50 protein-coding genes and 3 pseudogenes (1 of these 53 running past the window's edge) are annotated in these 57,671 nt (G+C 49.6%); 24 read left to right on the top strand and 29 right to left on the bottom strand.

Annotated elements, in window-relative coordinates:
• Positions 1-720 carry the 5' portion of an IclR family transcriptional regulator YiaJ gene (gene yiaJ, locus C7B16_RS11485; protein WP_000516596.1) on the bottom strand. 111 nt of this gene lie to the left of the window's left edge, so 720 of the gene's 831 nt are visible here — the first part of the coding sequence; its start codon is at positions 718-720; the stop codon falls past the left edge of the window.
• 215 nt (positions 721-935) lie between these two features.
• Between yiaJ and yiaK the strand changes: the two genes are divergently transcribed.
• From yiaK to araD, 10 genes are all read left to right on the top strand, one after another.
• Complete coding sequence (yiaK, locus tag C7B16_RS11480) at positions 936-1,934, top strand: 3-dehydro-L-gulonate 2-dehydrogenase (protein WP_000869057.1); 999 nt, start codon at positions 936-938, stop codon at positions 1,932-1,934.
• A gap of 11 nt (positions 1,935-1,945) precedes the next feature.
• On the top strand, positions 1,946-2,410 hold the full coding sequence (locus C7B16_RS11475) for a YhcH/YjgK/YiaL family protein (protein ID WP_105268284.1): 465 nt from the start codon (positions 1,946-1,948) through the stop codon (positions 2,408-2,410).
• A 23-nt stretch (positions 2,411-2,433) separates the two neighbouring features.
• On the top strand, positions 2,434-3,354 hold the full coding sequence (locus tag C7B16_RS11470; RefSeq protein WP_107179720.1) for a DUF4862 family protein: 921 nt from the start codon (positions 2,434-2,436) through the stop codon (positions 3,352-3,354).
• Between the two features lie 113 nt (positions 3,355-3,467).
• Positions 3,468-3,935, top strand: a complete 468-nt coding sequence (gene yiaM, locus C7B16_RS11465) for a 2,3-diketo-L-gulonate TRAP transporter small permease YiaM (protein ID WP_107179719.1) — start codon at positions 3,468-3,470, stop codon at positions 3,933-3,935.
• Between the two features lie 2 nt (positions 3,936-3,937).
• Positions 3,938-5,215, top strand: a complete 1,278-nt coding sequence (gene yiaN, locus C7B16_RS11460; RefSeq protein WP_000153834.1) for a 2,3-diketo-L-gulonate TRAP transporter large permease YiaN — start codon at positions 3,938-3,940, stop codon at positions 5,213-5,215.
• Positions 5,216-5,227: 12 nt separating this feature from the next.
• Positions 5,228-6,214, top strand: coding sequence for a 2,3-diketo-L-gulonate TRAP transporter substrate-binding protein YiaO (yiaO, locus tag C7B16_RS11455; protein ID WP_000776924.1), 987 nt, complete (start codon positions 5,228-5,230; stop codon positions 6,212-6,214).
• 3 nt (positions 6,215-6,217) lie between these two features.
• Positions 6,218-7,714, top strand: a complete 1,497-nt coding sequence (locus tag C7B16_RS11450; RefSeq protein ID WP_107179718.1) for an FGGY-family carbohydrate kinase — start codon at positions 6,218-6,220, stop codon at positions 7,712-7,714.
• Positions 7,711-8,373, top strand: coding sequence for a 3-keto-L-gulonate-6-phosphate decarboxylase UlaD (ulaD, locus tag C7B16_RS11445; RefSeq protein ID WP_001517334.1), 663 nt, complete (start codon positions 7,711-7,713; stop codon positions 8,371-8,373). Before C7B16_RS11450 ends, ulaD begins: the two co-directional genes overlap by 4 nt.
• On the top strand, positions 8,366-9,226 hold the full coding sequence (locus C7B16_RS11440; protein ID WP_010376764.1) for an L-ribulose-5-phosphate 3-epimerase: 861 nt from the start codon (positions 8,366-8,368) through the stop codon (positions 9,224-9,226). Before ulaD ends, C7B16_RS11440 begins: the two co-directional genes overlap by 8 nt.
• A complete protein-coding gene (gene araD / locus C7B16_RS11435) occupies positions 9,220-9,915 on the top strand; it encodes an L-ribulose-5-phosphate 4-epimerase (RefSeq protein WP_000893178.1) in 696 nt (231 codons plus the stop codon). Before C7B16_RS11440 ends, araD begins: the two co-directional genes overlap by 7 nt.
• A gap of 81 nt (positions 9,916-9,996) precedes the next feature.
• On the opposite strand, the gene C7B16_RS11430 is transcribed toward araD, so the two are convergent.
• From C7B16_RS11430 to fdhD, 4 genes are all read right to left on the bottom strand, one after another.
• Positions 9,997-11,052, bottom strand: coding sequence for a YiiG family protein (locus tag C7B16_RS11430; RefSeq protein WP_107179717.1), 1,056 nt, complete (start codon positions 11,050-11,052; stop codon positions 9,997-9,999).
• Positions 11,053-11,262: 210 nt separating this feature from the next.
• The gene (locus C7B16_RS11425) at positions 11,263-13,569 is read right to left on the bottom strand and encodes a hypothetical protein (protein ID WP_001517338.1); all 2,307 of its coding nucleotides are present in this window, start codon (positions 13,567-13,569) and stop codon (positions 11,263-11,265) included.
• Between the two features lies 1 nt (position 13,570).
• Entirely contained in the window at positions 13,571-15,406 is a 1,836-nt protein-coding gene (locus C7B16_RS11420; RefSeq protein ID WP_107179716.1) for an ATP-binding protein, read from the bottom strand.
• Positions 15,407-15,868: 462 nt separating this feature from the next.
• Positions 15,869-16,705, bottom strand: coding sequence for a formate dehydrogenase accessory sulfurtransferase FdhD (fdhD, locus tag C7B16_RS11415; protein ID WP_000753581.1), 837 nt, complete (start codon positions 16,703-16,705; stop codon positions 15,869-15,871).
• 193 nt (positions 16,706-16,898) lie between these two features.
• Between fdhD and fdnG the strand changes: the two genes are divergently transcribed.
• The 4 genes from fdnG (at position 16,899) to fdhE (ending at position 22,541) form a co-directional block, all read left to right on the top strand.
• Positions 16,899-19,955, top strand: coding sequence for a formate dehydrogenase-N subunit alpha (gene fdnG / locus C7B16_RS11405; RefSeq protein WP_077688246.1), 3,057 nt, complete (start codon positions 16,899-16,901; stop codon positions 19,953-19,955).
• 125 nt (positions 19,956-20,080) lie between these two features.
• A complete protein-coding gene (gene fdoH / locus C7B16_RS11400; RefSeq protein WP_000331381.1) occupies positions 20,081-20,983 on the top strand; it encodes a formate dehydrogenase O subunit beta in 903 nt (300 codons plus the stop codon).
• A complete protein-coding gene (gene fdoI, locus C7B16_RS11395; protein WP_000829020.1) occupies positions 20,980-21,615 on the top strand; it encodes a formate dehydrogenase cytochrome b556 subunit in 636 nt (211 codons plus the stop codon). Before fdoH ends, fdoI begins: the two co-directional genes overlap by 4 nt.
• Positions 21,612-22,541, top strand: coding sequence for a formate dehydrogenase accessory protein FdhE (gene fdhE, locus C7B16_RS11390; RefSeq protein ID WP_000027717.1), 930 nt, complete (start codon positions 21,612-21,614; stop codon positions 22,539-22,541). Before fdoI ends, fdhE begins: the two co-directional genes overlap by 4 nt.
• Before the next feature lie 36 nt (positions 22,542-22,577).
• Here the strand turns inward: fdhE and C7B16_RS11385 are convergent.
• The 12 genes and pseudogenes from C7B16_RS11385 to yihU all read right to left on the bottom strand — a co-directional run.
• A pseudogene (locus C7B16_RS11385) lies at positions 22,578-22,706 on the bottom strand (PIN domain-containing protein); the annotation flags it as partial.
• Between the two features lie 21 nt (positions 22,707-22,727).
• Positions 22,728-22,947, bottom strand: a pseudogene (locus tag C7B16_RS11380) (CopG family transcriptional regulator).
• A gap of 426 nt (positions 22,948-23,373) precedes the next feature.
• On the bottom strand, positions 23,374-24,315 hold the full coding sequence (gene fabY, locus C7B16_RS11375; RefSeq protein ID WP_001517342.1) for a fatty acid biosynthesis protein FabY: 942 nt from the start codon (positions 24,313-24,315) through the stop codon (positions 23,374-23,376).
• Positions 24,316-24,359: 44 nt separating this feature from the next.
• Positions 24,360-24,797 (bottom strand): D-aminoacyl-tRNA deacylase, encoded by a 438-nt coding sequence (gene dtd, locus C7B16_RS11370; protein ID WP_000560983.1) that lies wholly within the window; start codon positions 24,795-24,797, stop codon positions 24,360-24,362.
• Positions 24,794-25,666, bottom strand: coding sequence for a virulence factor BrkB family protein (locus C7B16_RS11365; RefSeq protein WP_000920721.1), 873 nt, complete (start codon positions 25,664-25,666; stop codon positions 24,794-24,796). The genes dtd and C7B16_RS11365 overlap by 4 nt, the downstream gene beginning before the upstream one ends.
• Entirely contained in the window at positions 25,660-26,259 is a 600-nt protein-coding gene (gene yihX / locus C7B16_RS11360) for a glucose-1-phosphatase (RefSeq protein ID WP_000965690.1), read from the bottom strand. The genes C7B16_RS11365 and yihX overlap by 7 nt, the downstream gene beginning before the upstream one ends.
• A 140-nt stretch (positions 26,260-26,399) precedes the next feature.
• Entirely contained in the window at positions 26,400-27,287 is an 888-nt protein-coding gene (locus C7B16_RS11355) for an aldose 1-epimerase (protein WP_001517343.1), read from the bottom strand.
• A complete protein-coding gene (locus C7B16_RS11350; RefSeq protein WP_010376781.1) occupies positions 27,277-28,626 on the bottom strand; it encodes an MFS transporter in 1,350 nt (449 codons plus the stop codon). Before C7B16_RS11350 ends, C7B16_RS11355 begins: the two co-directional genes overlap by 11 nt.
• A 101-nt stretch (positions 28,627-28,727) precedes the next feature.
• The gene (locus C7B16_RS11345; protein WP_107179715.1) at positions 28,728-30,161 is read right to left on the bottom strand and encodes an MFS transporter; all 1,434 of its coding nucleotides are present in this window, start codon (positions 30,159-30,161) and stop codon (positions 28,728-28,730) included.
• A gap of 69 nt (positions 30,162-30,230) precedes the next feature.
• The gene (locus C7B16_RS11340) at positions 30,231-31,241 is read right to left on the bottom strand and encodes a zinc-dependent alcohol dehydrogenase (protein ID WP_000357978.1); all 1,011 of its coding nucleotides are present in this window, start codon (positions 31,239-31,241) and stop codon (positions 30,231-30,233) included.
• A gap of 32 nt (positions 31,242-31,273) precedes the next feature.
• Positions 31,274-32,161, bottom strand: a complete 888-nt coding sequence (locus C7B16_RS11335) for an aldolase (RefSeq protein WP_000094553.1) — start codon at positions 32,159-32,161, stop codon at positions 31,274-31,276.
• A 24-nt stretch (positions 32,162-32,185) separates the two neighbouring features.
• The gene (gene yihU / locus C7B16_RS11330; protein ID WP_016249351.1) at positions 32,186-33,064 is read right to left on the bottom strand and encodes a sulfolactaldehyde 3-reductase; all 879 of its coding nucleotides are present in this window, start codon (positions 33,062-33,064) and stop codon (positions 32,186-32,188) included.
• A gap of 172 nt (positions 33,065-33,236) precedes the next feature.
• Here yihU and C7B16_RS11325 point away from each other — a divergent pair, with 172 nt between their 5' ends.
• Both C7B16_RS11325 and C7B16_RS11320 read left to right on the top strand, forming a co-directional pair.
• The gene (locus tag C7B16_RS11325) at positions 33,237-34,133 is read left to right on the top strand and encodes a sugar kinase (protein ID WP_001517346.1); all 897 of its coding nucleotides are present in this window, start codon (positions 33,237-33,239) and stop codon (positions 34,131-34,133) included.
• Between the two features lie 39 nt (positions 34,134-34,172).
• On the top strand, positions 34,173-34,961 hold the full coding sequence (locus tag C7B16_RS11320; RefSeq protein ID WP_000022286.1) for a DeoR/GlpR family DNA-binding transcription regulator: 789 nt from the start codon (positions 34,173-34,175) through the stop codon (positions 34,959-34,961).
• A 107-nt stretch (positions 34,962-35,068) separates the two neighbouring features.
• Here C7B16_RS11320 and C7B16_RS11310 read toward each other — a convergent pair whose 3' ends face one another.
• From C7B16_RS11310 to typA, 4 genes are all read right to left on the bottom strand, one after another.
• Positions 35,069-36,334, bottom strand: coding sequence for an MFS transporter (locus C7B16_RS11310; protein WP_107179714.1), 1,266 nt, complete (start codon positions 36,332-36,334; stop codon positions 35,069-35,071).
• Positions 36,335-36,436: 102 nt separating this feature from the next.
• Positions 36,437-37,417: a sugar phosphate isomerase/epimerase family protein gene (locus tag C7B16_RS11305; protein WP_107179713.1), complete on the bottom strand. Its 981-nt coding sequence runs from the start codon at positions 37,415-37,417 to the stop codon at positions 36,437-36,439.
• A 7-nt stretch (positions 37,418-37,424) separates the two neighbouring features.
• Entirely contained in the window at positions 37,425-38,135 is a 711-nt protein-coding gene (locus C7B16_RS11300; protein WP_107179712.1) for a GntR family transcriptional regulator, read from the bottom strand.
• Positions 38,136-38,351: 216 nt separating this feature from the next.
• Positions 38,352-40,175 (bottom strand): ribosome-dependent GTPase TypA, encoded by a 1,824-nt coding sequence (gene typA / locus C7B16_RS11295; protein WP_000570678.1) that lies wholly within the window; start codon positions 40,173-40,175, stop codon positions 38,352-38,354.
• Positions 40,176-40,547: 372 nt separating this feature from the next.
• Between typA and glnA the strand changes: the two genes are divergently transcribed.
• From glnA to C7B16_RS11270, 4 genes are all read left to right on the top strand, one after another.
• On the top strand, positions 40,548-41,957 hold the full coding sequence (glnA, locus tag C7B16_RS11285) for a glutamate--ammonia ligase (RefSeq protein WP_001271717.1): 1,410 nt from the start codon (positions 40,548-40,550) through the stop codon (positions 41,955-41,957).
• Between the two features lie 173 nt (positions 41,958-42,130).
• Positions 42,131-43,180, top strand: a complete 1,050-nt coding sequence (gene glnL, locus C7B16_RS11280) for a nitrogen regulation protein NR(II) (RefSeq protein ID WP_001517349.1) — start codon at positions 42,131-42,133, stop codon at positions 43,178-43,180.
• 11 nt (positions 43,181-43,191) lie between these two features.
• Entirely contained in the window at positions 43,192-44,601 is a 1,410-nt protein-coding gene (gene glnG / locus C7B16_RS11275; protein ID WP_001517350.1) for a nitrogen regulation protein NR(I), read from the top strand.
• Between the two features lie 111 nt (positions 44,602-44,712).
• Positions 44,713-44,823, top strand: a complete 111-nt coding sequence (locus C7B16_RS11270) for a YshB family small membrane protein (protein ID WP_001517351.1) — start codon at positions 44,713-44,715, stop codon at positions 44,821-44,823.
• A gap of 158 nt (positions 44,824-44,981) precedes the next feature.
• On the opposite strand, the gene hemN is transcribed toward C7B16_RS11270, so the two are convergent.
• From hemN to C7B16_RS11255, 3 genes and pseudogenes are all read right to left on the bottom strand, one after another.
• Positions 44,982-46,355, bottom strand: coding sequence for an oxygen-independent coproporphyrinogen III oxidase (gene hemN, locus C7B16_RS11265; protein ID WP_107179711.1), 1,374 nt, complete (start codon positions 46,353-46,355; stop codon positions 44,982-44,984).
• Positions 46,356-46,543: 188 nt separating this feature from the next.
• Complete coding sequence (gene yihI, locus C7B16_RS11260; RefSeq protein ID WP_107179710.1) at positions 46,544-47,053, bottom strand: Der GTPase-activating protein YihI; 510 nt, start codon at positions 47,051-47,053, stop codon at positions 46,544-46,546.
• A gap of 118 nt (positions 47,054-47,171) precedes the next feature.
• Positions 47,172-47,399 (bottom strand): annotated as a pseudogene (locus tag C7B16_RS11255) (hypothetical protein).
• A 233-nt stretch (positions 47,400-47,632) separates the two neighbouring features.
• Here C7B16_RS11255 and yihA point away from each other — a divergent pair.
• Positions 47,633-48,265, top strand: a complete 633-nt coding sequence (gene yihA / locus C7B16_RS11245) for a ribosome biogenesis GTP-binding protein YihA/YsxC (RefSeq protein WP_001517354.1) — start codon at positions 47,633-47,635, stop codon at positions 48,263-48,265.
• 399 nt (positions 48,266-48,664) lie between these two features.
• Here yihA and polA read toward each other — a convergent pair whose 3' ends face one another.
• Positions 48,665-51,451 (bottom strand): DNA polymerase I, encoded by a 2,787-nt coding sequence (gene polA / locus C7B16_RS11240; RefSeq protein WP_016249355.1) that lies wholly within the window; start codon positions 51,449-51,451, stop codon positions 48,665-48,667.
• A 363-nt stretch (positions 51,452-51,814) separates the two neighbouring features.
• Between polA and C7B16_RS11230 the strand changes: the two genes are divergently transcribed.
• On the top strand, positions 51,815-52,747 hold the full coding sequence (locus C7B16_RS11230; protein ID WP_016249356.1) for an acyltransferase: 933 nt from the start codon (positions 51,815-51,817) through the stop codon (positions 52,745-52,747).
• Between the two features lie 40 nt (positions 52,748-52,787).
• On the opposite strand, the gene C7B16_RS11225 is transcribed toward C7B16_RS11230, so the two are convergent.
• The 4 genes from C7B16_RS11225 to C7B16_RS11210 all read right to left on the bottom strand — a co-directional run bounded on the left by C7B16_RS11225 (position 52,788) and on the right by C7B16_RS11210 (position 56,347).
• Complete coding sequence (locus tag C7B16_RS11225; protein WP_107179709.1) at positions 52,788-54,218, bottom strand: DUF945 family protein; 1,431 nt, start codon at positions 54,216-54,218, stop codon at positions 52,788-52,790.
• 153 nt (positions 54,219-54,371) lie between these two features.
• Positions 54,372-54,998, bottom strand: a complete 627-nt coding sequence (dsbA, locus tag C7B16_RS11220; protein ID WP_000725337.1) for a thiol:disulfide interchange protein DsbA — start codon at positions 54,996-54,998, stop codon at positions 54,372-54,374.
• 16 nt (positions 54,999-55,014) lie between these two features.
• The gene (srkA, locus tag C7B16_RS11215) at positions 55,015-56,001 is read right to left on the bottom strand and encodes a stress response kinase SrkA (protein ID WP_107179708.1); all 987 of its coding nucleotides are present in this window, start codon (positions 55,999-56,001) and stop codon (positions 55,015-55,017) included.
• 76 nt (positions 56,002-56,077) lie between these two features.
• Positions 56,078-56,347, bottom strand: coding sequence for a YihD family protein (locus C7B16_RS11210; RefSeq protein WP_001295263.1), 270 nt, complete (start codon positions 56,345-56,347; stop codon positions 56,078-56,080).
• Positions 56,348-56,416: 69 nt separating this feature from the next.
• Between C7B16_RS11210 and mobA the strand changes: the two genes are divergently transcribed.
• Together mobA and mobB are read left to right on the top strand one after the other, a co-directional pair.
• Positions 56,417-57,001, top strand: a complete 585-nt coding sequence (mobA, locus tag C7B16_RS11205; RefSeq protein ID WP_016262679.1) for a molybdenum cofactor guanylyltransferase MobA — start codon at positions 56,417-56,419, stop codon at positions 56,999-57,001.
• On the top strand, positions 56,983-57,510 hold the full coding sequence (gene mobB / locus C7B16_RS11200) for a molybdopterin-guanine dinucleotide biosynthesis protein MobB (protein ID WP_038354721.1): 528 nt from the start codon (positions 56,983-56,985) through the stop codon (positions 57,508-57,510). Before mobA ends, mobB begins: the two co-directional genes overlap by 19 nt.
• The last annotated feature ends 161 nt before the right edge of the window (positions 57,511-57,671 follow it).

Genomic DNA, 57,671 nt, shown 5'->3' with positions numbered 1-57,671 from the left:
CGACGTAGAAAGAGAGATAGATACGGCATACGGCACCCGTCCGTGAATATCAAATACTGGTGCAGCAACACAGGAAACACCGAGTTCATTCTCTTCTCTGTCCATCGCCACTCCACTTTCACGAATCTGCGCCAGTTCGTCAAACATCGCGGGCAAATCGGTAATGGTATTGCGGGTTAGCGGCTGGATCTCATTCAGATGGCTTTCCCAATACGATTTCACGTAATCCTGGTGACCAAATGCCATATAGATCTTACCCATCGCAGAGCAGTAGAGCGGCATATGCTGACCGATATAGGCGCGGGTTCGCAGCATACCGGTGGTAGGTTCGAGTTTATAAATCAAGATCGCGTGATCATCTTCGCGGCTGGAGAAGTTAATCGTTTCACCGGTGGCGATGTTCAGCGTCTCAAGATGCGGCGCAGCAATATGAATGATATTTAGCGATGACAGCGCCTTTTGCCCGACAGCAATAAATTTGGTCGTCAGGCGATAGCTGCCTGCTGCGGGCGCGGTGGTCACATAGCCACAGGACTGTAACCCCTGCAATAAGCGATGGACGGTGCTTTTATTCAGTCCAGCCAGTTCCGAGAGATGCGCCAGCGGACAACCGTTTGGGTAGTTGCTCAGGATCTCAATCAACATCAACCCCCGAAACAAGCTCTGACTTCCGGCAGGCCGCTCTTTATCCTGCGCTATCTCGTGCTCTTTTTTTCCCATCGCTTACCTCCCCTTTTTGGCGCGCCCTGATGGTAGCGCAAAGTGTGTCGCAGTTCACGATCTCAACAGATAAATTATAACTTTTTGATTTTTATGATTTTTGAAAATCATCAATCAGATTGCTTTGTTAAAAAGTGATCGATATATTTGAAATCAAATTTCGCATAGTGGAATTTTAAGCTAAAAAAGCGTTCAAAAAAACAAGGAAACCAGGGATGAAAGTGACATTTGAGCAGTTAAAAGCAGCCTTTAACCGGGTATTAGTTTCACGCGGCGTTGACAGCGAAACCGCCGATGCCTGTGCAGAAATGTTTGCCCGCACCACCGAATCCGGCGTTTATTCTCACGGCGTTAACCGTTTCCCGCGTTTTATCCAACAACTGGATAATGGCGATATCATCCCTGACGCCGGGGCCAAACGTATCACCAGCCTTGGGGCAATTGAGCAGTGGGATGCCCAGCGCTCAATCGGTAACCTGACGGCGAAAAAGATGATGGATCGCGCCATTGAACTGGCTGCACATCATGGGATTGGTCTGGTGGCGTTACGCAATGCCAACCACTGGATGCGCGGAGGCAGCTACGGCTGGCAGGCAGCGGAAAAAGGCTATATCGGCATCTGCTGGACCAACTCTATCGCGGTGATGCCACCGTGGGGTGCGAAAGAGTGTCGTATTGGCACCAACCCATTAATCGTCGCCATTCCTTCCACGCCGATCACCATGGTCGATATGTCGATGTCGATGTTCTCCTACGGCATGTTAGAGGTTAACCGTCTGGCGGGTCGTCAGTTACCGGTTGATGGTGGCTTTGACGATGAAGGCAATCTGACTAAAGAACCTGGCATAATCGAGAAAAATCGCCGCATTTTACCGATGGGTTACTGGAAAGGGTCCGGTATGTCGATTGTGCTGGATATGATCGCCACTCTGCTTTCCGACGGTGCCTCCGTTGCCGAAGTAACCGAAGATAACAGCGACGAATACGGTATCTCACAAATCTTCATCGCCATCGAAGTGGACAAACTGATCGACGGCACCACCCGCGACGCCAAATTGCAACGCATCATGGATTACGTTACCACCGCCGAGCGTGCTGACGAAAACCAGGCAATTCGTTTACCAGGCCACGAATTTACCACCCTGCTGGCAGAAAACCGCCGTAACGGCATCACGGTTGATGACAGCGTGTGGGCAAAAATCCAGGCGTTATAAGGAGACAGACCATGATATTTGGACATATCACGCAGCCTAATCCGTGCCTTTTACCCGCTGCCATCGAAAAGGCACTCGGTTTTCTGCGCACCACCGATTTCAATGCTCTGGAACCGGGCGTTGTTGAAATCGACGGTAAAAATATTTATGCGCAGATTATCGATTTAACCACTCGCGAAGCAGTAGAAAACCGCCCTGAAGTTCATCGTCGCTATTTGGACATTCAGTTCCTGGCGCGGGGCGAAGAGAAAATAGGTGTAGCCATTGATACCGGAAATAATAAAGTCAGCGAATATCTATTAGAACAGCGCGATATTATTTTTTATCACGACAGTGAGCATGAGTCATTTATCGAAATGATACCGGGTAGTTACGCTATTTTCTTCCCGCAGGATGTTCACCGCCCGGCATGTAATAAAAATGCCCCAGCGGCAATACGGAAAATCGTGGTTAAAGTAGCCCTCTCTGCTTTATAAAAAAGTTATTACTGGAGCACAAAATGAAAGCGAATAATGCCGGTTATATTATCGGCGCGTATCCCTGTGCACCTTCTTTTCACCAAAGAAGTGAAGAGGAAGAGAAGGAATTCTGGCGACAATTATCAGAGACCCCTGATATTCGCGGTCTGGAACAACCCTGCCTGGAAAATTTCCATTCTCTTGGCGATCAATGGTTACTCCGTCATACGCCAGAGAGTTGGCAATTTGTCGTCACCGCAGTAATGGAAACCATGCGTCGCCGCAGCGAAAACAACGGTTTTGGTCTCGCCTCCAGCGACGAAGAACAACGCAAGGCGTGCGTGGCGTACTACCGCCACCTGTTCAATAAAATCAACTCATTACCGGCTAATAAAGTGCTCGCACTTGAGATCCAGGCTGCACCATTAGCAACCAATCCCAATGTTATGCAAGCGACAGACGCTTTTGCCCGCTCGTTGAAAGAAATCGCCAACTGGGACTGGCCGTGCAAACTGGTGCTGGAACACTGCGACGCCATGACCTCCCCCGCTCCGCGTAAAGGTTTTTTGCCGTTAGAAAATGTTCTGGATGTCATTGCTGATTATGACATCAGCGTCTGTATCAACTGGGCACGTTCGGCCATTGAAGGACGCAATACCACATTACCGCTTACCCATGCCCTGATGGCAAAACAGGCCGGGAAACTCGGTGCGCTGATGTTCTCAGGAACCACACTCAACGGAGAATATGGTGAATGGCAAGACTTACACGCGCCATTCGCTCCTTTCTGCCCGCAAAGCCTGATGACCACAAAACATGTTAGCGAGTTATTTAATGTGGCAGAACCATCAACATTGCAATTTTCTGGCATCAAGTTATTAGAAATCCATGCTACTGCTGATGTTCATCACCGTATCGAAATATTACGTAACGGCATTCACTCTATGAATGAATGTCGTTAAATCGTTTCACTCATATATCGCATTAAATCTCTAATTAGTCGTTTCCAATAATTATTACGAATACCTACAACATTAATTAATGAAAACATATGACATAACAAGAAGGACTCGTTATGAAACGGATACTCGAAGGCATTCTTGCGGTCATCATCGCAATACTGTCTTGTATTATTTTTATTAATATAATTCTTCGATATGGATTTCACACAAGCATATTATCGATTGATGAATTATCCCGACTTTTATTTGTCTGGTTAACATTTATTGGCGCTATCGTGGCGTTTATGGACAACAGCCATGTACAGGTTACTTTCTTAGTCGAAAAACTCTCACCCACTAATCAAAAACGTGTTTCGCTGCTAACCCATACGCTTATTTTATTGCTTTGCCTGGGCCTGGCCTGGGGGGCAATAGAAAAAACAGCGCAAGACTGGAGTAACTTATCGCCCATTCTCGGCGTACCTGTTGGCTTAATGTATGCCGCCGCAATCCCCACTAGCCTGATTATCGCATTGCTGGAATTGCGCCATTTATACCGGCAGTTAACAAGTGCCCCCAGCCGAAACCAACAAGGAGCCTGACGATGACAATCCTTATATTTATTGTCAGTCTGTTAGGGGCTATCGCCATTGGTATTCCCATCGCCTGGGCATTATTACTGTGTGGCATTTCATTGATGTTCTGGATGGATATCTTTGATGTGCAAATTCTGGCGCAAACACTGGTCAATGGTGCAGACAGCTTCTCCCTGTTAGCCATCCCCTTCTTTGTACTGGCGGGTGAGATCATGAACGCGGGCGGCCTGTCGCAACGTATTGTCGACTTGCCGATGAAACTGGTAGGCCACAGACCGGGAGGTCTGGGTTACGTCGGCGTTCTTGCTGCGATGATCATGGCAAGCCTTTCTGGTTCTGCGGTTGCCGATACCGCTGCCGTCGCGGCACTGTTGGTGCCGATGATGCGTCAAGCCAACTATCCGGTAAACCGCGCCGCCGGGCTTATCGGATCGGGCGGTATTATCGCGGCCATTATTCCGCCATCTATTCCACTCATTATCTTCGGTGTCTCCAGTGGGTTATCCATCAGCAAACTGTTTATGGCTGGCATTGCGCCGGGCATCATGATGGGCATCACGCTGATGATTACCTGGTGGTGGCAGGCAAAACGGCTAAACCTGCCTTGCCAGCCGAAAGCCTCGCTGCGGGAAGTCTGGCAATCTTTAGTTTCCGGTATTTGGGCGCTCTTTTTGCCAATAATTATTATTGGCGGTTTCCGTTCGGGATTATTCACACCAACAGAAGCTGGCGCGGTTGCGGCATTCTACGCCTTGTTTGTCTCGGTGGTGGTCTATCGCGAAATGACGTTCGCCACGCTTTACCATGTTTTGGTTAACGCGGCGAAAACCACTTCCGTGGTGATGTTCCTGGTGGCTTCCGCTGCGGTATCCGCATGGCTAATCACCATTGCTGAACTGCCGATGATGGTATCGGAGTTATTACAACCGTTGGTTGACTCGCCTCGCTTATTATTCATCGTAATTATGCTCGCCATTATGGTGATCAGTACAGTCATGGATTTAACTCCTACCGTATTAATTCTTACGCCGGTATTAATGCCATTAGTAAAAGAAGCGGGAATAGATCCTGTCTATTTTGGCATTATGTTTATTATTAACTGCTCAATTTCGCTAATTACGCCCCCGGTTGGTAACGTACTTAACGTCATATGCGGTGTTGCGAAGCTTAAATTTGACGATGCTGTAAAAGGCGTTGCGCCTTACGTCATGGTTTTATTCATGTTGTTAGCATTATTTATTTTTATCCCAGAATTAATTACCGCCCCACTAAAATGGATGAGCTAAAAGGAAAATATTATGAAATTACGTTCTGTAACCTACGCTTTATTAATTGCCGGAGTGGCTACATTCAGTACATCTTCTCTGGCGGCACAATCATTACGTTTCGGTTATGAAACATCACAAACCGATTCGCAACATATTGCGGCAAAAAAATTCAATGAATTATTGCAAGAGAAAACCAAAGGTGAGCTGAAATTAAAACTGTTCCCGGACAGTACCCTCGGCAATGCACAGGCGATGATCAGTGGTGTGCGCGGTGGCACCATTGATATGGAGATGTCCGGCTCGAATAACTTTGCGGGACTCTCACCCGTGATAAACCTGCTGGATGTACCTTTCCTGTTCCGCGATACCGCCCACGCGCATAAAACCCTCGATGGCAAAGTGGGCGACGAGTTGAAAGCCTCCCTCGAAGGCAAAGGACTGAAAGTACTGGCGTACTGGGAAAACGGCTGGCGTGATGTGACTAACTCTCGCGCGCCGGTAAAAACCCCTGCAGACCTGAAAGGACTGAAGATTCGCACCAACAACAGCCCGATGAATATCGCCGCATTTAAAGTGTTCGGTGCCAACCCAATCCCGATGCCATTTGCTGAAGTCTATACCGGCCTGGAAACTCGCACCATCGACGCGCAAGAGCATCCGATCAACGTCGTCTGGTCAGCAAAATTTTACGAAGTACAAAAGCACCTTTCTCTGACACATCACGCTTATTCACCGCTTCTGGTGGTGATCAACAAAGCGAAGTTTGATGGCTTAAGCCCGCAGATGCAGGAAGCTCTGGTCTCCTCCGCGCAAGAAGCGGGTAGCTACCAGCGCAAACTGGTTGCTGAAGATCAGCAAAAAATCATCGACGGTATGAAAGACGCCGGTGTAGAAGTCATCACCGATCTTGACCGCAAAGCCTTTAGCGACGCCCTGGGTACTCAGATCCGCGACATGTTTGTTAAAGATGTTCCGCAGGGTGCTGATCTGCTGAAAGCCGTGGATGAGGTGCAATAAACCATGACGCAATACTGGCTGGGGTTAGATTGTGGCGGTAGCTGGCTAAAAGCCGGACTGTATGACCGCGAAGGCCGGGAGGCGGGCGTGCAGCGCCTGCCGCTGTGCGCATTAAGCCCGCAGCCAGGTTGGGTAGAGCGCGATATGGCAGAACTGTGGCAATGCTGCACTTCCGTCATTCGCGATCTGCTTGCAAATACCGGTGTCAGTGGTGCTCAAATTGTCGGCATCGGCATTTCGGCACAAGGTAAGGGATTGTTTCTACTAAATAAAAATAACAACCCGCTCGGTAACGCCATTTTATCCTCTGACCGCCGGGCGATGGCAATCGTTCGTCGCTGGCAGGAAGAAGACGTACCGGAAAAGCTCTACCCACTGACCCGACAAACGCTGTGGACCGGGCATCCTGTGTCGCTGCTACGTTGGCTGAAAGAGCACGAACCAGAACGCTATGCACAAATTGGCTGCGTGATGATGACACATGACTACCTGCGCTGGTGTTTAACCGGCGTAAAAGGCTGCGAAGAGAGCAATATTTCGGAGTCCAATCTCTACAACATGAGCAGCGGGCAATATGACCCACGCCTCACCGACTGGCTGGGGATCAGTGAAATCAATCACGCCCTGCCGCCTGTTGTCGGTTCAGCCGAAATTTGCGGGGAAATCACCGCTCAGACAGCCGAATTGACCGGTCTGGAAGCGGGTACGCCCGTTGTCGGCGGTCTGTTTGATGTGGTTTCCACCGCGCTCTGCGCCGGGATCGACGACGAATTTACCCTCAACGCAGTGATGGGCACCTGGGCGGTGACCAGCGGTATTACATCAGGTCTGCGTGACGGCGAAGCGCATCCGTATGTCTATGGCCGCTACGTCAACGACGGTGAGTTCATCGTTCACGAAGCCAGCCCGACCTCCTCCGGCAATCTCGAATGGTTTACCGCGCAGTGGGGAGGAATCTCATTTGATGAAATCAACCAGGCCGTTGCCAGCTTGCCAAAAGCCGATGGCACTCTCTTTTTTCTGCCATTCCTGTACGGCAGCAACGCCGGACTCGAGATGACCAGCGGTTTCTACGGTATGCAGGCGATACACACCCGCGCACATCTGTTGCAGGCCATTTATGAAGGTGTGGTGTTCAGTCACATGACGCATCTCAACCGGATGCGTGAACGTTTTACCGATGTGCATACCCTTCGCGTCACTGGTGGCCCTGCGCATTCTGATGTCTGGATGCAAATGCTGGCAGATGTCAGCGGCTTACGCATTGAACTGCCGCAGGTAGAAGAAACCGGATGTTTTGGCGCGGCGCTTGCCGCCCGCGTCGGTACGGGGGTTTATCGCAATTTCAATGAAGCCCAGCGCAGCTTGCAGCATCCGGTACGCACACTGCTACCGGACATGACCGCACATCAGCATTACCAACAAAAATATCAACACTATCAACATTTAATTGCCGCAATTCAGGGCTATCACGTCCGTATCAAGGAGCATCATTTATGAGCCAACCTTTTCTACAACTGGCCCTCGACCACTCATCGCTTGAAGCCGCACAGCGCGACGTGACGCTGTTAAAAGACAGCGTCGATATCGTCGAAGCGGGCACCATTCTCTGCTTAAACGAAGGGCTTGGCGCGGTGAGAGCCTTGCGTGAACAGTGCCCGAACAAAATCATCGTCGCTGACTGGAAAGTTGCCGACGCCGGTGAAACGCTCGCTCAACAGGCGTTTAGCGCGGGAGCCAACTGGATGACCATTATCTGCGCCGCACCGCTCGCCACGGTAGAAAAAGGCCATGCGATGGCGCAACGCTACGGCGGTGAAATTCAGATTGAACTATTCGGCAACTGGACGCTGGACGACGCCTGCGACTGGTATCGAATTGGCGTGCGACAAGCGATTTATCATCGTGGTCGCGACGCGCAGGCCAGCGGGCAGCAGTGGGGCGAGACCGATCTGGCACGTATGAAGGCACTTTCTGATATCGGCCTCGAACTTTCTATTACCGGCGGAATTACCCCTGCCGACCTGCCGCTATTTAAAGATATCCGCGTGAAGGCGTTTATTGCCGGGCGAGCGCTGACGGGCGCAGCAAATCCGACACAGGTTGCTGCCGATTTCCATGCGCAAATCGATACTATCTGGGGAGGCGCGCGTGCGTAATCATCCGTTAGGTATTTATGAAAAAGCACTGGCAAAAAATCTCTCCTGGCCAGAGCGGTTGGTGCTGACAAAAAGCTGCGGTTTTGATTTTGTCGAAATGTCGGTGGATGAAACTGATGAGCGTCTGGCGCGCCTTGACTGGAGCGCCGCACAAAGGGCTTCGCTGGTCACCGCGATGATCGAAACAGGCGTTGCCATTCCATCAATGTGCCTTTCTGCCCATCGCCGTTTTCCTTTTGGCAGCCGTGACGAGGCGGTACGCCAGCGAGCACGGGAGATCATGAGCAAAGCGATTCGTCTGGCACGCGATCTCGGTATTCGTACCATTCAACTGGCGGGCTACGACGTCTATTACGAAGACCATGACGAAGGCACGCAGCAACGTTTTGCTGAAGGGCTGGCGTGGGCGGTTGAACAGGCGGCGGCATCGCAAGTGATGCTGGCGGTGGAGATTATGGACACCGCGTTTATGAACTCCATCAGCAAGTGGAAAAAATGGGATGAAATGCTCGCCTCGCCGTGGTTCACCGTCTACCCGGACGTCGGCAACCTTAGCGCCTGGGGCAATGATGTTCCCGCTGAACTGAAATTGGGGATTGACCGTATCGCGGCTATTCACCTGAAAGACACTCAACCAGTCACAGAGCAAAGCCCTGGTCAGTTTCGTGATGTGCCGTTTGGCGAAGGCTGCGTTGATTTCGTTGGCATCTTTAAAACGCTGCATGAACTGAATTATCGCGGTTCATTCCTGATTGAGATGTGGACAGAAAAAGCCAATGAGCCGGTGCTGGAAATTATTCAGGCGCGGCGCTGGATTGAAGCACGTATGCAGGAGGCCGGATTTATATGTTAGAGCAACTAAAAGCCGAAGTGTTGGCGGCGAACCTGGCGCTTCCCGCTCATCATCTGGTGACGTTCACCTGGGGCAATGTCAGCGCGGTAGACGAAACGCGACAATGGATGGTGATCAAGCCTTCCGGTGTCGAGTACGACGTGATGACCGCCGATGATATGGTGGTGATTGAAATAGCCAGCGGTAAGGTGGTGGAAGGCAGCAAAAAGCCCTCTTCCGACACGCCAACGCATCTGGCACTCTACCGTCGCTATGCAGAAATCAGCGGTATTGTGCATACCCACTCGCGCCACGCCACTATCTGGTCGCAGGCCGGGCTGGATCTCCCCGCCTGGGGCACCACGCACGCCGATTACTTCTATGGTGCCATCCCCTGCACGCGCCTGATGACCGCAGAGGAGATCAACGGCGAGTATGAATACCAGACCGGCGAAGTGATCATTGAAACTTTCGAAGAACGCGGCAGGAGTCCAGCGCAAATTCCGGCGGTGCTGGTGCATTCTCACGGCCCGTTCGCCTGGGGAAAAAATGCCGCCGATGCGGTGCATAATGCCGTAGTACTGGAAGAATGCGCCTATATGGGCCTGTTCTCACGCCAACTCGCGCCGCAGCTTCCTGCCATGCAAAACGAACTGCTGGATAAACACTACCTGCGTAAGCATGGGGCCAATGCCTATTACGGACAATAATCTCTCACGCCGGGGCTTCATCGCCCCGGAACGATGAATTGATATGCTTCCGATTACATTGCGCACAAAAATCAGAAACGTTTAACGCAGGCGATTATAGTTACCGACCAGTTCATTATAAGCTTGTAATGATTTCGGATATGAGTCCTCGACCATCCAGCTTGTGTTTGCGTCCTGAAGTTTCTTTTTATCCCAGTCAGAATACGGGACTTTATCTCTGATACGACGAACATATTTTTTAGATGCAATTTGATATCGGTCTGCTGCCCCTGTGAAGAGAGAATTCATACTGTCTTTACTCACTTCTTTGGCTTGCGCCACCAGCGTTTCAAGTTCAGCCACTTTCTTCATTGCCGCTTCTGCATCAAACTTCTCTTGCGATATCAGGTTATTAATTTGTTTCGCTGAAATCATGGCAGCCAGAGAGTAGTAGTGGAATGTTTTCCCTTCTCTTTGTTCAATATTTTTCAGTTCTACAAGCTGACGCTTATCATTAATTTCCTGAATTGCCGCATGATAAGATTCTGCTACAGGTTCAAAGGCTTCAAGATTTTTTAAGAATGTCTGGTGCAGCGTTTTCCCTTTGGCAAACGCATCGTCTTTATAATTTTCCTGGGTGTAATATTTATCCATTTCATTAATAGTATTCCCCAGCGCGACTGCGGTATTAATATAATTCAACGCTACGCCATCAATAGGTTGCAGCTCAGGCGTTAACGCCACAACACTTTTCACGCCTTTTTCGCACTCAGAAAGACTGGATTCACTAATGCCGTAGATGCCATAAACATGACTCTCTTTGCCCGTTGGTCCCTGTTTAAAATCTTTCAGCCAGTCGGCATAACGCGCCAGACTGCGCTGTACCGGGATCTGTAACTTGTTGTAGCACTTGATATAGATATCCATTTTTTCGTCGAAAACCGCTTGTTCATCGACCACCGGTTGCGCAGGTGTTTCAGGTTTAGCTTCTGCTTTTGCAACGGGGGCTTCTGTAGGTTTCGCTTCAGGAGCAGGTGCGGCAGGTTGACTATTGGCGGGCGGGGGAGTTTCTGTTTCGGCTTTTTTATCATCACAGCCAGTGATACCGAGGGCCATTATGCCGATAATAATAGCTGAAGATAATAAATTCCTTTTCATTTAATTGCCTTATAAATAGATAAATAAGAGAGTGAATATAATAAAGGAAAAAAGAAAGCGTCACTACACGCGTTTTGTTTATAAATAAATAGATACAATTCACTGAATGAATAAGTCCTGTAATTTCATATATAAATTACAGGACTTAATTCAATTAACAGTTTAACCGCTGCGGGAGAGAAGTTTCTGCCCCCGTTATTTAAATCTGCATTACATCCCATAACGTTCAGAAATAGCAGCATGTTTCTCTTCATTTGCTCCGGCTTCTTTGGCAAGACGCCACCAGCACAACGGATGTTCCCAGTCAGCGGTCAATTCACTCAGGCTCTTATCGATATCACCTTTAGAAACTGAACGCGGTGCACTGATGACAAAGTAGAACGCAGACAGCGGCTGTGCATCTTCTCCCTGATGACTGTCCGTTAACGTATAGTCATCATTACTGTTGCTCCAGTAGTACCAGTTTCGTTCACGGAGCGCCTCACGGAAGGTATTAAACTGTTCTTCACCAGGCATAACACCTTCGCAGAACCAGGACTCGCCGTACCCGGTCGGGATAATGGTTTGCAGGCACCCATAGAGCGGAGTGAAATTCTTCTGCTCTTCTTCGTCTTCTGGTCGGGTATTCAACATTTCCGCATCGAAAACGACAATTTCATCAACATGTTGTGGGAAATCGGTCCGGTAAGTCGGCTCTATAATCCTTGCCGTTACCGGCCCAATCCGCTGGGCATAGTAATAGCGGTATTCGAAGTTTTCCCGGAAACGGATGTTCAATAACCCCCATTTTTCGTCGATAAAACCTTCGCCTTCCGTAAGTTCTATTTCCAGCTCGGCTGCAATAGCACGCACCAGATCCCATTGTTGTAAGATGCTGGCGGTCGCCATGATATCCCACTGGAGATTGCGAATATCTTCTTCACGGCTAATCAAAAGCTGCTGTAATTGCTGTAAATAATCCAGTTGCCGATCCCAGGCATCCTGTTTTTGCGCCGCCCAGGAGCACATACGATAAGCGCCTGGCCACTCACGCCCTTTTGCGTTTTTCAGCAATTGTTGACCAATTGTCTCCAGTTCACTCCAGTCTTCCTGTTGGTTGATCACTCGCGCGCGGAACCACAGCGCCATATGTAGCAGCCCCGCCTGTTCATACAGCTTCGCCAGGTGCTCAATGGTTTGCTGATCGCCACGGTTAAGCAACAAATCCAGCAGGTCGAAACAGAGACCGTTATCTTCCTCAATATGACTTTCAACGTAACATTGCAAAAGTTCGATCGACTCATTGATCGCATTACAGGCGTTTAATGCATTGACCAGTTTGCCCAGCAATTCCGCATCATCTGGCGTGTTCAGGTAAGCACGACGGAATACCTCTACGTCTTTTTCTGGATCTGGCTGCGTTTCTTCATCGCTATTTTCAGATGCTTCCACTATCGGGCGAGCAAGCAACTCCGCCTCTTTGGCGGCGATTTTTTCGCTGAGTTCGAGAAATTCACGATCGACACCTAATAACGCGCGTAATTTCGGCATGTGCCGCTGGGCCAGTTTCATCGCCATTTTAGCAACCCAGACAGATTCACGTTCCAGCGCGAGGGTGATTTGCAGTTTTGCCAGATCAACCACTTTGCGGTGCGCCCCAGCCTGCGAACGATGCTCCAGCATTTGTTGGATAATGCGCGCCAGTTGCCAGTGGTTTCTCTGCGGATGGCGAGGAAGCAGTACGGTAATAATCTTTACCCACATGCCCCATGAATAGGGAGTCAGATCTGACCAACGCGGCAATTCCTTCCAGACTTCTTCGTCCTGTCCGCATAACGCCATGATGTACAGTTTTTTCAACTGATAACTGATACGGTCGCGTCCCCAGTAATCATTTTCTTCTGCCAGTTCATCAATCAATTTGCGTGCTTCATCGTAACGCTGAAGGGCAACCAAAATATCGGCACGGGTCGCCAGCAGCGCTTCTAAATATTCACTCCCCGCTGCGTTTACCGCGTCGATTTGCCTGTCGATATAAACCAACGCCTCTTCTGTTTTGTTGGAGTCCACCAGTGCGCTGGCATATTCGCAGGATAAACACATAAAACAGCTCCAGGTCGGATCAATGCGCGCGATGGTCTCTTCACATACCGCCATGCGTTCATTAGCCCAGCCTGGGGCATCTATATTCTCGTAGCAGGCGGATAAATCCTGCGTAACGCAGATAGATTGCGGGCAATCTTTCGCCTCTTCCCGATGTGCTTTTTCAAACAGCGCCACCACATCAGGCAGCACTTTTTCGCCTTCTTCGTGGTTAGTCAGACGATGGCGCATTTCCCAGTGTCCGATAAATATTTCCAGCCACGGATTTTTTGCCACCTGATTAAGTGCTTTCATTTCCGGTAATAATGAATCGCACTTTTCCATTTGCAGATGCAAAACACCTTCTGAAAAATCATCAATAAGTTGCGGAATATATTCTTGCCCGGCATCGCGCAACTCCTGACTATATTTATTGTACCACTCCCATGTATCCATTTTATTTTCCTTGATTAATTAAAACAGGAATAACCTGAGTAAAATCTTCCAGTGCCTGGTGTAAATCCCACTGCTGCTCTTTATTACCGCTGGAACACAAAATCACTTTTAGCGATTTTAATAACCGTAATGCCGCCGCTGGTTGCTGTTGATGTTGTAATGCTGTCACCAGTTGCATGACGCAGGGATTATTAAGGTTGATATACAGACTTGATGTTTTGGTCTTTTGGATTTGCGAAGTAAATTGCCGCGCCAGCATTAACGCCGCGGTGCTGATGCGCTTATCGGCATCATCCTGCTCAAAAATTTGTTTTAATTCCGCTTCCCGGTCTGGCGTGACGACTAACGGTAAAACGGCCGGTTCGAAGCGGGAAATAATTAATTGCTCACCATCGCAGAGCTGCTCTTCCAGATACGCAACCTGCTCTTCGGGCAACTCCGCCAGGCTGAACAACTGCTCATTACCCGTTTGCGTACCGACTTCGATAATCCGGCAGTGATATAACAGCGCCCAACGGCGTAAAAATGGCACCACGGCATAGCGATCGCCACGCGCAACGGGTCGTTGCAGAATGTGGAACAACATCTCTTCAAAACCGCCGTCGCGGCTTAACAGAATATGAATGCTGTTATTGATGCGTAAATCTTTCGCCAGCAACGCTCCTTTTGAGGTTGGCACCTGCAAACGGTCTTTCAGCAAATCAAACAGACGATCATCACACAATGCCGCACCCAGTAACGCCTCGTTATGGCGCATTAATACCCGTCGCCATATTTCTGGCTGGTTTTGTGCGAGATCGGACAAACCAGAGATCAGCGACTCTTTTAACGCCTCCTGCACCGCAACCCAGGTTTCATCTCGCTGAAGATCTTCCCGGCTCGCCGTCGGCGTCAGTTTCGATGATTCAATCACACCGCCAATAAAACCGGCCCAGGGCGGTAACAGCTCACGCGCTTCGTCATCGAGTAACATGCCGCGCAAAAACAACGACAGGTTGCGGTTATCGCTGGTGCCATAAGTTGCACCATCCTGAATCCATAAAATCCCGACGGCATCGCTCATCCCCGCCGGTACTACCGGAATGGTACAAATCGGTTCGAAGGAGGATTCAAACTGGGCGGCAAAGGCGAGATTTTTACGCTGCACCAACGCGCGGTGCATGGTTACGCCTTCGGGGGCAACTTCACGCCACGGCGGCTGGAGTTTATTCACCGGCTCGCTGGCATCGCCCACATAGACCGGCTCGTGCAGCAATATGCAGTAGCGGGAAAGAACGCGGTTCAGCAAATTGTTACTCGCCAGATGGCTGTACTCTTCTTTGAGCGTCAGAATGACCTGCGTACCCGGAGCCGAGTTTTGATGCGGGGTAACGGTGTATTTTTGCCCGTCGGTAGAGTGGTATTTCCAGCTCTGATCCGGCGTTTGCCAGGATGTGGTCAACACCGTGACCTCTTTTGCCAGCACAAAGGCCGACAAAAAGCCGAGGCCGAACATGCCAATGAGTCCCGTATCGTCATCCTGCTGGCGTAACATTCGGGTATAACCCACACCAACCGTTGCCAGAAAGCCATGAATTTCACTTTCCGTCAGGCCTGCGCCGGTATCGCTAATGGTGATGGTGGACTTCGCCACGTCAGCTACCACACGGATTAGATTGTCCTTTGGTGCATCAGGTTGCTCAATCCTGCGACGCACAATTGCATCATGCCCGTTCTGCACCAGTTCGCGCACGGCAACCACAGGTGTGGAGTAAAGATGCTTGCTGAGCACCTCAATTAAGCCGTTTAAATTAACTTCTGTTGAATATGAACTGCCTGGTAACTGTAATGTACTCATTTTTCAATACTCATAATCCATCACCCACTATTGAAAATACATTGAGGTTGACAACAAACACGAAATTGCCTGATGCGCTGCGCTTATCAGGCCTACGGAATTCATTAAATCTGTACGATTTACAGGTCGGATGAGGCGTTTTCGCCGCATCCGACAAAAATATTTTGCATTTTGTCAGTAATACTTATTGCTGTTTTTAATGCTGGAATAAAATTGTTGTTTCCCTTTACTCATTAGTTACACGTTTTTATTTATTGATACGATGATTAGTTCAAAACGTCCATATAAATAAAATCATTAATTCATCACGTAACGTGAGAGAAGTATATCTTTAACCGCCGGAGTTAACGAGTATATTTACTACAAATAAACAGTAATTATATTTAAATGCTGAATAATATGTTGAGGATTATTTAATAAAAAAAATAAAACCGCAACCCGTAATCAGAATTGCGGTATTTTTTAATGATGAATTAAACGCTGAGGATGGGTATAAACCGTTGCCCTGCCTGGCTTACAAAAGCCCACTAATGTCAGGTTACAACGCTCAGCAACTTCCACCGCCAACGTTGTCGCGGCAGACACCGCAAACAAAATCTCTACGCCGCACATCGCTGACTTTTGTACCATTTCATAACTGGCACGACTGGAAACCAGCACCGCACCTTGCAGCCAGCTTTCGCCTTCCCGCGCCCGGCGACCCAGCAGTTTATCCAACGCTACATGGCGACCCACGTCTTCATGTCCGCCCACCAGTTCACCAGAAGGCAGCATCCAGGCGGCGGCGTGCGTACAACCGGTCAATTGCCCCACGGGCTGGAAGTCATTGAGATGACGTAATGCGTCATCCAGTTTGTTGAGATCAAAGGTCTGGGTGAACGGCAGTGGCTGCACCGGTTTACCAATGTCATTAAGTTGCTCTACGCCACAGACACCACAGCCCGTGCGCCCGGCCAGCGCCCGGCGGCGCTCTTTCAGCCCCATAAAGCGGCGGCTGGAAAGCTCGATTTGCACTTCAAGACCGTTACAGGAAGGAACAACGTCCATACCGAAGATATCACGCGGGTTTTCGATAATTCCTTCTGAAAGCGAAAAACCGAGCGCAAAGAGCTCAAGGTCTTTTGGCGAGGCCATCATCACCACATGCGAAATACCGTTGTAGACCAACGCAACGGGAACTTCTTCCGCGACTTCATCAAGCCGGGAATGTTGTAAATCATCACGCCGCCATAACTCAATTTGACGCATCCCTGTGATATTTGTCACATTTTCGATTTCTTTTTGCTGTGTTTTTTTCACTTTCTCTTAACCAGATAAGAACACACACACCAAGATTATGGTATTCTGTTACAAACCCTTCCTGGATGGAGGGAAATTGAGCCAATTCTGGACCTTTGCGGCCTCTTCCGCAAAGAAAAATAACTCCCACTCCCTGCACGCGCAGCAAGCGAATGTAAATGGGACGTGACAATGTCGAAACAAGGAGCAATCCATGCAGGTCAGCAGAAGGCAGTTCTTTAAGATCTGCGCTGGCGGTATGGCAGGCACCACGGCAGCGGCACTGGGTTTTGCACCCAGCGTAGCACTCGCGGAGACAAGGCAGTATAAACTGCTGCGCACCCGCGAAACCCGTAATACCTGCACCTATTGTTCTGTTGGTTGTGGGCTGCTGATGTACAGCCTCGGTGACGGAGCAAAAAACGCCAAAGCATCTATCTTCCATATCGAAGGTGACCCGGATCACCCGGTCAACCGCGGTGCGCTTTGTCCGAAAGGCGCTGGCCTGGTGGATTTCATCCACTCCGAAAGCCGTCTGAAGTTCCCGGAATACCGTGCACCTGGTTCTGATAAATGGCAGCAAATCAGTTGGGAAGAGGCGTTTGATCGCATCGCCAAACTGATGAAAGAAGACCGCGATGCTAACTACATTGCGCAAAACGCCGAAGGCGTGACTGTTAACCGCTGGCTCTCCACCGGGATGCTGTGTGCTTCCGCGTCGAGTAACGAAACCGGCTATTTAACGCAAAAATTCTCGCGCGCGCTGGGTATGCTCGCGGTCGACAACCAGGCGCGTGTCTGACACGGACCAACGGTAGCAAGTCTTGCTCCAACATTTGGTCGCGGTGCGATGACCAACCACTGGGTCGACATCAAGAACGCCAACCTTGTTGTGGTGATGGGCGGTAATGCCGCTGAAGCTCACCCGGTCGGATTCCGCTGGGCGATGGAAGCCAAAATTCACAACGGCGCGAAGCTGATTGTGATCGATCCTCGCTTTACGCGTACGGCAGCGGTGGCTGACTACTATGCCCCTATTCGTTCCGGTACTGACATTGCTTTCCTGTCAGGCGTATTGCTGTACCTGCTGAACAATGAAAAATTCAACCGCGAATACACCGAAGCCTATACCAACGCCAGCCTGATCGTGCGTGAGGATTACGGCTTTGAAGATGGCCTGTTCACCGGCTACGACGCGGAAAAACGCAAGTACGATAAGTCTAGCTGGACTTATGAACTGGACGAAAACGGCTTTGCCAAACGCGATACCACGTTGCAACACCCACGTTGCGTATGGAACCTGCTGAAACAGCACGTTTCCCGTTATACGCCAGATGTGGTTGAAAACATTTGTGGTACGCCAAAAGACGCGTTCCTGAAAGTCTGCGAATACATCGCAGAAACCAGTGCTCACGATAAAACCGCCTCGTTCCTCTACGCGCTCGGCTGGACGCAACACTCCGTTGGTGCACAGAACATCCGCACGATGGCGATGATCCAGTTGCTGCTCGGCAATATGGGGATGGCAGGCGGTGGCGTTAACGCCCTGCGCGGTCACTCCAACATTCAGGGGCTGACGGATCTGGGGCTGCTGTCGCAGAGCCTGCCGGGTTACATGACGCTACCGAGCGAGAAGCAAACCGATTTGCAAACCTACCTCGCCGCCAGCACGCCGAAACCGCTGCTGGAAGGTCAGGTCAACTACTGGAGCAACTACCCGAAATTCTTCGTCTCGATGATGAAAGCATTCTTTGGCGATAAAGCAACGGCGGAAAATAGCTGGGGCTTTGACTGGTTGCCGAAGTGGGATAAAGGCTACGACGTCCTGCAATACTTCGAGATGATGAAAGAGGGCAAGGTCAATGGCTATATCTGCCAGGGCTTTAACCCGGTTGCCTCATTCCCGAACAAAAACAAAGTGATCGGTTGTCTGTCGAAACTGAAGTTCCTCGTGACCATCGACCCGCTGAACACTGAAACCTCTAACTTCTGGCAGAACCACGGTGAGCTGAACGAAGTCGATTCTTCGAAGATCCAGACCGAAGTGTTCCGTCTGCCATCGACCTGCTTCGCGGAAGAAAACGGTTCTATCGTTAACTCCGGTCGCTGGTTGCAGTGGCACTGGAAAGGCGCGGACGCCCCGGGGATTGCGCTGACTGATGGCGAAATCCTTTCCGGTATCTTCCTGCGCTTGCGCAAGATGTATGCCGAACAGGGCGGCGCAAATCCGGATCAGGTGCTGAACATGACCTGGAACTACGCCATTCCGCATGAGCCATCTTCAGAAGAAGTGGCGATGGAGAGCAACGGTAAGGCGCTGGCCGATATTACCGACCCGGCAACCGGAGCGGTCATTGTTAAAAAAGGCCAACAACTTAGCTCGTTTGCCCAACTGCGTGATGACGGAACAACCTCCTGTGGCTGCTGGATTTTCGCCGGTAGCTGGACGCCGGAAGGCAACCAGATGGCGCGTCGTGATAACGCCGATCCGTCTGGCCTCGGTAACACGTTGGGCTGGGCATGGGCATGGCCGCTTAACCGCCGCATTCTGTATAACCGCGCCTCCGCAGACCCGCAGGGTAACCCGTGGGATCCGAAGCGTCAGTTGCTGAAATGGGACGGCACCAAGTGGACCGGCTGGGATATTCCAGACTACAGCGCAGCGCCTCCGGGCAGCGGCGTCGGGCCGTTTATCATGCAGCAGGAAGGCATGGGTCGTCTGTTTGCCCTCGATAAAATGGCGGAGGGTCCGTTCCCGGAACACTACGAGCCGTTTGAAACGCCGCTGGGGACTAACCCGCTGCATCCAAACGTTATCTCAAACCCGGCTGCGCGTATCTTTAAAGATGACGCTGAAGCATTAGGTAAAGCCGATAAGTTCCCGTATGTCGGAACCACCTATCGTCTGACCGAGCATTTCCACTACTGGACTAAACACGCGCTGTTGAACGCGATTTTGCAGCCAGAGCAGTTTGTGGAAATCGGTGAGTCGCTGGCGAACAAACTTGGCATTGCCCAGGGCGATACCGTGAAAGTCTCCTCCAACCGCGGCTATATCAAAGCCAAAGCAGTGGTGACCAAACGTATTCGCACGCTGAAAGCGAACGGCAAAGATATCGATACCATCGGTATTCCGATTCACTGGGGCTATGAAGGCGTAGCGAAAAAAGGCTTTATTGCCAATACGTTGACGCCATTCGTCGGTGATGCGAACACGCAGACGCCGGAGTTTAAATCCTTCCTCGTGAATGTGGAAAAGGTGGATACCTAATAGATTTCAGATTGCAGGGAGCTGGCAACGCCATGAAGACCGGGAGCAGAAACACTATGTGACCGGGATGAATAAGGAAGCCAGCGAACCTGCAAGCTGAAAGATGAAGGGTACGGAGACGAAATATGGCTTACCAATCTCAAGATATCATTCGTCGTTCCGCGACTAACGGTCTGACCCCCGCCCCTCAGGCGCGGGATTTCCAGGAAGAAGTGGCGAAACTCATCGACGTCACCACCTGTATCGGCTGTAAAGCCTGTCAGGTGGCGTGTTCAGAGTGGAACGACATTCGCGATACCGTCGGCAATAACATTGGGGTGTATGACAACCCTAATGATTTAAGCGCCAAATCGTGGACGGTGATGCGCTTCTCGGAAGTGGAGCAAAACGACAAACTGGAATGGCTGATCCGCAAAGACGGCTGTATGCACTGTTCCGATCCAGGCTGCCTGAAAGCGTGCCCGGCGGAAGGGGCAATTATTCAGTATGCCAACGGTATCGTCGACTTCCAGTCCGAGCAGTGCATTGGCTGCGGTTATTGTATCGCGGGCTGTCCGTTCGATATTCCTCGCCTCAATCCGGAAGACAACCGCGTCTACAAATGTACGCTGTGCGTAGACCGTGTAGTGGTTGGGCAAGAACCGGCCTGCGTGAAGACCTGCCCGACAGGCGCGATTCACTTCGGTACGAAAGAGTCGATGAAAACGCTGGCGAGCGAGCGCGTGGCTGAGCTGAAAACCCGCGGTTACGACAATGCAGGTCTGTACGATCCGGCTGGCGTCGGTGGTACACACGTGATGTATGTGTTGCACCATGCTGACAAGCCGAATCTGTATCATGGCTTGCCGGAAAATCCGGAAATCAGCCAAACCGTAAAATTCTGGAAAGGCATCTGGAAACCGCTCGCGGCTGTTGGCTTTGCGGCTACCTTTGCGGCCAGTATCTTCCACTACGTGGGTGTCGGTCCGAACCGTGCGGATGAGGAAGAGAATAATCTGCACGAAGAGAAAGACGAGGAGCGCAAATGAAACGACGTGACACCATCGTGCGCTACACCGCACCGGAACGTATCAACCACTGGATCACCGCCTTCTGCTTCATCCTGGCGGCGGTAAGCGGGATGGGATTTTTGTTCCCCTCTTTCAACTGGTTGATGCAAATCATGGGCACGCCGCAACTGGCGCGAATTCTGCACCCGTTTGTTGGCGTGGTTATGTTTGCCTCGTTCATCATCATGTTTTTCCGTTACTGGCATCACAACCTAATCAATCGGGATGATATCTTTTGGGCGAAGAATATTCGTAAGATCGTCGTCAACGAGGAAGTAGGTGACACCGGGCGTTATAACTTCGGTCAGAAATGCGTTTTCTGGGCGGCAATTATTTTCCTGGTCCTGCTGCTGGTGAGCGGTGTGATTATCTGGCGTCCTTATTTTGCGCCTGCTTTCTCAATCCCGGTGATCCGATTCGCGTTAATGCTGCATTCATTTGCCGCAGTGGCGTTAATTGTGGTTATCATGGTGCATATCTACGCCGCCCTTTGGGTGAAAGGCACGATTACCGCCATGGTGGAAGGATGGGTTACCAGCGCATGGGCGAAGAAACACCATCCACGCTGGTATCGTGAAGTCCGCAAGACAACGGAAAAGAAAGCTGAATGAGTATTCGCATAATCCCGCAAGATGAGCTGGGTTCGAGCGAGAAACGTACGGCGGATATGATTCCGCCGTTATTGTTCCCTCGGCTCAAAAATTTATACAACCGCCGCGCCGAGCGTCTGCGCGAGCTGGCAGAAAATAATCCGCTGGGTGATTACCTGCGCTTTGCTGCGCTTATCGCCCACGCCCAGGAAGTGGTGCTGTACGACCATCCGCTGGAGATGGATCTGACCACACGCATTAAAGAAGCAAGCGCACAGGGCAAGCCACCGCTGGATATTCACGTACTGCCGCGTGACAAGCACTGGCAAAAACTGCTGATGGCGCTGATTGCTGAACTGAAACCTGAAATGAGCGGTCCGGCGCTGGCTGTGATTGAGAATCTGGAGAAGGCATCGACCCAGGAACTGGAAGATATGGCCAACGCGCTGTTTACCTCTGATTTCTCGTCAGTCAGCAGTGATAAAGCGCCGTTTATCTGGGCCGCGTTGTCGCTCTATTGGGCACAGATGGCTAATCTGATCCCTGGCAAAGCCCGTGCAGAATATGGCGAACAACGTCAGTACTGCCCGGTTTGTGGTTCGATGCCGGTTTCCAGCATGGTGCAAATCGGCACGACTCAGGGCCTGCGTTATCTGCACTGCAACCTGTGCGAAACCGAATGGCACGTGGTGCGCGTAAAATGCAGCAACTGCGAACAGAGCGGCAAACTGCACTACTGGTCGCTGGATGACGAACAGGCTGCAATTAAAGCCGAAAGCTGTGATGACTGCGGCACTTACCTGAAGATTCTTTATCAGGAAAAAGATCCAAAAGTTGAAGCTGTGGCGGATGACCTCGCCTCTCTGGTACTGGACGCGCGAATGGAGCAAGAAGGCTACGCCCGCAGTTCCATCAACCCGTTCCTGTTCCCGGGTGAAGGGGAGTAATCTCTGACGTTTTCCGGGGGGCACAGGTCGCCCGGATTACAGTTCATAGGGTGTGACAACACCTGCTATTCCCGCAAAATCTCTCGTATTTCGCGTTACCAGTTCGCAGCCATAAATCTGTGCCGTTGCCAGAATAATGGCATCTGGCTTTTTGATTTTATATTCAAGAATGAAAAAGTCTTTTTGTCATTCCTCATGCACCTTACACGGATTCTTCAACACCTGGCGCCTCCCCCTTTTGCCTGCCTCCCTTTGCCTTACGTACCGGAAATTGCTGCCGCTCCAGATATTGCTCCACCGCTTCGCGTAAAATTGCAGATCGTGAAACTTTACGCCAGCCCCTGAGTTTGTTCAGTCTTTTAATTGCCTCTTCTGACAAATGAAGAAAAACCGTATTCATCGCCATCGTTACCACCTAACATATACTGTTAATTAATGTATGAAACTTACACTGGAAAATTAATTAACGAAAGCTGGTTTCCGCATGTGGTTTTGTTTTTGCGAGACACTTTCCAGAAACAATGCAACAGTTACAGTTATTTTAATTATTATTAAAAAATCGTTTAGCATCGCCCATGATTGTTTATTACTCTTAATTAGGTCGGATCGCATCCACAGAAAAGCGACAACAAATAATAAGGACGAGTTATGGTGCTATGAATATATTATATTCAAGGATATTTGTTTTTTGACTGGGTCTTCATTTACATCATCAGGATAGTGTACCCGAAAAAGTCAGCGTATTTACCGCATCAGGCTTAAGATAAAATTTATCGCCCATCGCAGACCGGTCAGTGCCGCCACCAACCGGTATTTAATTAAAACGGCCGCCCTACTCTTCTTCGTTCCCGCCCTCTTCATACGGGCCAAATGGCTTCGCGGGCAGAACGATATATGTGCCTTCAAACACCGCGCCTGGCGTATCGTCGCCAAAGATTTCGACCTGCATTTGCACCCGCGCTTTACGCCCGCGCGCCAGACGGTCGAGATCGCCGCTTAACGCACCGAGGTCGGCCACCGCATGAGGTTTGCCGCTAATCGGCTTGCTGTAGCGGATATGCGCATCGGCAAGAATAATCGTTCCGCCGAGGTGGCGTTCGCGCAGCATCAGCCAGATAAGCCCCCAACCGGTGAGCGTTGCCAGAGAGAATAAACTCCCGGCAAACAACGTGTGGTGCGGATTCTGATTGCCGGTTTCCGGCATGGTGGTGATAAATTTTTGCCCGGTATATTGCTGAATGCGCACGCCCATTTTTTCGCTTAACGGGATGTGTTCATACCACGCCTGCTGGAGCTGGGCGCACCAGTCGCCGCGATGCAAAATGTCATCCAGAGTAGCGACGGGTTTAATCATCAGAAAATGGCGAATCGGCGTGGTGGTTGGGGTGGTGATCTCCCCCTGATTCACAAACCCCAGCTTAGCGAAAAACTCCACCGCGTCTTCACGGGCGCTACAGGTCACGCGCTTAACGCCTTCCTGACGCGCTACCGACTCCAGGGTCATCGCCATCAGCGTGCCCAGGCCTTTGTCCTGCACGTCGGGATGAACGGCCATAAAACGAATGGAGGCTTCGTTATCGGCATTGATATACAGCCGCCCTACTGCCACCAGATTACCCTGCTCGTCGACGACCATCTGGTGATGCGCCATCGCATCCCAGGCGTCGCGTTCAGAACCTTTCGGTTGATGCAGGGGTTTACGCAACATCTCCCAGCGGAATTGATAGTAGCGCTCTAATTCTTCTTCTGTTTGTGGAACCCGAAGGTGATACATAGCGATACTCTCTCTTGTTTCCCGTGACACACCTGGAAGCTGGCTCATACCTGCAACCAGAATGTCACGGGACCATCATTGACCAGCGATACCTGCATATCGGCAGCGAAGCGTCCTGTTTGCGTGTTCATTTCCTGCTGACGGCAGCGTTCGACGAAATAGTCATATAACGCCTCTGCGCGATCCGGTGAAGCGCCTTTGGAGAAGCTGGGGCGCATCCCCCGTTCGGTATCTGCGGCAAGGGTAAACTGGGAAACAACCAGCACACTGCCGCCCGCCTGTTGCACGTTGAGATTCATCTTGCCTTCAGCATCGCTAAAAATGCGATAACCGAGCACACGCTCGCACAGACGGTTTGCTTTCTGTTCGTCATCATCCTTTTCGACACCCAATAACACCAAAAGTCCCGCGCCAATTTCGCCCGTCACTTCTCCCTCCACGGTGACGCTGGCTCGGGTTACGCGTTGAATTAATGCAATCATGGTTCGTCGTCTTCTTCTTGTTCAGCAGCTTGTTTAAGTTTGCGGTATTCCCCGAGAGTGACAGTAATTTCTGCACCAAGCAAGACAATACACCATGTCCAGTAGACCCAGACAAAGAGGATGGGGATCACCGCCAGCACACCGTAAATGAGCTGATATGACGGGAACATGGTGATATAAAGCGCGAAACCTTTCTTTCCTGCTTCGAACAGGAGTGCGGCGACAAACGCGCCGACAATCGCGTCGCGGTTAGGTACGCGAATGGTAGGAACAATGCTGTACAGCAGCCAGAAGGAGATCCACGACAACAACAGCGGAAAAATACGCAGCACATTGTCGATGACAGTATTGAGATCGCTCGCCCAGCGCAGGGAGAGTAGATAGGAGCTGATCGCCAGACTGGCCCCCGCCAGCAGCGGCCCCAGCGTCAGGATCATCCAGTACACAGCAAACGAATAAATTTTGGGGCGAACCCGTTTACTGCGCCAGATGGCATTCAGCGCGCTATCGATGGAGTACATCAACAATAATGCCGTGACGATCAGACCACACGCCCCGACGGCGGTCATCTTGTTGGAGTTGGCAACAAACTGTTCGATATATTGCTGGATAACATCGCCTGTGGCAGGAAGAAAGTTGGCGAAGATAAAATGACGCAACTGAATGCTGACGTCAGAAAACATGGGAAACGCGGCGAAAAGTGCAAAAACAACGGCAACCAGCGGCACTAATGAGAGCAATGACACGTAGGCAAGGTTACCTGCCAGGGTTGTCATGTTGTCCTCATTAATGCGTTGCCAGAGTAGTTTCAGCCAGGCCCATAGCGGACGGGTACGATGCCTGGCTTTTTCATGGATGGTTTTTAGCATAACACCTTCGCGAAATAGTCCGGAATGGTGGTTTTATCTTTCACCAGAATGCTGGTAATACCTAGCTGATTAGCTCCTTCTATATTATCGGCGTTATCGTCGAAAAAGACCGTCTCGTCTGGTGAAAAACCTTCTGCCCGCAAAACATGCTGGTAAATTCGCGCTTCCGGTTTGCGCATACCTAAATCTTGCGACAAGTAGATATGGTCGGCAGCGCTACGGATTTCCGGGTATTCCTCTGGCCAAAAGGTAGTATGCAGGCGGTTAGTATTGGAAAGCACCACCACGCGATGCCCCTGCTCACGCAGTTTATGCATAATGGCGATCACTTCCGGGCGTAGCGCGACAAACACCGCCTGCCAGCCGTGGGAGAACTGTTCGTAACTTAACGGTAAGGCCATCTCATGACACAGCGCCTCAGCGAACTCTTCATCACTAATTTCCCCACGCTCATGCTGATGAAACGCCTCACCCATATGAAAACTCTTCTTAAGCGACGCCAGCGGAATACGCGTTAAATCGCTCCAGGTTCCCAGCACACGGTTAAAGTCGATATCGACAATCACATTACCTAAATCAAAGATATAGAGCATTTTTGCCTCCTTTCACACCACAGGAAATTAACTGTAGCGGGAAAGGATGGGTTTGGCTATGTGGCAATAAGGGTAATCTTGTGACGCTGATTGCGAAAAAGCAGAGTAATTTCACTGACTTTTTCGCATTAGATGAATGGTTAAGATTCAGGCGTAAATTGCCAACGGGTTTCGATGACCAGCGGCTTATCTGGTGTCACAAATTCCGGCGTTAGATTTATTGCGTTAGGTGCCTGAGTAAGCGGGTTAACACAGGTGGCATCAGGCTGTTTATCAAATACAACCAGACTGTTTGCTGAAGAAGTCATGGTCATCGCGAGTTTACCTGGCCACAGTAACTTAACCTTTAACCCGTCATAAAAACCAAAACAGTCATCCCAGGGGCCGACTTGAGGAGAGATGCGATTTCCTGTTGGCAGTTCATCACTACCCGCTTCTTCTTGCCAGTCCGCATCAAAAAGTACCTGCAACGACGCTGTACTTTGCGGAGCCAGCTTTTTCGCAAACCACGGATGCCAGCCCGCAGAGGCCGGGAATGTATCGGCATGTGAATGGATTTCCAGTTGTAAAACCAGCGCATCGTTCTCCAGCAAAAAAGTCTGAATCACTTCCCCTTGCCATGGCCACGGTGAAGCCAGAGGCATACGTAAAGTCAGGGAATCTGTTGTTTTGGCGATAATTTCCCATGTTGAATAGCACGCCATACCATGTAACGCATGTGGTGGTTTATTGGCGGGTAAAGAATAACATTGCCCACCAGCATTCAGCGTCGCGTTCCCCAATCGCCCTGCCCACGGCACCATTGGGAAACAGCCGTACTGAAAAGCTCTGCGTTGCGGCTGCCATTGGCGTAATACTTCACAACCAAATGCCTGTAATGAGGTGATCCTGGCACCATCATGCGGATAAATCTGCAGGCGAATACTGCCTTTTTCCAGCGTCACAGACTCTCCCACAGGCCCAGGCCAGGGCGCGTCAAACGCCTGTTGTAGCGCCAGATAATGCTCGTTATTCCGTTCAGTTTTCATGAGATTGTTCCCTGATGTAGCGGTAAGAAGCGGTTTCTTGTTCATCGGTCGGCTCAATCAGCCAGACGCAAACAAAGGAAAGAACTGAGACAGCAAATAAAAACAGAGCGACATACCACGGTTTTCCCCCTCCCAGCGCCAGCAAACTTGAGGCGATAAGGGGGCTTAGTCCGCCAAGTATTGCGGAAAATTGATAGGCAAAAGAAAGACCGGTATATCGTACTTTGGTGCCGAACATGCGGGTGAAAAGTGTCGGCTGCACGGCAAACATCATCGTCGGGCCTAAGTTATAGCCGAGGATCATACTGCACCAGATGATGAGCGTACTTTTACTATCCAGTAATAAGAAGAAAGGAAACGCGAACAGGACACAAAATCCCGCACCTGACAAATACAGACATTTTTGACCTATACGGTCTGATAACCACCCGACCAACGGACAACTGAAAATACCGATCGCCGAGGCAATCAACATGCCCGTCAGAGGAATATCTCGCGATAATGCTAATTGGCTGGAAATATAAACGATACCAAAGGCGTTAATAATATTGGAGGAGACACTCTCTGCCAGCCTCGCGCCCAGCGCTAATAAAATATTTCGCGGATGTTTTTTGAATAATTCAATCAACGGAGGAACGGACTTTTCTTTATTATTCGTCGTTTTTTGCTTTTGAAAATCCAGTGTCTCCTCAGTATGCAGGCGGATAAATAACCCAACGATCAACATCACCGCAGAAAGCCAGAACGGAATACGCCATCCCCAGGAGAGAAACTGTTCCTGAGTCAGTAAATGGTTACAGAGCGCAAAAATACCGGTTGCCAGCATAATCCCCACTGATGCAGCCGTTTGTGGGAGCGAACCTAAAAAACCGCGCCGGGATTCGGGCGCAGATTCAATGGTCATCAATGCCGCTCCGCCATACTCGCCACCAAGACCAAAGCCCTGAATTAAGCGCAGCGCCATTAATATGAGCGGTGCCCAGATCCCAATTTCCTGATACGTCGGAATAAAACCAATCAAAAATGTGGAGCAACCGACAATAGCCAGTGTCCAGATAAGCGTTATTTTTCGCCCAATTTTATCGCCAAAATGGCCAAAGACGATGCCACCTAAGGGACGAGTCAAAAAACCGACACCAAAGGTAGCAAAGGCGGCTATAAGACCTATAAAAGGATCGCTGTTCGGGAAAAAAAGCGGAGCAAATACCAGCCCTGCTGCCGTGCCAAAAATAAAGAAGTCATACCATTCCATCAACGCGCCCGCGAAACTGCCCATTACGACACGTCTCATGGCTTTACCGGAAAGTCCTTCTTGCGGTGTAGGTAACGTTTCAGACATCATTTTCCTCTCCTGGTCGGCGAGAAATTGGGGAATAACCCACTACAAAGTGGGCAGTCTGATAAATACGCGCATCGACCTGATGCCGATACGCGTTATGTTTATTTGTTCAATTCCGCCAGAACTTCCGCGTCTTCGGCATCCACATTCGCCCCCAACGGTTCCCAATTAATCAATACGCAGGTCAGGAATCCCAGGAATGGCACAATTGCCAACCAGTAAAACGCTTCAGTTTTCAACGCACCCCACAGCATCGGCCAGAAAATAAGCCCGGCAATCGCACCGGTGCGCATAATCGCACGGGCAAATCCCACCCCAGTAGGGCGAATAGCAGGAGGATATGAGAGTGTGGCAATGGTCATGCCCAACCCACCAGGCCCCGCTGAATGGAAGAAAATAATTGATCCCAACAACCCTAAAGACAGCCAGGGATTAGTCGTCGCCAGTGCGCCTAACGACAGCAATGCTAAGGTCACAACGGCAAATCCATACATGGACTGTCGGCGGGTACCTAATCGTTGGAGAATAAACGAGCCGATCATCCCGCCGGTTACCCCACAAAGGGCATTCACGACGGCAGAACCCGTCAACGCGCCAGTAAGCCCGCCACTTATTATTCCCGCCAGGGTAAGAGGAAGATAAACACCTACAGCGTTATATTGCCACGCCTGCATGGTTGCCACGACACAGCCGAGGATGGTGCGTTTGCGGTAACGATCATTAAATAAGATGCCATATCCACCTCTGTATTTATTCTCTACCTTTTCCGCGGATCTGGCTTCTGCTGTACCCGATGTCGCAACGCGAGCCTGAACACCGTAACGTTTTCCCAGGATGTCGCATGCTTCCTGGTAACGCCCGACGCGTGCGGCCCACATTGCGGATTCACCGATAAAGACGTAACGCAAAATCATGAAGATGACTGCGAAAATAGCCCCGATGAATATTCCGTAACGCCACAACTGTTCTTCAGCAATACCAGACAGAAGCAGAGGCAAAAGCACCAGATAGACAACGGTAGTTGAAACATACCAGGCCATTTGCCAGAGATTGACCGACGTTCCGGTTTTCTTCGACGTTGAACCACGAAGCTCTGCCACGGCATTGGTTGCCAAAGGGAAGTCGATGCCTAAGCCAAAGCCCATGATGACGCGACACACCAGCACCCACCAGATACTGGGCGCAATAGCCACCGCAGCAGCACCGATGGTGCATAACCCCATGCCAATAATAAATGCTCGCTTTTGCCCAAAGCGGTTGATGACCCGATTCGCTAATAAACCACCTATTAATGCGGCGATTAATACTGAAGCATTAACGGTTGCGGCAAGCCCAGGAGAAATACCAAATTGAGCGGCAATATATTTATTACCAAACCCCACCATCGCCGCCTGATAGGCATCAATCAATATGCCGCCCAAAGCAATAAAAATAACGCCGATACTGGTGTTGATCGCAGAGTTCTTATTAACAATATCAATTACGTCCTGTGGACGACTAATTGAATAAATTGCAGGACTGGTGATTTGACTCATCGCAGTGTCCTTTTTAATTGTTGTAGGGTGGCGCTGACGTAGCGCAGCGCCAGACAGAGATTTAGAAAATCATTCCGGCGCAAATTGCAGCATGACTTTTATGGAGTCATTTTGCTGCGCGCGTTCGAATGCTGCCGCTGCGTCATCAATGGCAAATAAATCGGTAACCAGCTCACTGGTATCAAACCGCCCATCCGCCAGCCATTCGATAACGGCATCGAAATCTTCAGGGATGTACATGCCAGAGTTGAGCAAGTCACGCTCGAAACGTTGCATCATCGGTAGTGGTATTTCACGCGGCCCACTCGGTACGCCCATACACACAACGGTGCCTCCGGCATACACACGGGTACAGGCATCATTAAGCGTGGCCTGCGCTGCAACGACATCAATCGCTCCCGTAAATCGCACATCTGCGGCCAGTTCTCCCGGTGCCCAAACCTCTGCAGCACCCAATTTTAACGCCAGTGCACGTTTGGCCGCGTCAGGTTCAATCACGGTAATCTTTCCTGCCCCCATAATGCGCAGTGCCTGCACAATGGATAAGCCAATTGTTCCAGCACCAATCACCAGTACGCTCTCCAGAGAAGCCTTCGGCATTCGGTTAACACAGTGACGAGCACACGCTGCCGGTTCGGCAAAGGCCAACACTTTTAGCGGTAAAGAGGCTGGTGCGACATGGCAATTACGCGCAGGAACAATGTGCTGTGAGCGAGCAAAGCCCGGCGCGCGAAAACCGGCAACCTGCGGTGGTTCACAAAGATTAAAACGCCCTGCTTTGCAGGCCCGGCATTCCATGCAAGCCATGATGGGATCGACAACCACATGATCGCCCGGCTGTACATGTTTGACGTCGCTACCCACTTCCGTAACACGCGCTGCAATTTCATGACCGGGAACGACTGGCGGTTTGGCAAACGGATGACCGCCTTTCAAAACATGCAGATCCGATCCGCATATCCCGTAGAACACAGGCGCAATCCGTACTTCGTGCGGTTTAAGTTGCTGGTGTGGTACTTCAACATATTGAGTGGTGACTTTCCCAATATCTGAAAATAAAACCTGGGTAATTTTATCCATCATTATTCTCCAGAATCGTTATCCATAGGGAATTAGCGTTGCGCGATACCTTCATCGACAATTTCAGCCAATCGTTGTAAGCGTGGAACGGAGACATCGCGCAGCATAGTTTGTGGATCTTGTGCACCAACAACCGACGCCCAAACCGCTCGTCCTGCCAGGAAGCCAGACGCGCCGCTTTTCATCGCAATACTTACCGCGCGTCCAAAAATATCGGCATCGACGCCAGAAGAAAGAATTACCCACGGCATCTTCATCTGATCGTTAAGTTTCTGGCAGGCGGAAAGTAAGGTTTTTTCATCGCCTTTGCCTCCTAATGGCATCTCGGCTTTGTAAAGATCAGCCTCTGTTCCACCAAGCTCTGCGGCGGCGGCAACAATGGCGCTTTCACGATCAAAGTCCCAACCACGACGAGGTGGACGCACCACAGGCTCAATAATGCTGACCAGCCCGGCACTACGGCAGCGACGAACAAACTTATCGACCATTGCCAGACGTTCCTCTGCAGGTTCATCTTCACGCCAGAGCACAAGTAATTTCATCGCCTTCGCCCCCATTTCACGGGCTTTATGCGGGTCGACGGACATATCTATTTCAACGCTATCAACCGGGATGCCATTACCTGGGATAAAAAGATCGGCAGCGACAATCAGACCGCAAGAATTAGCAACAGCGCCCTGCTCGACAATTTGATCAAGACAAAATTGTTTATCCGCCAGAACGGCAGAAGCATAAGGAGAAAGGATGCGGGTCGCGGCGACTTTAAAATCGGTGAGTACACTGTCGGAGACGGGTTTTGGCTGTCCTGCTGCCGCAAACATCAGACGCATAGCTTCACGCTGATCGACAGCTAACATGGCAAATCCACCACCTGGGCGGGAGATATCTTTCAGCGTAAATGGGGTGAAGTGGGATGACATAGAAACTCCTGTTAATAGATAAAATTAAAGACCAGCCTGCTGACGAACCTGATTTAGCAGGGCGCTCCAGTCCTGCCGCCCTTTACCGTCTTGACTTGCTGCGGCGTAATAACTTTCTGCTGCAATCCCCATATTGAGCGGCGCCCCCGTCTCCTGAGCGACATCAACAGCAATACGCAGATCTTTCAACGCCAGATCCACCATGAAGGCGGGAGAAAGATCTCCTTTCAGCACTTTGCCAGGCCAGGTGGTCGTAAAATGCCCTTTCCCTGCTGCCGTACCACTCATCACCTTAATTGCGATATCAAGATTTAATCCCAGTGACTCACATAACACAGCGGCTTCGGAGGACAGCGCATTAAGCGCAATGCTCATATAGTTGTTAATTAGCTTCACGCGGATCCCCATTCCCGGGCCGCCAGCTTCGACCAGCTCATTACCCATGCACATGAGAATCGGGCGTGCGCGCACAATCTGCTCATCAGTGCCACCCGCTAAAATCAGCAATGTGCCATCAATCGCATTCACAGACGTTCTGCCCACGGGGGCGTCCATCATACTGATGCCTTTTTCTTGTAATTCCCGTATTAATGCATCGGTCTGTAAGGGATGAATAGTCGACATATCAATCACTAACGCGTCAGATGAAACAGTTTCACAGACACCTTTTTCCCCCAACAACACCTGCCGAACAATGTCACCATTGGGAAGCATAGTGATGATAAATTCAGCGCCTACTGCCGCTTCCGCTGGGGTTTGTGCCGCAGTGGCCCCCTGCGTGACTAGCGCATCGACAGCCTGTGTATTGACATCAAATACCTGCAATAAATGCCCTTTTTGCAATAGATTGTTAGCCATTGGGCTACCCATCTGCCCCAGCCCGAGAAATGCAATGGTTGCCATGAACGCTCTCCTGTCTGACATTGACAAAATAATGACAATTGAAAATTCGTTTTCGTCTGTTTTTGAGCATATTTGTAATTTATGTTCAAAAACACGACACACATCACTAATTTGATCATTTGCGTCATTTAAATTGACCAAAGACGACAAAATTAAACAGGACAAGACAAATATGACCAGAATTGCATGTGTAGGTATCACTGTTCAGGACAGGATTTATTCTTTGCCCTGTCTGCCAGAGGGCGGCGGGAAATATCAGGCAAATCATTATCTTGAGATTGGTGGTGGCCCGGCGGCAACAGCCGCTGTTGCAATAGCAAAACTCGGCGTGGAGGTTGATTTCATTGGTCGCGTCGGCGATGACAGTTGTGGAAATACCTTACTTGCAGAACTTGAGAGTTGGGGCGTCAATACGGCATTTTGCCGCCGATATCTTAATGCCCGTTCGTCGCAATCAGCGATCCTCGTTGATCAGCATGGCGAACGGATTATCGTTAATTATCCAAGCCCCGATCTCGATACAGATGCCGAATGGTTAGAAGCGATCGATTTCTCTCGTTATGATCTGGTTCTGGCCGATGTTCGCTGGCATAGCGGCACTGAAAAAGCATTCTCGCAAGCGCGCCTTGCGGGCGTGACAACGCTTTTAGACGCCGATATGACACCGCAGGATATTTCTCCACTTGTCGCGCTTGCCGACCATGCTGTGTTCTCAACGCCAGGGCTGAAACGCATGACCGGCCTTCAGTCACCTGAAGAAGGCTTGTACCAGGCAGCCACACAAACAGCAGGTAAAGTGTATGTCACGCTGGGTTCTGAAGGATCGTTGTGGATTGAAGATGATCATTTGTGTCAACAGGAGGCATTTTCTGTCAATGTGGTTGATACCACTGGAGCAGGCGATGTTTTTCACGGCGCACTCGCGGTAGCGTTAGCAGAAAAAATGCCCACAAAAGAGGCTATTCGTTTTGCCAGTGCGGTTGCCGCGATGAAATGTACCCAGGCTGGCGGTCGGGCTGGCATTCCTAATCGTGAGCAAACCGAATCATTTTTGTCACTTTATGCGTAAAATGGTAAACATCTACCGAGGAGGGGCAAGGGAGTATTCATGAGTATCATCGAAGTGACAGGTAATCCACGCCATGACCAACTCGTTCATCTAATCGCAGAACGCGGTTATATGAATATTGAAGAACTGGCACAACTGCTGGATGTTTCAACGCAAACCGTGCGCCGGGATATCCGAAAACTAAGCGAGCAGGGGTTGATCACCCGTCATCATGGAGGGGCTGGGCGCGTCTCCAGCGTCATGAATACCGCTTTTGAGCAACGGGAACTTTCGCTCACCGCCGAGAAACGGGCGATCGCTGAGGCGGTCGCTGATTACCTTCCCGAACGCTGTACCGTCTTTATCACCATCGGTACTACGGTCGAAGCCGTTGCTAGGGCATTACTCAACCGCCGTGATTTACGCATTATCACTAACAGCCTACGTGTAGCACAGATTCTTTATAAGAATCAGGATATTGAAGTGATGGTGCCGGGAGGCACTTTACGCGCCCATAACGGCGGGATCATCGGCCCCGGAGCTGTGGATTTTATTGAAGGTTTCCGCGCAGACTATTTAATCACCAGTATTGGTGCCATTGAGCATGATGGCACCCTGCTGGAATTTGATGTCAATGAAGCGTTAGTCGCGAGAACGATGATTAAACATGCGCGGAATACATTGCTAGTGGCAGATCATACTAAGTTTGCCGCGTCTGCTGCCGTTTCAATTGGCAATGCACGAAATGTCAGAGCATTTTTTACTGATGCTCCACCGCCCAATTCTTTCTGCCAGTTATTAAGCGAAGAGAATGTCGAACTGGTGGTTGCCGAGCAAGAAGTATCCTGAAATTGAAATTTCGAAAAATCCGCTGGAGATTTCAGCGGATTTTGTTTTGCCGGATGCGATGGTTGATACGGTTTTCATTGGCCGGATTAAACACATCCGGCCATTAATTAAGCTTCAGCCGCCTGCATCTCTTTCTTACATTGGCTAATACGCTTAACCAGCATTACGGAAACCACCGCACCACAGAATGCGAAGCAGGCCATAATGCCAAACACGATTTTGTAGCCAATAATCCCCGGATTTAAATCCAGAATGTAGCCATACAGACTGAAGCAGAACATCGCCGGGGCGTAACCAATAAAGCTACCCAACGCCATCGCCGCGCCTGTTTTATTTTCAGCAATTTTTGCTTCGCCGATAGGTGCAAAAAATACGGCTCGCTGTGTAAAGACTATCGCACCAAAGCCCAGCGTACATGCCATCCCTAAATATACCGGCATACTTTCGTGCGGCAGCATAATCAACATTATGAGTGCCGCGGTGCTGATGATAAAGGTGTAGCACAGATATTTACTCGGTGATTTCAGGATCTTATCTGAAATCATGCCGCCAATAGGCCCACCGATCATCTTCAGACAATATTGATTTATGATGCCGTAAGCCCCCACCAGCGCAACGGGCAGCAGATAGATGTTTTTCAGGAATGGGATGAAGAACGTCAGGCCACAGTAAACCGCGTAAACGAAGAAGACGTTGAAAGCGATAAGCCAGATTGTTTTGTCTTTCAGCACCGAGCTCATACTGGTATTTTGCGATGCTTCGTCTTCTTTTTTCACCTCAACGGAAGGTGCCTCTTCTTTGTCATTCAGTACAAAGAAAATGATAATGCCCACGGCAATCACAATAAGGGAATAAAACCAGATACCCGCTTTAAAGCCCAATAAGCCACTACCAAACCAGGTAAATACTGCCAGCGCAGAAAATGCCACCACGGTATCGACAATGCCACGTCCTGTTTCGAAGAAACCAAACAACCGGCCTTGTTGTTCGCTATTGCCCAGCCGACTTACCGACTTGAGCAAAACAGGCCAGTTCATCATGTCGCAAGTAACGCCAAATAGCGCCCAGACAAAGAGGATGCCCCAATACCCCGGCATTGTCGTCAAATAAACTCCCAGTAATCCCGTAGCAATGAGTGAGAATGACATGGTGTATCTGCGCGGTAGTTTATCGGCAAAATAAATAGACAGAAAAAAACCCACTGTCGTGACAAATGAGTTTACTGACATGGCATTACCAATTTGGCCATTGGTCAAATTGAAATACTCCTGCATCGGGATATAAAACGCATCTTTTAACGACGGTAATTTATAAATTGTACCGCCACACAGTGTTAATAGACTAAATAACGCCCATTTCTTTTTTGTGAGCATAACATCCCCTAAGCGATTTTTAAAATCACTGTTTTAAAGGCAATAAGATACCGACCATTCTTATAGAATGGTTTTTATTAACTGCGGATGAGTTAAAACTTATTAGTGGTTCAGAAGATAGCTTGCCTCTTGCTTGATTTGTTGTAGTACGTTACGCACATGATATATCTGATTAATTGCATCTTCTTTTTCTTTACGTAACCGCGCATCCAGCAAATGCTTTTCTGGCAATGGTGTTTCACTCATCTGGCGATATGGGATCCACGGATTATCATCTTCGTCTTCAAAGCGGAACGCCGGAGCATAATAATCAACCTCTTCTTCCAGGCCATATGCCGTCACCTGCGGTTCATCATCACCCAGGCAGATAAGGTGCGTTAATAACTCTTTGAACGGCATATCTCCCTGACCTGAAATACAGGCTTTATGCCCCAGACCACTCTGTTCTTTAACGATCAATGCATCTTTGATATGCACCTGAGTAATATGCGGTGCCATCGTTTTTAAGGCGTCCATGGGATGCTCATTTGCATTGATCATGTTCGCAAAATCAAACAGTAAGGAAAGAGACTCCATCTCACTTTCTTTGACCAACGATACCAGCTCATGGCTTTTCAAATCTTCATGCTGTTCGATCGTAAAGGTCAGGCCGCTGTCCTGATACGCTTCCCGCACATAAGCAATATCGTTAGCGATGATCGATAATACATCGCGCAAATTACCTTCATAACGCGGATAAAAACGCACGGACGATGCCCCGGTTTTCAGTGCGATGGCGACGGCTTCGTCAATAGATGCTTTATCTGAGGCACTGGTTTCAATATGAATATCAAGGTTCAGACGGCGAGCTTTATCGCCAAAGGCAGAGAGTTCTTTATCTGCCATATTACCCAGAGAAAAACGTTCTCCATCCAGAACATGAATTTTGACGCCTCGCAGATTATTTTCACTCGCTATATCAAGTAAATCAGTCGGCAATACTCTTTCCAGCCGCATATTTAAATGAAAAGCATAGGCATGTAAATAAAGAGGAAGAGTATCGACACGTTGTAGAATCTTTCTTGCGTTATTTATTGTCACCATAAAACACCTACAGATTAATGATGAGGTCTACAGCCTCAAATCGCCAATATTCAATATCTATCTGGACAATATTCCCTTGCTGGTCGGCACGATGTTTTTCAATTAAGATCGCTGGCATACCCGCAGAACCGCCAAGATATTTGCTGATATCGCCAGGCATTCTGACGGGTTTGAAAATCAATTTTTTTACTACCGTCTCTTTTTGGTAGCATTTTTCCCAGACTGAAGAAAATGAATGGTTTTCAAGTTGCTCAATAAAACCAGGGGCAACTTCAGGATTAATATACGTCTCGTGATAGAAAACTTTATGCCCTTCCAGCGCCCCCCAACCGGTAATGCGATAGAGTTCGGTTGACGGCGTTACTGTAATCAGTGGCATGAGCGTCTCGGGAATATCGCTGATACGACTTTTCTCGGTAAATCCCCAGGAAGGTTCCCGCCCTTGTTCAATTGCAGCCCGTTGAAAGCTAGCCGACAGTTCCGGGCTGTAATTAAAACGCGGCTGAGTAACGAACCAACCTTTACGATCCTTACGGAAGATTTTGGATTCTGCCTCGAGGTTCAGCAACGCCTGGCGCAGCGTCATACGTTTAATACCCAGCAACTCTCCCAACTCTCTTTCTGAAGGGAGTTTTCCACCCGGCGTGGTGATGCCATCTTTTAACCACCGATCCAGTTTCTCTTTTGCATTTTCTACGATGGATTGGTTTCCGGCCATTGTTTAATCCTTTTGGTTTAAACCAGATGAAGCATCTTACGCTTACGCCAAAAAAGAAAGCAATTAACGGCGTGTGACTTTGCAGATAATTGTGACAAAGCTCTCTATTGCTGTAGTCACAGACTTACAAGGGAGATACTCGCACTGGTGAGAACTTACAACAGGCAAAAAAAAACCTGCCATCGCTGGCAGGTTTTTCACGACTAAAAAGAGAAATTAATCTTCTTTCGGACCACGGTTAGCGCGGCGACGATCGTTTTCCGTCAGGTGACGTTTACGAATACGGATAGAGGTCGGAGTGACTTCTACCAGTTCGTCATCATCGATGAACTCCAGTGCTTGTTCCAGAGTCATGCGGATAGGCGGAACCAGAACAACGGCTTCATCAGTACCGGAAGCACGCATGTTGGTCAGTTTCTTACCGGTCAGGCAGTTTACAGTCAGGTCGTTAGAGCGGCTGTGAATACCGATAATCTGACCTTCATAAACTTCTGCACCGTGACCGAGGAACAGCTTACCGCGATCCTGCAGACCGAACAGCGCGAACGCTACCGCTTTACCCTGACCGTTAGAGATCAGTACGCCGTTCTGACGCTGACCCACTTCACCCGGACGCACATCGTCGTAGTGGCTGAAGGTGGAGTACAGCAGACCAGTACCGGAAGTCATGGTCATGAACTCTGAACGGAAGCCAATCAGACCACGGCTTGGGATCACGTAGTCGAGACGTACGCGGCCTTTACCGTCTGGATTCATGTTTTTCAGCTCGCCTTTACGTTCGCCCAGCGCCTGCATTACAGAACCCTGATGCTGTTCTTCAACGTCCAGAGTCACGTTTTCGAACGGCTCTTGTTTACGACCGTCGATTTCACGGAAGATGACTTTCGGACGGGATACCGCCAGTTCGAAACCTTCACGACGCATGTTTTCGATAAGAACAGACAGGTGCAGTTCGCCACGACCAGAAACGCGGAACGCATCGGCGTCTTCGGTTTCTTCTACGCGCAGCGCAACGTTGTGTACCAGTTCTTTGTTCAGACGATCCAGAATCTGACGAGACGTTACGAACTTACCTTCTTTACCGCAGAACGGAGAGGTGTTAACGCAGAAGAACATAGAAACGGTCGGCTCATCAACGGAGAGTGCCGGCAGCGCTTCAACGTTTTGCGTGTCGCAAACGGTGTCAGAAATGTTCAGTTCACCAAGGCCAGTGATTGCCACGATATCGCCAGCTTCCGCCAGATCGGTTTCGATACGTTCCAGACCAAGGTGGCCCAGCACTTTACCAACTTTCGCGTTACGGGTTTTGCCTTCACTATCGATGATAGTAACCTGCTGGTTCGGCTTCACTTTACCGCGCTTGATGCGACCAATGCCGATAACACCAACATAGCTGTTGTAATCGAGCTGAGAAATCTGCATCTGGAACGGACCGTCAAGGTCTACGTCCGGTGCAGGAACGTGGTCGATAATCGCCTGATACAGCGGGGTCATGTCTTCCGCCATATTTTCGTGGTCCAGACCCGCGATACCGTTCAGCGCAGAAGCATAAACGATCGGGAAGTCCAGTTGCTCGTCGGTCGCATCGAGGTTAACGAACAGGTCGAATACCTGATCAACAACCCAGTCAGGACGCGCGCCAGGGCGGTCAACTTTGTTGATTACCACAATCGGCTTCAGGCCGTAAGCAAACGCTTTTTTGGTTACGAAGCGCGTTTGCGGCATCGGGCCGTCAAATGCGTCAACCACCAGCAGCACTGAATCTACCATGGACATTACACGTTCAACTTCACCACCGAAGTCGGCGTGCCCCGGGGTATCAACGATGTTGATACGGTAATCATTCCATTTGATAGCGGTGTTTTTCGCGAGGATGGTAATCCCACGCTCTTTCTCCAAATCGTTGGAGTCCATCACGCGCTCTTGGGTTTCGGCACGAGAGTCGAACGTACCGGATTGTTGGAGCAGCTTATCTACCAGGGTGGTTTTACCATGGTCGACGTGCGCGATGATGGCGATGTTACGCAATTTTTCGATCACAACTTTGCCTCAGGCATTAGAAATAGCGCGTTATTGTACACGGATTAATCGCACTACAAAACAGGATCACAAACATCCTCCGCAAACAAGTATTGCAGAGTCCCTTTGTGATCGCTTTCACGGAGCATAAAAAGGGTTATCCAAAGGTCATTGCACCAACATGGTGCTTAATGTTTCCATTGAAGCACTATATTGGTGCAACATTCGCATCATGGTGCAGCCCTTTTGCACGATGGTAAGCATGATAACGCCTTTTAGGGGCAATTTAAAAGTTGGCACAGATTTCGCTTTATCTTTTTTACGGCGACACGGCCCAATTAATTGCAGATTTCGTTACCACGACGACAATGACCAATCCAGGAGAGTTAAAGTATGTCCGCTGAACACGTACTGACGATGCTGAACGAGCACGAAGTGAAGTTTGTTGATTTGCGCTTCACCGACACCAAAGGTAAAGAACAGCACGTCACTATCCCTGCTCATCAGGTGAATGCTGAATTCTTCGAAGAAGGCAAAATGTTTGACGGCTCCTCGATTGGCGGCTGGAAAGGCATTAACGAATCCGACATGGTGCTGATGCCAGACGCATCCACCGCAGTGATTGACCCGTTCTTCGCGGACTCTACCCTGATTATCCGTTGCGATATCCTCGAACCAGGCACTCTGCAAGGCTATGACCGTGACCCTCGCTCTATTGCTAAGCGCGCTGAAGATTACCTGCGTTCCACTGGCATTGCCGACACTGTACTGTTCGGGCCAGAGCCAGAATTCTTCCTGTTCGATGATATTCGTTTCGGCTCTTCTATCTCCGGTTCTCACGTCGCTATCGACGATATCGAAGGCGCATGGAACTCTTCCACCCAATATGAAGGTGGTAACAAAGGTCACCGTCCTGCAGTGAAAGGCGGTTACTTCCCGGTTCCGCCGGTAGACTCTGCTCAGGACATCCGTTCTGAAATGTGTCTGGTAATGGAGCAGATGGGCCTGGTGGTTGAAGCACATCACCACGAAGTGGCAACCGCAGGTCAGAACGAAGTGGCAACCCGCTTCAATACCATGACCAAAAAAGCCGACGAAATTCAGATCTACAAATATGTCGTCCACAACGTGGCGCATCGTTTCGGTAAAACGGCGACCTTTATGCCGAAACCGATGTTCGGTGATAACGGCTCCGGTATGCACTGCCACATGTCACTGTCTAAAAACGGCGTCAACCTGTTCGCGGGCGACAAATACGCTGGTCTGTCTGAGCAGGCGTTGTACTACATTGGCGGTGTAATCAAACACGCGAAAGCGATTAACGCGCTGGCAAACCCGACCACCAACTCTTACAAGCGACTGGTCCCGGGCTACGAAGCACCGGTAATGCTGGCTTACTCTGCGCGTAACCGGTCTGCATCTATCCGTATTCCGGTGGTATCTTCTCCGAAAGCGCGTCGTATCGAAGTGCGTTTCCCGGACCCGGCAGCTAACCCGTACCTGTGCTTTGCTGCCCTGCTGATGGCGGGTCTGGATGGCATCAAGAACAAGATCCACCCGGGCGAAGCAATGGACAAAAACCTGTATGACCTGCCGCCAGAAGAAGCGAAAGAGATCCCGCAGGTTGCAGGCTCTCTGGAAGAAGCACTGAACGAGCTGGATCTGGACCGCGAATTCCTGAAAGCCGGTGGCGTGTTCACTGATGAAGCGATCGATGCGTACATCGCTCTGCGTCGCGAAGAAGATGACCGCGTACGTATGACTCCGCACCCGGTAGAGTTTGAGCTGTACTACAGCGTCTAATAGTTGAAGTAGTCATACCCGGCGCACAAACGCCGGGGTTTTAGTTGCCGTGGAAATTTCAGCCCATCTCTGCATGGGCTTTTTTCTCCGTAACTTCTCTGATGCTTCGCGCTTTTTATCCGTAAAAAGCTATAATGCACTAAAATGGTGCAACCTGTTCAGGAGACTGCTTTATGGCAACAGGCACGCAGCCCGATGCTGGGCAGATCCTCAACTCTCTGATTAACAGTATTTTGTTAATTGACGACAACCTGGCGATCCATTACGCCAACCCCGCCGCGCAACAACTGCTCGCCCAAAGTTCCCGTAAATTGTTTGGTACGCCGTTACCGGAACTGTTGAGCTACTTCTCGCTAAATATCGGTCTGATGCAAGAAAGTCTGGAGGCGGGGCAAGGTTTTACCGATAACGAAGTGACGCTGGTGATTGACGGGCGCTCGCATATTCTTTCTGTGACGGCCCAGCGTATGCCGGACGGCATGATCCTGCTGGAGATGACACCGATGGATAACCAGCGTCGCTTAAGCCAGGAGCAGCTACAGCACGCCCAGCAAGTTGCTGCCCGCGATTTGGTCCGCGGCCTGGCACATGAGATCAAAAATCCACTTGGCGGCTTACGAGGTGCGGCGCAGTTACTCAGCAAAGCGTTGCCCGATCCGTCTCTGCTGGAATATACCAAAGTGATTATCGAGCAGGCGGACAGACTGCGAAATCTGGTCGACCGTCTGTTGGGGCCGCAACTACCAGGCACACACGTCACCGAAAGCATTCACAAAGTGGCAGAGCGCGTGGTGACGCTGGTGTCGATGGAATTACCGAACAATGTACGGTTGATTCGTGATTACGACCCCAGCCTGCCAGAACTGGCGCACGATCCGGATCAGATTGAGCAAGTACTGCTGAATATTGTGCGCAATGCGTTACAAGCGCTGGGGCCGGAGGGCGGTGAAATTATTCTGCGTACCCGCACCGCGTTTCAACTGACCTTGCATGGCGAACGCTATCGGCTGGCAGCACGAATTGATGTGGAAGATAACGGGCCTGGTATTCCGCCCCATTTGCAGGATACGCTGTTTTATCCGATGGTCAGCGGTCGCGAAGGCGGCACCGGGCTTGGTTTATCCATCGCCCGTAACTTGATTGATCAGCATTCAGGCAAAATTGAATTTACCAGTTGGCCGGGTCATACCGAGTTCTCGGTTTACCTGCCTATCAGGAAATAAAGGTGACGTTTATGCAACGAGGGATAGTCTGGGTAGTCGATGACGATAGTTCCATCCGTTGGGTGCTTGAACGTGCGCTCGCTGGAGCGGGTTTAACCTGCACGGCATTTGAGAACGGTGCCGAAGTGCTGGAGGCGCTGGCAAGCAAAACGCCGGATGTACTGCTTTCAGATATCCGTATGCCCGGAATGGACGGGCTGGCGTTGCTCAAGCAAATTAAACAGCGTCATCCGATGCTTCCGGTCATCATTATGACCGCACATTCCGATCTGGATGCCGCCGTTAGCGCCTATCAACAAGGGGCGTTTGATTATCTGCCCAAACCGTTTGATATCGACGAAGCCGTGGCGCTGGTTGAGCGAGCCATCAGCCATTACCAGGAACAGCAGCAACCGCGCAATATTCAGCTTAACGGACCAACAACCGATATTATTGGCGAAGCGCCTGCCATGCAGGATGTGTTCCGTATTATTGGCCGTCTCTCACGTTCTTCTATTAGCGTGTTGATCAATGGCGAATCCGGCACAGGTAAAGAGCTGGTCGCTCATGCCCTGCATCGCCATAGCCCGCGCGCCAAAGCGCCGTTTATCGCGCTGAATATGGCGGCTATCCCGAAAGATTTGATCGAATCAGAACTGTTTGGTCACGAGAAAGGCGCGTTTACCGGTGCCAATACCGTTCGTCAGGGCCGTTTTGAACAGGCCGATGGGGGCACGTTATTCCTTGATGAAATTGGCGATATGCCGCTGGATGTGCAGACACGGTTACTGCGCGTGCTGGCAGACGGTCAGTTTTACCGCGTTGGCGGCTATGCGCCGGTGAAAGTGGATGTGCGTATTATCGCTGCGACTCACCAGAACCTGGAACTGCGTGTGCAGGAAGGCAAGTTCCGTGAGGATCTGTTCCACCGCCTGAACGTTATCCGTGTTCATCTGCCGCCACTGCGCGAGCGTCGGGAGGATATTCCCCGTCTGGCACGTCATTTTCTGCAAGTTGCCGCGCGTGAGCTGGGTGTAGAAGCGAAGTTACTGCACCCGGAGACAGAAGCCGCCCTGACGCGTCTTGCATGGCCGGGGAACGTGCGTCAGCTAGAAAATACCTGCCGCTGGCTAACGGTGATGGCCGCCGGACAGGAAGTGTTGATTCAGGATTTGCCTGGCGAACTGTTTGAATCAACCGTAGCGGAAAGCCCTTCCACAATGCAGCCGGACAGTTGGGCAACGCTGTTAGCGCAATGGGCCGATCGGGCGCTGCGTTCCGGTCATCAAAACTTACTTTCTGAAGCGCAACCTGAGCTGGAGCGGACATTGCTGACCACCGCGTTGCGACATACGCAGGGGCATAAACAAGAAGCGGCGAGACTGCTTGGTTGGGGACGTAACACACTGACACGTAAGTTAAAAGAGTTGGGAATGGAGTGACTCAGGCTTGCTGTGTAAAGATTGATTATTGAGCGCAAATTGCTGTTATTTTGCGCTTTACTGTTCCGATAAGTTCAGTATGATCTTGCCCGGAAAACGGGGAGAGTCATTATGTTAGAATCAATAATTAATCTGCTATCGAGTGGCGCAGTTAGCAGTCACGCGCCGCAAACTGCCGTTGCTGCCGTGCTGTGTGCCGCGATGATTGGGCTGTTTAGCTGAAACTCGTTGTTCATGCCGGATGCGGCGTGAACGCTTTATCCGGCATACAAAAACAGGTTTTGTTGGCCTGATAAGCGTAGCGCATCAGGCAGTTTTGTTCTCAGTCAATTGATGGCGCTTTCGTTTATCACCGTTGTAAACGAAGCGCCATTCAACATTTAAATCACCCGCGAGAACTGCTGCATTCGCGCTTTCTGGCGCAAATAAGTATCAAAGCACATGCAAATGTTGCGGATCAGCAAACGACCTTTCGCTGTCACCTGAATTCCCTTCTCATCGACATCCACCAGCCCGTCTTTTGCTAATGGGGCGAGCAGCTTGAGGTCTTCCGCAAAATAATCAGCGAAGTTTAAATCCCACTGCTGTTCAACGGGGGCGTAATCCAGACGGAAGTTGCAGATCAGCGACTTAATTACATCACGGCGAATACAGTCATCGCGCGTTAACGCAATACCGCGCCACAGCGCATTGCCTTGCTCATCTACCTGCTGATAGTAACGCTTCAGCTCTTTCTGGTTTTGCGCATAGCAATCGCCAATCATACTGATGGCAGAGACGCCCATTCCCAACAGATCGGTATCGCCCTGGGTGGTGTAACCCTGGAAGTTGCGATGCAGCACGCCTTCACGCTGGGCCTCCGCCAGCTCATCATCCGGGCGGGCAAAGTGATCCATACCAATGAACTGATAGCCCGATTGCGTCAGGAAGGCGATGGTTTCCTGCAGGATATCCAGTTTTTGCTGCGGACTCGGCAGGTCAGCATCTTTGATTTTACGTTGAGCAGCAAAAATGGTCGGCAGATGCGCGTAGTTAAAGACGCTCAGACGATCAGGGTTCAGTTCCGCCACGCGTTTCAGGGTAAAAGCGAAACTCTCCGGCGTCTGTTTCGGCAGGCCGTAAATGAGGTCAATGTTGGTGGAGGTAAAGCCGATCTCACGCGCATGGTTAAGCAGAGCAAAGATGAGCTCTTCATCCTGCTCACGGTTGACCAGACGTTGCACTTCTTTGTTGAAGTCCTGCACACCCATGCTCAGGCGGTTAAAGCCTTCGGCACGTAAATGATCGAGGACATCCAGTTCAATTTCACGCGGATCAACTTCGATCGAGATTTCCGCATCAGTATTAAACTGGAAGTTTTCCCGCAACAGATTCATCAGACGGCTAATTTGCGCTTTGTTCAGGTACGTCGGCGTACCGCCACCCCAGTGCAACTGGCTGACTTTACGTCCGGCAAACAGTGGCGCACGATGAACGATTTCTTGCTCCAGCGCGTCCAGGTATTGGTCGGCTTTATGCTGCTGGCGAGTCACAATTTTATTGCAGCCACAGAAATAGCAAAGCTTGTGGCAGAACGGGATATGCACGTAGAGAGATAAGGGACGCTCAGGGTAGCGCGCCACGGCTTGTAAAAACGCCTGTTCACCGAAGTCTTCTGAAAACTCCAGCGCGGTCGGGTACGAGGTGTATCGTGGCCCGGAATAGTTATATTTCTGGATCAGGGCCAGGTCCCAGTCGATTTGCTGTACAGACATGCTCACTCCTTCCGATGGCGTCTCTGGCGGCTACGGCGTACCGGCTGATGTCCGTTTTGGGTCATCAACCGGTTGCGCAGCCACTTTTGTCGCCGCGACAACCGCTGTAGTTTAACGAATAACCACACCAGATAACATATAACCGGAAGGGTTATCAGCAGAACGGGAAGGCCCACAGTGGCAACCCGTTAGTTGCCTCGCAACAGACGCATCATGTCTTCTTGCTTCTCGTCTTCTTCCTCTTCTTCATCGTCGTCATAAGAGAGGCCGAGTTTCTGCATCAGCTCATCAATTCGATCCAGTTTAGCATCAACCCAGGATTGCTCTTCGGCACTCAGGGTTTCGCCCGCTTCCAGACGTTCCAGCAGCGCATCCAGACGCTCATCCGTTTCCAGTAACTCCAACTCCGCCTGCGGTGAAAGCATAGGTTTCTCACTCTTCGGTTTGTGCTGTTTGGTGACTTTTTCAGTCACACCCAATGGAATAGGGGTTTTACTGCCAATGCGTGGATCTTTCGGTGCGTTCTGGCCTTTACTGCCCGATGTAGAGCTACCGCCCGCTGCACGACTGCCTGGCGCATGACCACGACGTTTTTTCTGACGCTTGCGGTCACGAGCTTCCTGATCCAGCTCTTCGCGTGTTTTTCGACGCGCTTTTGCGTGACCTTTGCTGCGTGAGTTTGAAGATGATGGTTTCATAATAGTTCGTCTTTTAGCCGTTTTATTCAGTATAGATTTGCGGCGGAATCTAACAGAAAGCAAGCAAAGAAAAAAGGCGACAGATTACTCTGTCGCCTTTTTTCCTGACTCATAACCCTTAACGGGTCTTACAATCCTTGCAGGCCGCCAACACACCCTGTTTTTCCATTAGCCAGAACATTCCGTGTTGATTCCATTTCCGTTTAATTACGTCTCCGGACGTTTGTCTTCCTGACAATCCTCTGTCTTCGCCTCCTGGCGCTCCTGACCCTCATCCTGAGTCATCTTCCTGTTAGCGTCCTCGCTCTATGGGTGCTACTTTACGCTTCTGCACCAAACAAACAATAAACTATCATCAGTATTTACTCATTTTCAGATTATTGTATAAAACTAATCACCTGATTTCTTTGACCTATTTGACATGCATCGCAGAATTTTCTCTACGATTTCGCATAAAAATGATCGGCAATATCTCACAAAGCATATGGTTTTTACTTACACCACTCCCCCGAAAAATCCGTCTTTTATTGTGGTTCAGGTATAATCGCCGCAACGCTTTGACTGATGGAGACGACCGCTTTGACTAATTTGAATTACCAACAGACGCATTTTGTGATGAGTGCGCCTGATATTCGCCACTTACCTTCCGATACCGGAATCGAAGTGGCTTTTGCAGGCCGTTCCAACGCAGGGAAATCCAGCGCGCTGAACACGCTGACTAACCAGAAAAGCCTGGCGCGTACCTCGAAAACGCCAGGACGCACCCAGCTTATCAACCTGTTTGAAGTGGCTGACGGCAAACGTCTGGTCGATTTGCCGGGCTATGGCTACGCAGAAGTTCCGGAAGAGATGAAGCGTAAATGGCAGCGCGCATTAGGGGAATACCTGGAAAAACGTCAGAGCCTGCAAGGCCTGGTGGTACTGATGGATATTCGCCATCCGCTGAAAGATCTGGATCAGCAGATGATTGAGTGGGCGGTAGACAGCAATATCGCCGTGTTGGTGCTACTGACCAAAGCGGACAAACTGGCAAGCGGTGCACGTAAAGCGCAATTGAATATGGTGCGTGAAGCGGTGCTGGCGTTTAACGGTGATGTGCAGGTAGAGACATTCTCTTCTCTGAAGAAGCAAGGTGTGGATAAGCTGCGTCAGAAGCTGGATACCTGGTTTAGCGAGATGCAGCCTGTCGAAGAGGCGCAGAGCGGCGAATAATTTTCTTGCCCTTGTGCTGGTGCCGGATGCGGTATAAACGCCTTATCCGGCCTTTAAAGTGAAGAAAATTCAATAAGTTGTTATTCACAATAAACCTGATAAGCATAGCGAATCAGACAATACAGATATTTTCTTTCGTGCAATAAAAAACGCCCCAGTCATTACTGACTGGGGCGGCTAAAAAATTCAGCCAAATCCGATTACGTGAAGTAAAAGGTCTGAAAGATAGAACATCTTACCTCTGTACCCTACGCGAGTAACTTTACTCTTTTTTGTTCAGTTCAGAAAGCACTTTTTGTAATTTTTTTTCAGTTGTTGCATAGGAATTTCTAATAGTCATCACAAAATGTGGCGAGTTATGTTGCTTACTTACGAAAAAAAGGCTTGCTCAGGCGAATCTTAGTGCGCCTGATCCCAGTTTTCGCCACTTCCCACTTCCACCAGCAACGGCACATCCAGACGGGTACAGTTTTCCATCAACTGATGGATTTTCTTCGCTACCACATCGAGATCATCTTTATGAACTTCAAACACCAGTTCATCGTGTACCTGCATAATCATACGCACACGCGGTTGCTCGGCCTGGAGCCATGCATCAACGGCAATCATCGCCCGCTTGATGATATCGGCCGCGGTGCCCTGCATTGGCGCGTTAATTGCTGCACGTTCTGCCGCGGCACGGCGCGCACCATTGCTGGACTTAATATCCGGCAAATAGAGGCGGCGTCCGTCCAGCGTTTCAACGTAACCCTGTTCTTTCGCCTGGGCGCGGGTGCGTTCCATATACTCCAACACGCCTGGATAGCGTTCAAAGTAGAGATCCATGTACTTCTGCGCTTCTTTACGCGGAATGTTCAACTGGCGCGCCAGACCGAAAGCACTCATGCCGTAAATCAGGCCAAAGTTGATCGCTTTCGCGCTACGACGTTGTTCGCTGGTGACGGTTTCCAGTGGCAAACCAAACACTTCTGCAGCCGTTGCCCGGTGGATATCTTTTCCTTCTGCGAAGGCGGTCAGCAAGCCTTTATCACGTGAGAGATGCGCCATAATGCGCAGTTCAATCTGCGAGTAGTCCGCAGAAACAATCACGTAATCCTCTGGCGCAATAAACGCCTGACGAATACGGCGACCTTCTTCGTTACGCACCGGAATGTTTTGCAAGTTAGGATCGGTTGACGACAAGCGCCCTGTCGCAGTCACCGCCTGGTGATAAGAAGTATGCACGCGCCCGGTTTTCGGGTTGATCATCAGCGGCAGCTTGTCGGTGTAAGTCGATTTCAACTTCGCCAGACCGCGGTACTCCAGAATCACTTTCGGCAATGGATAGTCCAGTGCCAGCTCTTCCAGCACCTCTTCCGACGTTGACGGCGCACCGCCCGGTGTTTTCTTCAGCGGTTTAATCCCCTGTTTTTCAAACAGAATGGTTTGTAACTGCTTGGTGGAAGAAAGATTAAATTCTTCACCAGCAATTTCATGCGCTTTCTTTTCCAGCTCCGCGAGACGCAGAGTGAGTTCTTCTGAATGATTGTGCAGAACTTTCGGATCGATCTTCACACCGTTACGTTCAATGCGCGAAAGCACCGGCACCAAAGGCATTTCGATGTTTTCAAAGACGTTCAACGGTCCTTTTTGTTTTTGCAGATCCGGCCACATTTTCAGATGCAACTGCAAGGTGACATCCGCATCTTCGGCGGCATAGCGTCCGGCCTCTTCCAGGGCAATCTGGTTAAAAGTCAGTTGATTTTTACCTTTACCGGCAATCTCTTCAAAAGTAATGGTTTTGTGCTTCAGCCAACGGTCCGCAAGGCTGTCCATGTCGTGACGCCCGGCAACACTGTTGAGAATGTAGGACTCCAGCATGGTATCAAAGGCAATTCCACGCAGCTCAATACCGTAGTTCGCCAGAATGCCGCGATCGTATTTCAGATTTTGCCCAACCTTCAGCGCCTTCTCATCTTCCAGCAGTGGTTTCAGCAGTTCGAGGGCGCGCTCGCGAGAGATCTGGTCGGGAGCATCGAGATAATCATGAGCAACCGGTACATACGCCGCCACACCTGGCTCGATGGCGAAAGATAGCCCCACCAGGTTGGCAGAGACGTTATCGAGGCTGTCGGTTTCGGTGTCAAAAGCAAATACCGGCGCTTTTTCCAGCTTCGTAATCCATTCTTTCAGCGTATTTTCATCAAGGATGGTGACGTAATTGTCGTAAGAAATCACCGTCGCAGTCACTTCCGGCATTTCGTCGACAACAATGGTTTCCTGCGACTTTGTGGCCGGTTTCGCCCCTTTGGCCTGTAACCACTTGCCTGCTTCAACATCGGCAACCCAGCGTTTGAATTCATACTTTTTAAACAGCCCTAACAACTCTTCAGCCGCCGGTTGCTGCACTTCCAGTTGTTCACAGGTCAGCTCCAGCTCAACATCAGTTTTAATCGTCGCTAACTGGTAAGAAAGATATGCTACCTCTTTATTTTGCTCGAGCTTCGCCGCCATTGTTTTCGCACCGCGGAAGCTTAGGCCAGCAATTTTTTCCGGCTCAGCATACAGCGTATCCAGCCCACCAAGACCTTGCAGCAGTGCCTGCGCGGTTTTTTCACCCACGCCCGGTACGCCAGGGATGTTATCTGAAGAGTCGCCCATCAGCGCGAGGAAGTCGATAATCAGTTCCGGCGGTACACCGTACTTATTCACGACCTCTTCCGGGCCAAGGATCGTATTCGTCATGGTATTGATGAGTGTGATATTTGGCGTTACCAGTTGCGCCATATCTTTATCACCGGTGCTGATCAGTACCGGGCGACCGGCTTTTTCTGCTTCGCGTGCCAGAGTGCCGATAACATCGTCTGCTTCTACGCCAGAAACGGCCAGCAGCGGCAAGCCCATCGCTTTAACCATCGCATGCAGAGGCTCGATTTGCACTCGTAGATCATCCGGCATTGGCGGGCGATGTGATTTGTAATGTTCAAACAGTTCATCACGAAAGGTTTTTCCCTTGGCGTCAAAGACCACCGCTGCATGCGTCGGTTTATATTGCAAGATCAGACTGCGCAGCATGTTGAGGACACCATACATCGCACCGGTCGGCTCGCCTGCGCTGTTGGTCAGCGGCGGAAACGCGTGATATGCGCGATAAAGATAAGATGAACCATCTACAAGGATAAGTGGGTTTTGGGGGATCTGAACCATAATGTCCGTGCCTGTTTATCAGATTATGGGTAAAGGATGCCACAGACGGGATAAAAACATGAGTTTTTCACCGCTTTTCGTGAAAATCTTTTGTAGATCTTCTGGATCGCTCGCTAATCCCCATGTGGATAACTTTGTGCATAAATTATTTACATCGCTTTTAATTTATTCTCATGCTTTTTACAGCATAATATTTATCGTTTACTTTCATGAAGTTAAAAATATCCCCTCAACGAACAATTGAGAAAAAGGGATTTTTTATAATGTGGATAGATATGATTTATTTTTCTATTTAAGGATCATCCGTTATTTGGATCGTTTTCTGCTAAAATCTGCGCCTTGCGCTTCTTTCGCGCACTGTCTATGGCTAACTTTTTGAATAAATTAATTATGACGAGAATACTCGCTACGATAACCCTTTTGCTGAGTATCGTATTGACCATTTTGGTCACCATTTTTTGTTCTGTCCCGATCATCATTGCCGGGATCGTAAAACTGTTGTTACCTGTACCAGTAATTTGGCGAAAGGTTTCACGCTTTTGTGATTTTATGATGTATTGCTGGTGTGAAGGATTGGCGTGTTTGCTGCACCTTAACCCACACCTGCAATGGGAAGTTCACGGGCTGGAGGGGTTAAGTAAAAAGAACTGGTATCTACTTATTTGTAATCATCGTAGCTGGGCAGATATTGTCGTACTGTGCGTGCTGTTTCGTAAGCACATTCCGATGAATAAATATTTCCTCAAACAGCAACTTGCCTGGGTGCCTTTTCTTGGCCTGGCGTGTTGGGCACTGGATATGCCGTTTATGAAGCGTTATTCCCGCGCTTATTTATTACGTCATCCGGAGCGGCGTGGTAAAGATGTTGAAACCACTCGGCGCTCATGCGAGAAGTTTCGTCGGCATCCCACCACTATTGTGAATTTTGTTGAAGGCTCCCGTTTCACGCAAGAGAAACATCAAAAAACCCATTCGGCATTTCAAAATCTTCTGCCGCCAAAAGCTGCCGGTATTGCGATGGCACTGAATGTGCTGGGTAAACAATTCGATAAATTACTCAACGTTACGCTGTGTTATCCGGACAATAATCGCCAACCATTCTTCGATATGTTAAGTGGCAAACTGACACGAATTGTCGTGCATGTGGATTTACAGCCCATTGCTGAAGAGTTGCATGGCGACTATATCAATGACAAAGGTTTTAAACGCCATTTTCAGCAGTGGCTGAACTCACTGTGGCAGGAAAAAGACCGGCTTCTGACATCTCTGATGTCATCACAGCATCAGAATAAGTAAGTTTTACTCGCCTCTGAATTAGCAGAGGCGAGGCATCATTTTAATGAATAAAACGCCCTGCACGAGACATAAATTCTTCTTCACTCATCTCCTGCCCATTGAAAACAACTTTACCTGGCATATAACGCAGTTGCAGTGAGGCGATATTGTTATCAATGGTGATTAACTGAAACATCTTACCTAACGCCATCATTCCGCTAATTTGTTTATCAGCCCGCCTCTGGGCTTTTTCAGCATCCATTCCTTCAGATAAATTAATTTGCTTTGATATTTCAGTGACGACATTAAGCGGTAAAGTCACGTCAAAATTGAGTGATTTAATATCTTTATTTGTGGCCGATGATGATTTAGCAGGATCAGCAATACTGATATCCAGATTAGCGTTAAGTTCTCCGACTGTATTTTTCCAACTAATCGGTAATTTAATAACCGGTTCACTTTTTTGTAATAGCGGTAAAGACTCTTTGAACAACGCAGCATTCACTTCTTCTTGCGCATTTTGATCGTTAGCTAACTCAGGGTGTGCTGCATACTGCTTCTTCATCGCAATATTGTACTGAATGATAAATTGACGAACTGCCGTTGGGTCGATAGATTCAGCAATCAGCGACCATTGACCACTACCTAGCGCCTGATTTCCTTTGGTTAATTTCTCAATACCATAAGTCAGATTAGCATTGATAAAGTCTTTATCTTTAACACGCTCAAGCGTTGTCCTGGCTATGAATGCATCAATTTTGGCAACCTCTTCACCACGATTGATAATGCCGACCTGATTAAATTTTGACTCATTTTCACCAATCGGAAATTTATTTCCTTCCAGTCTTGTCAGGGAGTTCACAGTAAAGGTTTTTGCTATTACTTTATTCATCGGCGATAAGTTCAGAGTGATATCTTCGACTTTTCCTTCAATATTCAGGTTAGACAATGAACTATTATCGCCGCTAAAAGTAAACTGGCCTTCACCAAAGGATACCTGACCATACTCTGCAGGAGCAACATCTAATATCGTAGAGAATGAGCCACCAAATGCGAATCGCAATGATGCTTCGACGGGCGATTTATCTTTCGCAGCGATAAATAGCGACTGTGTCAGTTCATTATTCACTAATTTCACTTTTGCAGCCGCCAGAGCAGGGATGACATTACCATGCATTAACATCGTGATGGGAAACGGGCCGTGCTCAACATCCACATCAAATGCAACTTTCTGGCCTGGTTTGATATTGAGATCTGGAGCTCCGTTATCAAATGTAATTAGCATTTGAAAATGGGAATTAAAAAAACCTTTTTCAAAGTTTTCATAGCTTGCCGTCATCTCGTAGGCATGTTCACCTTTCTTTTTCCCATCGTTAAAATCTTTAATAAATTTTTCGACACCCGGCTGAATTTGCGTGCCAGTGTACCATGTACCACCACTCCAGATAACGGCTAACGCAATAATTACACCCGTAGCTGACTTACGTATCATATAGATATTCCCTGATAAAACAGCAAAAGTTTGAATATCCACTTATGATGAAATAATGTCCAGCAACTGGACGCATTATCAGAAAGTATTTATATTTATTTAAAAATAAAAAAGCCCGCGAGTATTCACGGGCCTTATGTAATTCACAATGAATTATTTTTTCTCAGACAGATATTTCACTGTGTCAGCATATTGCTGAACGAAAACATCCATATTGCTGGTATCCATACCCTGCGGGTTCAACTGATATTTACCGTTAACAAACATCGCCGGAACGCCACGCAATTGCACATCTGCGGCCGCTTTTTCTTGCTGTGCGACCAGAGATTTAACAACAAAACTGTTCCACGCCGCGTCGTACTCTTCACCTTTAATACCTGCGTTGATAAATACATCGCGGATATCAGATGCAGAGCGAATAGTCTGAGTTTTCTGTACGCCTTCAAACAGCGGAACAGTAACTTTGTCTTCTACACCCAGCGCCATCGCCACTGCCCAGGCCTGAGTCAGATCTTTGCCCAGGTCTCCACCCATGAAGTTGACGTGGTATTTGGTCATCTTCACGCCTTCCGGCAGTTTTTTCTTCACGTTATCAGAAATATGCAGAACTTCTTCAAACTGATAGCAGTGCGGGCAGAAGAAAGAGAAAAACTCCAGCACTTGCGGCGCGCCAGCAACCGGTTTTTCCAGGGTGGTGTACTGTTTACCATCTTCATACTGCGCCGCCGATGCGCTAAACGCTAAAACCAAACCAGCCAGCGCCAGCCAAATCTTTTTCATTGTCTACTCTCTCCGATTAATACATAGGTGTTAATTGTAAAGGGGGTTCTTGTAGAACTTTTACCTGTTCTATAAAAGTCGCCATCTGTCGCAGCCAGTAATCTTCCCCGGTTAACCACGGGAAATTTTTCGGGAACGCGGGATCAGCCCAACGCCGCATCAGCCAGGCAAGATAATAAACCAAACGCATGGCGCGTAAAGGTTCAATCAGTCCGATTTCAGCGGTGTCGAACTCGCTAAATTCCTCATAAGCTTCAATAATAGTTTCCAATTGCATCCGCTGCTCGGCTTTATCGCCATTGAGTAACATCCACAGATCCTGTACCGCTGGGCCATTGCGCGCATCATCCAGATCGACAAACATCGGACCATCGCGCCAAAGAATATTTCCAGCGTGGCAGTCTCCATGTAGCCGCAGAACGGTGAAATCTTCCCGCCAATGCGCTGTAACAGCGGCAATCAGTTGATCTGTCGCTTCCAGGAATGCGGTCTTCAACCCGGAAGGTATTAGTGTGGCGTCCTCAAACAGCTTACGTGGCTCAGTAAGATATTCATTCAGGCCAATAGTCGGACGATGGATAAAAAGCTGTTTATGCCCCGTCTGGTGCATCCGCCCCAAATAGCGCCCCACCGCTTCCATCTGATCAATATTGTCGGCTTCGAATTGACGACCACCGACGCTTGGAAAAACAGCGTAATAAAATCCCTGATGATTCAATAAAGTTTGACCGTTATAGGCTAACGGCGCGGCGACTGGAACTTCGTCGTTTACCAGTTGTAACGCAAATTGATGTTCTTCGAGGATTTGGTCGGCTGTCCAACGTTCAGGACGATAAAATTTAACGACGAAGCGTCGACGCTCTTCGTCCTGAAATTGATAGACTCGGTTTTCATAGCTGTTAAGTGGGGTAAGACCGGAATCCACCCGGATCCCTTGCTCAAACAGAGCGTCCATGATGGTGTCCGGGTGTAGTGTCTGGAAAGTAAAAGCGCTGTTGTTCATCCCATCATCCGGAAAACATTACGAATGATGAAGGATATCATTTCACGATGATTTTGTTGGTGCCGCTTACAAGCTTTTACTCTTTAATTACGCCACGTGCGCGTAACAGCGCCGTTTTGAAATCTTCTTCATAATCTTTCTGCAAACCCGGGATCACCGCATCTTTTGCGGAATCGCGCATTTTCAGGTGGTAGATTAGAATGTCATCCGTCAAATCCGCCAGTTCGCCGTCAAAACCTGACTCTTTCGCCAATTTCTGCAAAAATTGCAGCAGGTTAAGGTCTGGCTCTTTTTGCCAGGCTGGCTGGAGGAGTTCAATAACTTCATTCAGACGTTTACATTTCATAGTGATGCTCCTTACTCTTGAGACAGACACGTTAGCAGGGTCAATCCCACAATAAAAGAGGCGATATCGGTGAATCTGATGACGACGATAACAGGCGTGGTGCTGGCAGGCGGTAAAGCCCGACGCATGGGCGGCGTAGATAAAGGATTACTTGAATTAAACGGCAAACCGCTGTGGCGGCATGTCGCTGACGCGCTAATGACGCAGTTATCTCACGTTGTGGTTAATGCCAATCGCCATCAGGAAATCTACCGATTAAGCGGTCTGAAAGTAATTGAGGATTCACTGGCAGATTACCCAGGCCCTCTGGCGGGAATGCTTTCAGTAATGCAGCAAGAAGCTGATGAGTGGTTTCTGTTTTGTCCGTGTGATACGCCTTATATCCCCCAGGATTTAGCCTCCCGACTTTATCATCAGCGAAAAGATGCATCTGTAGTGTGGGTCCATGACGGCGAGCGGGATCATCCAACTATTGCCCTGGTAAATCGCACTATTGAGCCATTATTGCAGGAATATCTGCATTCCGGAGAGCGCCGGGTGATGGCCTTTATGAATCTTGCTGGCGGTCATGCTGTTGATTTCAGCGATCGTAAAGAGGCATTTGTTAACGTAAATACGCCAGAGGAGCTTGCCCGATGGCAGGAAAGACAATAATCCCTTTACTCGCCTTTGCCGCATGGAGTGGCACCGGCAAAACCACACTGTTAAAAAAACTTATTCCGGCATTGTGCGCACGAGGGATCCGTCCGGGTCTTATTAAGCATACGCATCATGATATGGATGTTGATAAGCCGGGAAAAGATAGCTATGAGCTACGCAAGGCCGGTGCGGCACAAACCATCGTTGCCAGCCAGCAGCGTTGGGCTTTGATGACAGAAACCCCAGACGCAGAAGAACTGGATTTGCATTTTCTCGCAAGCCGGATGGATGACTCAAAGCTGGATTTGATTCTGGTTGAAGGGTTCAAACATGAAGAGATCGCGAAGATTGTGCTGTTTCGCGATGGGGCCGGACATCGACCGGAAGAGTTGGTGATAGACAGGCATGTCATTGCTGTGGCCAGCGATATACCGCTTAATGTTGATGTCGCGTTACTGGACATTAATGATATTGAGGGGCTGGCTGATTTTGTTGTTGGGTGGATGAGTCAGCAGGCTGAATAAGCAGGAGTAGGTCGGATAAGACGTGGCAAACGTTGCATCCGGCATTTTTTCCGCACCAGCGCAAAAAGGCCATCCTTACGGATGGCCTTTCGCTTTATTTGATGCCTGGCAGTTCCCTACTCTCGCATGGGGAGACCCCACACTACCATCGGCGCTACGGC

Origin of the sequence: Escherichia sp. 20412-1 (genome assembly GCF_003027595.1) — a bacterium.
GTDB lineage: Bacteria > Pseudomonadota > Gammaproteobacteria > Enterobacterales > Enterobacteriaceae > Escherichia > Escherichia marmotae.
This window is presented reverse-complemented; position numbering and strand designations above follow the sequence as displayed.

Bases quoted from the DNA above. Each gene is read 5' to 3' on its own strand.
- yiaK (WP_000869057.1), top strand. From the start codon at position 936: ATGAAAGTGACATTTGAGCAGTTAAAAGCAGCCTTTAACCGGGTATTA.
- C7B16_RS11475 (WP_105268284.1), top strand. From the start codon at position 1,946: ATGATATTTGGACATATCACGCAGCCTAATCCGTGCCTTTTACCCGCT.
- C7B16_RS11470 (WP_107179720.1), top strand. From the start codon at position 2,434: ATGAAAGCGAATAATGCCGGTTATATTATCGGCGCGTATCCCTGTGCA.
- yiaM (WP_107179719.1), top strand. From the start codon at position 3,468: ATGAAACGGATACTCGAAGGCATTCTTGCGGTCATCATCGCAATACTG.
- yiaN (WP_000153834.1), top strand. From the start codon at position 3,938: ATGACAATCCTTATATTTATTGTCAGTCTGTTAGGGGCTATCGCCATT.
- yiaO (WP_000776924.1), top strand. From the start codon at position 5,228: ATGAAATTACGTTCTGTAACCTACGCTTTATTAATTGCCGGAGTGGCT.
- C7B16_RS11450 (WP_107179718.1), top strand. From the start codon at position 6,218: ATGACGCAATACTGGCTGGGGTTAGATTGTGGCGGTAGCTGGCTAAAA.
- ulaD (WP_001517334.1), top strand. From the start codon at position 7,711: ATGAGCCAACCTTTTCTACAACTGGCCCTCGACCACTCATCGCTTGAA.
- araD (WP_000893178.1), top strand. From the start codon at position 9,220: ATGTTAGAGCAACTAAAAGCCGAAGTGTTGGCGGCGAACCTGGCGCTT.
- C7B16_RS11430 (WP_107179717.1), bottom strand. From the start codon at position 11,052: ATGAAAAGGAATTTATTATCTTCAGCTATTATTATCGGCATAATGGCC.
- C7B16_RS11425 (WP_001517338.1), bottom strand. From the start codon at position 13,569: ATGGATACATGGGAGTGGTACAATAAATATAGTCAGGAGTTGCGCGAT.
- C7B16_RS11420 (WP_107179716.1), bottom strand. From the start codon at position 15,406: ATGAGTACATTACAGTTACCAGGCAGTTCATATTCAACAGAAGTTAAT.
- fdoH (WP_000331381.1), top strand. From the start codon at position 20,081: ATGGCTTACCAATCTCAAGATATCATTCGTCGTTCCGCGACTAACGGT.
- fdoI (WP_000829020.1), top strand. From the start codon at position 20,980: ATGAAACGACGTGACACCATCGTGCGCTACACCGCACCGGAACGTATC.
- fdhE (WP_000027717.1), top strand. From the start codon at position 21,612: ATGAGTATTCGCATAATCCCGCAAGATGAGCTGGGTTCGAGCGAGAAA.
- fabY (WP_001517342.1), bottom strand. From the start codon at position 24,315: ATGTATCACCTTCGGGTTCCACAAACAGAAGAAGAATTAGAGCGCTAC.
- dtd (WP_000560983.1), bottom strand. From the start codon at position 24,797: ATGATTGCATTAATTCAACGCGTAACCCGAGCCAGCGTCACCGTGGAG.
- C7B16_RS11365 (WP_000920721.1), bottom strand. From the start codon at position 25,666: ATGCTAAAAACCATCCATGAAAAAGCCAGGCATCGTACCCGTCCGCTA.
- yihX (WP_000965690.1), bottom strand. From the start codon at position 26,259: ATGCTCTATATCTTTGATTTAGGTAATGTGATTGTCGATATCGACTTT.
- C7B16_RS11355 (WP_001517343.1), bottom strand. From the start codon at position 27,287: ATGAAAACTGAACGGAATAACGAGCATTATCTGGCGCTACAACAGGCG.
- C7B16_RS11350 (WP_010376781.1), bottom strand. From the start codon at position 28,626: ATGTCTGAAACGTTACCTACACCGCAAGAAGGACTTTCCGGTAAAGCC.
- C7B16_RS11345 (WP_107179715.1), bottom strand. From the start codon at position 30,161: ATGAGTCAAATCACCAGTCCTGCAATTTATTCAATTAGTCGTCCACAG.
- C7B16_RS11340 (WP_000357978.1), bottom strand. From the start codon at position 31,241: ATGGATAAAATTACCCAGGTTTTATTTTCAGATATTGGGAAAGTCACC.
- C7B16_RS11335 (WP_000094553.1), bottom strand. From the start codon at position 32,161: ATGTCATCCCACTTCACCCCATTTACGCTGAAAGATATCTCCCGCCCA.
- yihU (WP_016249351.1), bottom strand. From the start codon at position 33,064: ATGGCAACCATTGCATTTCTCGGGCTGGGGCAGATGGGTAGCCCAATG.
- C7B16_RS11325 (WP_001517346.1), top strand. From the start codon at position 33,237: ATGACCAGAATTGCATGTGTAGGTATCACTGTTCAGGACAGGATTTAT.
- C7B16_RS11320 (WP_000022286.1), top strand. From the start codon at position 34,173: ATGAGTATCATCGAAGTGACAGGTAATCCACGCCATGACCAACTCGTT.
- C7B16_RS11310 (WP_107179714.1), bottom strand. From the start codon at position 36,334: ATGCTCACAAAAAAGAAATGGGCGTTATTTAGTCTATTAACACTGTGT.
- C7B16_RS11305 (WP_107179713.1), bottom strand. From the start codon at position 37,417: ATGGTGACAATAAATAACGCAAGAAAGATTCTACAACGTGTCGATACT.
- C7B16_RS11300 (WP_107179712.1), bottom strand. From the start codon at position 38,135: ATGGCCGGAAACCAATCCATCGTAGAAAATGCAAAAGAGAAACTGGAT.
- glnA (WP_001271717.1), top strand. From the start codon at position 40,548: ATGTCCGCTGAACACGTACTGACGATGCTGAACGAGCACGAAGTGAAG.
- glnL (WP_001517349.1), top strand. From the start codon at position 42,131: ATGGCAACAGGCACGCAGCCCGATGCTGGGCAGATCCTCAACTCTCTG.
- glnG (WP_001517350.1), top strand. From the start codon at position 43,192: ATGCAACGAGGGATAGTCTGGGTAGTCGATGACGATAGTTCCATCCGT.
- C7B16_RS11270 (WP_001517351.1), top strand. From the start codon at position 44,713: ATGTTAGAATCAATAATTAATCTGCTATCGAGTGGCGCAGTTAGCAGT.
- hemN (WP_107179711.1), bottom strand. From the start codon at position 46,355: ATGTCTGTACAGCAAATCGACTGGGACCTGGCCCTGATCCAGAAATAT.
- yihI (WP_107179710.1), bottom strand. From the start codon at position 47,053: ATGAAACCATCATCTTCAAACTCACGCAGCAAAGGTCACGCAAAAGCG.
- polA (WP_016249355.1), bottom strand. From the start codon at position 51,451: ATGGTTCAGATCCCCCAAAACCCACTTATCCTTGTAGATGGTTCATCT.
- C7B16_RS11230 (WP_016249356.1), top strand. From the start codon at position 51,815: ATGGCTAACTTTTTGAATAAATTAATTATGACGAGAATACTCGCTACG.
- C7B16_RS11225 (WP_107179709.1), bottom strand. From the start codon at position 54,218: ATGATACGTAAGTCAGCTACGGGTGTAATTATTGCGTTAGCCGTTATC.
- dsbA (WP_000725337.1), bottom strand. From the start codon at position 54,998: ATGAAAAAGATTTGGCTGGCGCTGGCTGGTTTGGTTTTAGCGTTTAGC.
- srkA (WP_107179708.1), bottom strand. From the start codon at position 56,001: ATGAACAACAGCGCTTTTACTTTCCAGACACTACACCCGGACACCATC.
- C7B16_RS11210 (WP_001295263.1), bottom strand. From the start codon at position 56,347: ATGAAATGTAAACGTCTGAATGAAGTTATTGAACTCCTCCAGCCAGCC.
- mobB (WP_038354721.1), top strand. From the start codon at position 56,983: ATGGCAGGAAAGACAATAATCCCTTTACTCGCCTTTGCCGCATGGAGT.